This is a genomic window from Clostridium beijerinckii HUN142 (assembly GCF_000621745.1).
GTDB classification, from domain to species: Bacteria; Bacillota; Clostridia; order Clostridiales; family Clostridiaceae; genus Clostridium; species Clostridium beijerinckii_A.
In genome coordinates, this window is the sequence record NZ_JHXK01000005.1 from 57,672 (window position 1) to 115,342 (window position 57,671).

A 57,671-nucleotide genomic window follows, 5' to 3' on the forward strand; every position below is an offset into this window, starting at 1 on the left:
ATTTATCTAATTCTCTACTCATCTTTATCCTCATTTCCTAGACATATTTTTTATAAGTTCTTATTTGTGCTAATTAAGTCCCATGCTGCGCTTCGCATTCATTTCATACCTGAAATAATCTTAGCTATCCTTCATTATCTTTTCAAAAGGTGCCTATTTTACTACACCTTTTTATATTGTTACCTTTTTTATTGGTTTCTTTTTAAATTGTTTTATTTTTCATTTATATATTCTTAAATTCCTATATTCTTTCATTCTTAACTTCTTACATTCTTATATTCTTAAGAATATATATTTTTATCTTTAGCATTTTGAACATGAATAAATGATAGTCATGCTTTTGCCAAAGCATCATATCAAAATATTTATCCATAAACATTTATGCCTTCCTAATTTCAGAATCTAGCTATCATATCTTTAAATCACTCTTGTAATTTAAAAATATACTCCATAGATATTAATCTTTATATTATTACTATACTTTGAAAAATATCTATGCTAGAAATAAGGAACATGTTTTGTGAAGTGTTTCATTAGAAATTCTGACTGTTGTGCTTCTTAGGTTATAAGTTGTTCCAATATGCTTGTTCAAAACTTGTTTTTGAGGCTAGCATTTTGGGTACAACTTACAATCTTAGAAGCACCCGTTAAAATTTCTTAGAAACCGAAACAAAAGCATGTTACTTATTTCGGCGGATTATTTTCCAAAGGCTGCTGCCCAGTCTGCTTTGAATTTTTCTAATCCTTGATCTGTTAATGGGTGTTTTAACATTTGCATTACTAAGCTATAAGGAACCGTTGATATATCTGCTCCTGCTTTTGCTGCTTCTATTACATGAATTGGATTTCTTACGCTTGCTGCTATTATTTCTGTTTCTATTCCGTGAACTGCAAATATTTCTGCTATATCTCTAACTAAATCCATACCTATCATTGATATGTCATCCACTCTTCCAAGGAATGGGCTTACATATGTTGCTCCTGCATTTGCTGCAAGTAATGCTTGTGTTGCTGAGAATATTAATGTTACATTTGTTTTAATTCCTTCACTAGCTAATACTTTAGTTGCCTTTAAGCCTTCAGCTGTCATTGGAATCTTTACTATCATATTCTTATGAATTGCCGCTATGTCTCTTCCTTCTTTTATCATTCCTTCAGCATCTTCACTTACAACTTCTCCACTTATTGGTCCATCAACTATTTCTGTTATTTCTTTAATAACTTCATTGAAGTCTCTTCCTTCTTTTGCTATCAATGATGGATTTGTTGTCACTCCACATATTACTCCCATTTCATTTGCTTCTTTAATGTGCTCTACATTTGCTGTGTCTAAGAAAAATCTCATTTTAATCTACCCCTTTATTAACTATAATTCTTAAAACTATTATTCTACATTGATATGATTTTTTGCTGCTTCACTATCTGATAAATTATCTCTTCTACTCATTAATAAACACAAATCATCTAATACTATATGGACAGATTGATCAAATAATGAACTTAGTAGTTGAATTGATGAAACACCGATATCATTCTTTGTTTTTCCTGGAACCTCAAGTACAAAATCTGATACTTCTGCAAGTGAAGAATCCTTTTTACTTGTAACTCCAACTATAGTTAAGCCTAAATCTTTTGCTGCTTTTGCATTACTCAATGTATTTTTTGTTTTCCCAGAACCTGATATTGCAACATATATATCTCCCTTTTTTAGAGCTGGTGTAATTGTCTCTCCCATCACATAAGAATTATAACCAATATGCATCAAACGCATTGCAAATCCCTTTGCTTGAAATCCACTACGACCTTCTCCATCTACAAAAATCTTTCTTTCTTTTTGTAATACACCCATTATTTTTTTTATCTCTTCTTCATCAACTTTGCTTATTACATCTTTAATTTCTTCTAATATTTGATCTATTACTCTCATTTCCCCATTACTCCTTTAAACTCTTTTATTCTTTCTATCTTATCATCGGCACTGGTTATTGCTGACCCAACTATAACCAGCTCTATATTATATTTATTCAATTCTGGTATAGAATCTAATGTGATTCCTCCTGCAACCGCAATTCTTTTTATTGAAGGAAATTGCTCTTTAAATTTCTTTACTGTTTCACCTGGATTAGCTAACTTTTCTTTGTCAATAGACGCATGTATGCAATAAATAGCATTGCTGAAATGTGATATTTCATTAATTTTTTCATCTGAACATTCTAATAAGTCTATCATCATTGTTCCATTATATTGCTCAGAAACTTCGTAACACTTTTCTATAGTTCCGAGTGATGCACTCCCCATCACAGTTAGGATATCAAATCCTTGTTTAAAACCTTGTTCAAATTCATAAGCACCTTCATCACTTGTTTTTATATCCCCTAGCATTTGAGATTTCTTTCTTTTAGTTGTTAGATCTTTCAATTTAAGAAGCCCGTAATCCTTTATTAAAGATGTTCCAATCTCAATAATATCTGCTAATCCATCAAAATTTTTAACTAAGTTTTCTGCTTTCTCTAAAGACACCCTATCTATTGCAACTTGTAACCTCATTTTATCCTCCCTAATTCTTATGAAACTTTTCTCTTATAATTTCTCAAAAAATTACTTAATTCATCCACTGTTGGTAATCCATCATTATCACTTAGGTGCATTACTTGAATTCCACCAATGGCATTTCCTCTTTCTAAAATTTTATTATCTTCAAGATTTTCTAAGATTCCGCTAATAACACCTGCTGCAAATCCATCTCCAGCTCCTACTGTATCTAGAACTGGGACCTCAAAGCTTGGACATTCAGCCTCTTTTATTTGTCCATTTTCTAATTTCTCCCTAGAATATGAGCCAGTAGTTCCCATCTTTATAACTACCTTTTTTACACCTTGTTCCAAATAAAATTCAGCAATCTCTTCCTTTGAATTTTTCCCTGTAAACAATTTTCCTTCACTAAAACCAGGTAATACAATATCTGATTTAAAAGCTAACTCATTAGTCACCTTAATCATCTTTTCCTGACTCTCCCATAGCACTGGTCTTGGATTAGGATCAAAAGTAACAAGCATACCATTCTCGTGAGCTTTCTCTATAGCTTTAAATGCTGTTTCTAAAGTTGTTTCGCTTAATGCTGGAAAAATTCCTGTAATATGAAGCACCTTTCCATCTGAAAAACTTATTTCATTCAAAATATCTTTAGTTATTCTTGATGCTGCTGCTCCTTTTCTAAAATATAGTACCTCTGGATCCCCCTCATCAGTTCTATTTTTAAATTGAAATCCTGTTGGTGCTTCTTTATATGTCTTTACAAAAGTTGCATCTATATTTTCATTTTCTAGATATTTCTTTACATATTGCCCAAATGGATCTTCTCCTACTTGGCTTATATATGTAACTGTATGTCCAAGTCTTCTTAGTCCCATAGCTACATTAAGTTCTGCTCCAGCAATTAACCTTGTAAAATGTTCTACGCTGCTAAGATGCTCTTTAGTGTCTGCTAAAAACATTACCATTGGTTCACCGATTGTAATAATCTCACTCATTTTTTTCACCCTTTCTCTTGCACTCTATAGCAAAACTTTTCTTACTTCCTCTAATTCCCCTCGTATATCTTCATTTCTAATTGGATATTCGATAATTACTGGCACATTATTAGATAACTTCTTTAACATTGCCGTCCAATTAATTTGTCCTTTTGACAGTAGAGTTGTAGTAGGCTTATCATTTAGAAAATCTACATTTTTTAAATGAAATACTGTAATAGCTGAATGTAAGATATCAAATGCATTTTCAGGATCTTCATTCTGCCAATACCAATTTCCTAAGTCGAAAGTATATCCGATTGGTAATGAATTTTTATTTATAATATCAATAGCATTTATTATACATTTCAAATTTCCATTCTCAGGCGTTTGATCATTTTCTATTGTTACTTTAATTTGAAATTTATCAATAATATCTCTTAATTTTTTTATTTCATCTAAGCTTAAATCTTCTAAGTCACCTATATTAAATTTTATATGAGTTGCCCCCATCAGTTTTGCTTCCTCAAAATAAGCTTTAATATCTGGATTTAATATCTTTTCGCAAGCTACTTTCTCTGGAACTGAATAATATAATTCTGTTCCAAATTCTTTGGCTAATTTATTTATAATCAGAATTTCTTCCGCTAAGTTCTTTAAATATTCTCTTCTTATTTCAACTATAGAAACATCTAACGCCTGTATTTGCTCTAATATTTGTTGTTGTTTTATCCCTTTATCTAATTCGCTTTTGAATACTAATAAATTTATACCTAGTTGATTCATAATTATCCCCACTTATCTTTTTATATTTCTTGTTGAGTAATTTAGATGTATTTTAACCGGAATTTCTTCTAATATAAAATCATCTGTTCTACTTCCATCTATTCTTTCAAATAGTAGCTTAGCTGCTCTTTCTCCCATTTCATATGGATTCTCATCTATTGATGTAATACCAGGACCAATTAATCGCGCCCATTTTTCTTCGGCAAAGCCAAAAATACCGATATCTACTCCAATCTTTATCTTTAAATCATATAAACACTCTACAAGAACCTTTAGAATTTCATCATTATTTGCAAAAAAGCAAACATTCTTATCTCTATTTTTATTTAGGATATTCTCTATTTTTTCTTTTATCTCTTTTGTATCATCTTTTTTGATAATATTAGTTTCTCCTGATGTGCTTGGATTTCTAGATAGAAATTCTTCCATTGCTTTCTTTCTCTCTAGCCTTGAACTTATCCCATTTATGTCTTCTGAAAAGTATACATAATGATCATAATCATTCTTGAACAACTCATCTAATATATTTTTTGTTACCTCTGCATTATTCATTGTCACTGAATCATAAATTAATGGATTTATAAATCTATCCAATAATACTATTGGTTTAAAATTATCACTATCCTTAAACTCTTCTAAGTATTTATAGTTATTACCTGCAGTGTTAACTAGTAACCCATCAACTTGGCTGTCTAACAGTGATTCTATATTCTCTTTTTCTCTCTCTGCTAAATTATCAGCATTTGTTACAAGTAACTGATAATTATTTGCTCTACATACGTCATTTATACCCTTAATGAGTAATGAAGAAAATGGATTTCCTATATCTGCAATTGTTACCCCAATTATATTAGAATTTTTAGCTTTTAGCGTTTGAGCTATACGATTAGGTCTATATTTTAATACTTTAATTGCTTCATCTATTTTTTCTTGAGTTTCTTGTGACATAAATTCAAAGTTTTTGTTTAGATATCTAGATATTGTTGTCTTAGAGACTCCTACATAAGCAGCAACATCTGAAATTGTTACGTTCTTTTGTTTATCTGTAGAATTTTTCAGCATAACTTATTCCTCCATTCAATACTTTTATTATCAATCTTAACTGTCAAAGATTCAATAATTTATGCTATTGTTCTCTATTTTTCTTTAACATATTTATTAATTAACCCAATCAGATTAAATTATTTCAATAATCCTATTCACCATGGATTATCGGTTTAGTTTACCGGTTTCTAAATTGACAATATAATGTTAAGACTTTCACCAAAAAATGTCAAGCCATTACTATATATCATTTATATATTTATCTGATTAAGTTTATTATTCTAGATATCATTTTCAAAAACTTTAAATAAAAGGCTTATCCCTATTTCTTTAATACTAGGTTTAATTATATGTGATTCTTTTCATACTCTAAATTCAATAACTTATTGAATTTCTAATTTATGATACCTCAACTGTATTTTCTATTTTATTAGATGCCTTAGAAGTTCTAACAGCAATCATTAAAAATACTGCTAATAAAAGTGAACCTGACATAAATACATATGATGCATCTACTGAACCTGTTATACCATTCAAATATCCCACTACATACGACCCTACAAATGATCCTAATGCGCCCATGCTATTGATTAAGGCACTTGCTCCTCCTGATACATTCTTAGGCAATATTTCTGTAATTATTGCAAAAAATGGTCCATAAGGTGCATACATAACCCCTCCTGCAATTACAAGTAAAATATATGATAGCCAAAAGTTTGAAGTTCCAATTAAATATGAGCCAAAAAATGCAATTGTACCTATTAATAAGTATACCCAAACAAATGTCTTTCTATTTCCGGTACGATCCGAATAATAAGATGATACTAACATCAATACTACTGCTAAAGCATATGGCAACGATGATAACCACCCTGCTGAAACAATACCAATTTGAGGACTTGCCTTTAGAATAGATGGCAACCACATTACAAAACCATATACCCCTATACTCCAGAAGAAATATTGAAATGATAAAATTATTACCTTAGGTGATTTAAATGCTTCTCTATAATTTTTCACTGGTTTTATACCTTTTTGTTCTTCCTCCATCACCATCTCAATATCTTTCTTTTCCTGTTCAGTTAACCATTTTGCTTCCTTTGGTTTATTATCTGAAAGTTTTAACCAAAAGAATGCCCATAAAATTGGTGGTATCCCTTCAAGTATAAACATCCATCTCCATCCTACAGAATTTACTAAATATCCAGATATAATAGACATCCATAAAACAGTAGCTGGATTACCTAAAATTAGAAATGTATTTGCTCTTGAACGTTCTTTTTTTGTGAACCAATTACTTAAAAAAATCAACATAGCTGGCATAACAGCGCTTTCAATTATTCCAAGTATGAATCTAGTAACCATTAAAACTTTTACATTCGTTATCAAACCATTTGAAGTAGCTAGTATACCCCAGAATATTAAACTCCAAAAAACTAATTTTTTAGCACTTTTCTTTTCTGCAAACCATGCTGCTGGTACTTGGAAAAAGAAATAGCCTAAGAAAAATAATGCAGATAGAAGTGACGCTATTGATGCTGTAATATGCAAAGATTCACCCATGCCTCCTGCAACACCAAAACTATAATTTGCACGATCCAAGTAAGCTAGGCTATAAGTAATAAATGCTACTGGTATTAATCTTTTCCACCTTTTAGAAGTTAATTGAATACTTGATTTATCCATTTTATATCCTCCCATAATAATTATTTTAATTCCATATAATTTAATAATTAAAAACAATTTCAGCTTTATTGTACAACCATTTATTTACTTTAAGAAATTTATTATTCCCTCAATCAGCTTATAATACTATCGATTAATTTCTTGCATTCCCCCACCCGTATTAGAACTATCTCAAATATTTTTTAATTTTTAAAACTTGAGTTTAAATTTCAATGTTTTTTATACTTTTGCTTTAGTTTATCGTTTTAGTTAACCGGTTTCTAAACTTAATATAATGTTAACGCTTTCACCAAAAGATGTCAAGTAGTATTTATAAAAAGTTAAAATTGATTATCTGTATAATAAAAAAGCCACTATAGTTCTAGACGGCTTTACTCTAGAAATTAGTGGTTTAATATTACGCATATAAACTATATATACAAATTTATTTTTTAAGATAGTTTGTTCTATAAATTCAGAGCCTTATAAATAGCTTTAGCAACTCCAGCATTATCATTGGTATCAGTTATATATTTTGCTATTTCTTTTATTTCCGGTACTGCATTTTCCATAGCAACAGATTCATTAAATTCAGTAAACATTGAGTAATCATTAAAACTATCCCCAATAACCATTACTTCATCTCTTTTTATCCCCATTTTTTCCGCAACTCTTGCTAATATTAATCCCTTTTGTGCATTTTTATTATTTATTTCTATATTTTTAGTAAATGTTGATGCTATAGCAAGTTCCCCTATTGACTCCAATTTGCTCTTTACCTTTTTAGTTGTTTCTTCATCATTATAAAACGCAACAAATTTTCCTATCTTAACATTGCTATTTAAAAAATCGTTTATGTTTTCAACATATTTTAAATTAATAAAATGAGGATGACTTTTAGCTATTTCCATAGCATCTTCAAACGTTGTTTCTGGGTCGAACACCATAATTCTGTATGCAACTTCAGTTAATGCTTCCTCTCTTGTATTTACACTATATAATCCATCATTAGTATAAATTTCAGCTATAATTTTTTCCTTTAATATCATATCTATAATTTCTCTTGCTTGCTTACTATCAATGTAGATTCCTTCTAATACTTTTCCATTCTCATCTATGTATTCGCCGCCATTTAGAACCACACATTGACATTTTAAATTAGATTCATCAAGCAAAGGTTTAACATCTTCATACATTCTTCCAGTAGAAATTGCAAATTTTACTCCCATTTTCTCAGCCACTTTTATAGCTTCTATATTTTCCTTTGATATCTTATGATTGCTATTAAGCAGTGTTCCATCCATATCAGCCGCAATAAGTTTTATCATCTCTTAATCCCTCCATACTCGTTTATATATTCTACAACATGTATTTACTCAAAATTTTCTCGTAAAATATTTACCTATAATTTCTATTATATACTATAATACAAAAAAAATAAGGCTAAAGATGTTTCTTCTCTAGCCTTAAATACTAAATAGCATTAAATATTAATTTTATTTTCTATTCATTCATATTACTTTTTTCATTTACATTATTACAACTATTACCATAGTTCCTCATAGAGATAAAAACTAAATGTAATAGAATAATCTTTAACGTAAATTTTATTTTAATATATATTTTTATCTTTATCTATATCTCCGAACATTAAAATTTATATAGAAATTAAGTCTTTAACACTAAAATTAACATTAAGATCATAATTTTCGGTTATATTCCGATATTTTATTTTAGTTGTTTTTTGTTCTATATCAAAATACCAACCTTCTTCGCTTAATTCCCATTCTTTTATATCTAGGAACATGGCAAGCTTTTTATCTCTTAAGTTAACTTGAACTGGAGCTATATCCTTACATATTAAATCTATATTAATTTCTTTAGGCTGCTTGTCATATCCGCCTTCTTTTTCAAATGCAATTTTAACACTATTCTCTCGCTTCACTGATATTAACGTCTTTAAGTATTCACCATTTTTGTATTTATTAGTTACACCATCGTCTTCATATAATACAAAGCTTGATTCCTCTGATGGCTCTATTAGAAGCTTAAGTGTTTCTATTGAATCATTATGAATATTAGTTAAGCCTTCAGCAATTGGAATTATTGCTCCACTTCTAAAGAACATAGGAATTGAGTTTAATGAAACTTCAACTTCAATCGTCTGTCCACCTTCATATGTCTGTTTTGTATCCCAATCAAACCAAACAGCTCCTTCAGGTAAATATACTTTTCTTGTTTTTGCACCTTTTTCTAGGACGTTTGCAATCAAAATAGAACTTCCAAGCATAAAATCAAAGCTTTCCTCAAGTAATTTTTTATCATCTTGGAATTCATATATTAAAGGCCTCATAATTGGTGATCCCTCTTTAGATGCTTCAAATAATAATGAATATAAGTATGGTACTAATTTATATCTAAGTTTTATAGCTTCTTTTATATATTTTGTATAAGATGGATACATCCATGGTTCTGTAACAGTATTATCAGTATTACAAGAATGAATTGAAAACCTTGGTTGGAATATTCCGTTTTGAACCCATCTTACAAATAGCTCCGGCTCAGGTGCTGGTCCAAAAAATCCTCCTATATCACATCCTTGATTTGCAACTCCTGAAAGTCCCATTCCAAGCATTACTGGAATATTGAATTTTAAACTCTTCCAGCATGTATTATTATCTCCAGCCCATGTTTGAGCGTAACGTTGAATTCCTGCAAATCCAGCCCTATTCACTATATATGGTCTTATATTGGGATAAACTTCTGTGACTGTTTCCTTTGCCATAAGTGCCATTAAATTTGGCATTATTGGTCTTAAGCCACTTATTTCTTTCTTCATACCCTCAAAATGACAAATTGCTTCCGTATTATTTATTTCATACTCATTGTTATCATTCCATATAGATGTAATCCCTAATGAAACTAAAGATTCTTTTAAATGCTTTTTCCATAATTCTCTTCCCTTAGGATTTGTAAAATCTACAAAAGAAGCTTGACCTCCCCAATATCTATCTGTTTGAGATTTTTCTCCTTCGTCATCCTTTATATAAGCACCAGCTTCATCAAATTCTTTGTATAGCGGATTAGAAATTAACATACCTGGTTTTATGTTAGGTGCTACACAAGCCCCTTTTTCATTCAATTGACTTACAAAGTCTGCTGGATTTTTAAATCTATCATAATTCCAATTGAACACATATCGCTTTCCATCTTCCCCTGTAGTATATCCTGATGACATAAAGAAACCATCACAAGGAATTCCTTCTTCCTTACATCTATCTAAAAATCGTAAGATAGCTTTATCTGAATCTTTATCTAATTCTGTGTAATACATAGTTGATCCCATATATCCTAATGAGCACTTTGTAGACATTGCAGTTTTTCCTGTTAAATCAGTATAATTTCTCACCACATCTTTGATTTTAGGTCCATAAATAAAAAATGTATCTAATTCTCCACCATCAGCACAGAAATAACTGTATTTATTCCAATACCCACTTCTTTCACATCCCATATCAAAGGTAGAATCATATGAATTGTTATAGAATATTCCGCTAGCTATGTTATTTTTATTATTAAATTTTATATAAAAAGGTATATGCTTATATAATGGATCTGTATGTTCTGAATCATATCCTATAGTATCCACATTATGCATTCTCATTCTTCTCTTTTTCTTATTTAAATACCCAGCTTTTTCTCCAAATCCATAGAAATAATCTTCATCATCCATACATGAATAATGATAAATTCTTCCTAAGCTATCTTTTACATATGATTTTTCTTTTAAATCTGAATGTAGTATATTACCTTGCTTATCTGTAATCTCTACTCCAAAAGGTTCTTTATAAATATTTATATTTATACTTTTTGTAGCTAATACAATATAATTACCTAAATCTTCATATCTGCTGCTAATTGCCTCTACTTGTTTTCTTTCATCTTTTAATAACTCGTCCATTTTATCTTTCCAAGCTGTCATAACTAAAGCGTATGATGCTTCTTCTTGAAACTCCTCATCAAAAGTACAGCGAATTCTTACTATATCATCATTTAAAAGTATAATTCTATATTTAGCTGCATTGGTAGTGATTTCTAAATAATTATCAATATTTTTTAGACTTATAATTTTATTACTTATCTTCATAATGCTATCTCCTAGTATATTTATTTTATAATTTTTACCTTATTTACAATATAAGCCTCATCTTATCAACTATTTTAGCAAACTGAGAAATGCTTATCTACTTCTCAATAATACAGTTCACAAAATCTATGACTCCATCTTCAACTTCATCCCTAATATCTAAATAATATTGTATTTCATGACGATATCCTGAATAAACTTTTGTCTTTACCATGTGCCCTGTTTCTGCAAGCCAATTCGACACAGCATAAACGCCTTCTCCGTACAGACCAACTGGATCTTTATCTCCTGCAATATTGTAAACTTTAATTGATGTTGGCACTTTTTCTGCCCACTTAATTCCAACAATATCATTCATCAAATTCGCAAAATAATATAGTGAACGTATATTAGGCTGCATTAGAAGATCACTATATATATCTCTTGCATGGTCCGCATTTACATCAGGATCACCACATGCCCAGGTATTTGAAGTAACAGGATTTTCTTCATAACGTTCTGTATTCCACATCCACCCCATGAGCATCTCTAAGCAAGAAGGATCAACATCTTCCCCCTTGCCTTCATCTATTAAATTTTTAAAAACAGGTATTACTGAACTCGCTGTTGGAATTACTCCTGAAGTTCCACATAAAATCAAACCATCAATTCCTTCTCCATAAATAGTAGAATAACATCTAGCAATCATTGATCCCATACTATGTCCAAACATGAAATAAGGTAAATCAGGATATTCGTCTTGGACAATTTTGCGAAGAGTATGTTCATCTTCCACCATTGTCATATAACCTTTATCTCCCCAATCACTCCAATTGTTTGAAACATAAGCGGTTTTTCCATGACCTACATGATCATCCGCTGCAACTATAAAACCTGCGTCATTCAATTTTAATATCATGTGCATATATCTACGTGAATGTTCATGATAACCATGCACAAGCTGGATAATTCCCCTTGGTTTACAAAAAGGAGTATAAATCCAAGCTTGTACCATATCTATTTTATTAAATGATTCAAAACTTTTTTCTTGAAATGCCATAATAAATCTCCTTTGCTTATATAAATTCTTAAACTACCTTTTCAATTATTAGATAAACACCTTACAGCTTGGACTTATGCATTTAAAAATATGCTTTACCAGAAATGATAGGTACTCTTTTGTGTAGTGTTACATCAGGGTAGCTGTCCTTTCGGCGAGTCATAGCATAAGTCCAGATTTAAGTATTAGGTCTTATTCGTCTCCCATGCCAATTAAATCAAATCTTTCACAAGAAATTATAATTTCAAATTCTTTCTTTGCTGGTTTCTTGCATTTTACTAATACTGTTCTGTCTGATAATTCATAGTACCATCCTTGTTCTGCTTTTTCCCAAGATGATTTATTTAAGAAACGAGGTATTTGTTCATTATCTACAGAAGCCCAATATGCACCTTTATCTTTACTTACTAATTTAATTGTAAGATCAGATATTCCACTTTCATAACTTCCTGTTGTTTTGAAAGAAATTTTCTTACGTGCTCCACCGCTTACATTAATTTCTGTATTTTCATATATACCTTTTTCAAAATCATTAGTTACACCATCATCATTATAGAAATTGAAGCTTCTTTCTGCTTCTCCTCCTATTAAAATGTCTAATATCTTCATCTTATCAGTAGTAATATGCTTTACTTCTTCATTTGTTATGAAAATTCCATCTCCTCTTAAGAACATAGGAATGCTGTTAAGGGTAACTGGAATTTCTATTTCTTGTCCGCCTTTATATGCAGCCATATTGTTATTCATATCATACCAAGTACAGCCTTCTGGCAAATAAAGTTTTCTATACTTCGCTCCCTTTTCCAATACATTTGCAACTAAAACAGATGGCCCAAACATAAATGTCATATATTTATCATCATAACAATTAACATCATCTTGGAATTCCATGAGTAGTGGACGCATTATTGATTTACCAGTAGTATGAGCTTCATACATTAAAGAATATAAATACGGTAACATTCTATAACGCTGATTATATGCATTACGTACAAATTCATTATTTTCTTCATACATCCATGGCTGAGTAACAGTATTATCATTATTAGCTGAATTAATACAGAATCTTGGCTGGAATATACCATTTTGAATCCATCTTAGTAATAGTTCTCCCTCTGGAGCACCTCCTGCAAAACCTCCGATATCACAACCTGTATTTGCTACCCCTGATAATCCCATTCCAACAATAGTTGCTATATTAAATTTTAATGTACGCCAGTCTGTTAAATTATCCCCTGCCCATGTTTGTGCATACCTTTGAATACCTGCAAATCCAGCACGGTTTATAATATATGGACGGCGGTTTGGATAAAGTTCAGCTACAGCTTGCTTTCCAACATAAGCCATTAAATTAGAATGCATTATCTTAAGTTCAGCCATAGTGCCTGGTTTTCCATCAAAATCACATACAGCATTACGATCCTCTATTCCATCATATTCACAGTTATCATTCCAAACAGTTATAGTTCCTTTACTTAAAATATTTTCTTTAAGTAGCTTCTTCCACGTTTCTCTACCTGATGGCTTAGTAAAATCTACAAATCGTCCAACACCGCCCCACCAACGGCCATTATAATCTCCTTTTCCATCTGGATTTTTAATAAATACTTCATTTTCTTCAAATTCTTTTTTATAAGGATGCTTAGCTAAGATCCCTGGTTTTAAATTTGGTATAACATTAAGGCCCATTTCATTCATTTTTTCCATAAATTCATCTGGATTCGGAAATCTCTTTTTGTTCCAATTGAAAATATATCTTAAATTATCTTCTTCTCCAGAGGAATAACCAGATGCTAATTTAAAGTTGTCTATATACATTTTTTCATCAAAATGCTTTTTAATTACTTCATATATTTCCTTATCGCAATCTTTTTCAAGTTCAGCATAATACATTGTAGAAGCTGTATAACCTAAGCTTTGTTTAGGAGGCATTGCCTGCTTTCCTGTAAGTTTTGTGTAATTATCTAAAACTTGTTCAACTTTGGGTCCATTAATAAAGAATAAATCAATATCTCCTCCATCAGCCTGATAGTAACTATAACGAGGCCAATATCCACTGATTTCATTACCCATATCAAATACTGAATCATGGGAATTATGATAGAAGAGTCCCATAGCATGATGATTGTCATTATTTAACTTAATATAAAATGGGATATGTTTATATAAAGGATCACCAAATTCAGGATCATGCCCAATTGCATCCTTAGGTGACATACGCATTCTTCTACCCATTTTATCTAACTTTCCTGTCTTTTCACCAAATCCATAGAAATGATCATTTTGCAAGTCTACTTCATTATAATGAGAAACTCTTCCTAGCTGGTCACATTCAAAAGCTCTATCAACAAGATCACTGTATATCTTTTCCCCATTTAATTTATATACAGAAAAATATAATGGCGATTTGGCTAGTACTATTTTTAACGTTTTTGTATAAAATATAATTTCTTTCTCATTTTCTTCAAAAGGAATATCTAATGCTTCTATTCTTTTACGTTCTTCTGCAAGCAAAGAATCTAAACGATCTTCCCACGCGGTAGTAACCAATGTATAAGATGCTTCCTCAAACTTCCTATCAAAAGAGGCTCTAACACGTATAATATCATCTGACATAAAAATTATCTTTATATCTGCCGTATCACCCTTTACCAAATAACCATTCTGCGTTTTTTTCATAGATATAAATTGCTTTAATAACATATAATTTCCTCCTATAATTTTTCTTATACATAGGTTGTTAATTAATAAACTTTTTTGATAACTGTCAAAAGCTAGTTATTTAACAACCTATATCTATCTAAATAATACAAAAGTTATAAACAATTTAGCTAAAAAGCTTAATTAATACTGTTGGCTAAATTATCTTGTAAAAAATTCTGTTTCCAAACATCCTGATATTTGTAACCAGTAAGACTTTCAACAACTTCTTTTGTTTTTGAGTCAACATCATCTTTAGAACCACCATTTTTTAAGCGTTCAACTTCATCTATTAATATTTGATGAGTTTCTTTATTAAGTTTGAAAGTAAATGCAAGAATTAATGATAATGCAAACAAACCAACGCATCCAATAAGCAAAACATATCCAATAATCTGTACTGTTTGAGGTGATTGAACATCTTGTCCTTTAACAAATCCACCCACTTGCAACACAACTCCAATTAGAAATGTAGCAAGTGCTACAGTACTCTTTCTAGTAAAAGTCATAACCGCTGCAAAAAGTCCCTCTCTTCTTTTCATTGAAATAATTTCATCAACATCAGGAATAAATGGGAACACAGTCCAAGGAGTTAAAACTGCCAAAGATCTAAATGCGAAATAAACTATAGAAATTCCAAGTAAAATAGCAGTCTTAGCTGCAGGATCAACTAAATAAACACCATAATATGCTAATACACTTAATATCATAAACGTATAAGTAATCTTGTACAATTTAGTAGGTCCAAGCTTCAAAAATAAAATTCCACCTATAATTGTTCCTGGTATGCCGATAATACTAAACGAAAGCAAATATGCACCAAAAGATGACGAAACTTTTAAATTGTAAACACAGAAAAATAAAAATACCGCATTAAATATATCTCCAGCTGTAAAGGATAACAAATAAAGTCCTAAATGTTTTCTGAAACTTTTTAGCTTAAATGTAGATGCATATTCACCAAGCACTTTTAAGTAATCACTAAAATTTTTATTCCCTTTAGATTGAGATGCAACTAATAATTCTTGCTCCATCGCTGGTGTAATTTCTCTTTCCCAAGTCACTTTATATGTTATAAGTATACAAACTGCATATAATATCGCAAAAAATAATCCATTATAAAAATATGCATAAGGGTTTTTTTGACCAAAGTGTCCAATTAATTGTGCAGGAACAAAAGTCCCTAAGAACTGACCTAAAGAAGAAATAACCAATCTACAAGTGGAAATTTTGGTTCTATCAGAGTAATTTGTTGTCATTTCAGTTGGTAATGTCTCCCATGGTATTAATACCATAGCTGCAACTATTTCAAATAGGAAATAACAACTTAAATAAAACCAGTAATTCATTCCTATTGCCCATATTAGCACGTATATTGCCATTAATGGTGCCCCGATTAATAAGAAGAAACGACGTCTTCCAAATATTTTCCCAAGCTTAGTTTTATAGAAATTATCAGATATACTGCCTATGAACAAGCTGGCAATTGCATCAACAAAACGCGCAACAGCGACAATGGAAGCACCTTGGATAGGTGTAAGTCCACAATAAGTTGTATAGAAAAACAATAAAAAAGCTCCAATTATTGTAAAGGCTCCGCCGCCCATTATATCAACTAATCCATATCCAATGCATGTAGGTAAAGTAATCTTTTTATCTTTTCTAGACATATAATCTACCTCTTTCTTTAATTAATATTTTTAATAATTAATCTTCTATCTAAATATTGAAATATTCCTTTGCATTGTTGTAACATATACCTTCAACAATTCTCTTTAGTAATTTCATATTTGCTGGTACTTCACCGTTTTCAACCCATTCTCCAATTAAATTGCAGGCAATTCTTCTAAAATACTCATGTCTTGTATATGATAAGAAGCTTCTAGAATCAGTTAACATTCCAATAAAACGTCCGAATGTGCCAAGGTTGGCTAATGCTTTCATCTGCTCAATCATTCCATCTTTATTATCATTAAACCACCAAGCTGCACCGAATTGCATTTTCCCTGGAATTCCATCGCCCTGAAAATTTCCTGTCATAGCTCCAAGAACATAATTATCCTTTGGATTCAACGTATATAAAATTGTTTTAGGAAGGGAATTTTCCTTATCTACAGAATCTAAAAGTCTAGACAATGGGTACGCTATGCTCTCATCATTAATTGAATCCAATCCTGTATTAGGTCCTATTTTTTTGAACATTCTATTATTATTATTTCTTAGTGCAGCTATATGAAGCTGCATAGCCCATCCAAGTTTATGATAAAGTTTAAATACATGTCTTAATGTATAAGTTTTGTACTTCTTTTCTTCATCTTGACTTATAACTTTACCTTCCAAAGTTTTAGCAAATACTGCTGCTTCTTCTTTAGTTGTTTCCTCATAAACTACCACACCGTCTATACCATGATCTGCTATTCTGCATCCAACTGAATGGAAAAATCTCACTCTTGAATCCATTGCATTTAGAAATTCATCATAATTATTAATAGATATTTCAGATATTTCTTCTAATTTTTTTACCCATGAGGCAAATCCATCTAAATTTATTTCTATTCCTTTATCTGGTCTGAATGTTGGTAAAACATTTACATTGAAACTCGAATCTTCCTTAAGCTTTATATGATATTCCAGTGTATCAGTAGGATCATCTGTTGTACATATTGTTTCAACATTAGATTTTAAAATCAAATCTCTTGCACTAAATCCATCTACACTCAACAGCTCGTTTGCTTTCTTCCAAATTGATGGAGCGGTATCTTCATCAAGGGATTCATATATTCCAAAGAATCTTTGAAGTTCTAAGTGTGTCCAATGATAAAGAGGATTTCCTATAGACATAGGTATAGTTTTTGACCAAGCTAAAAATTTATCATAATCACTTGTATCTCCTGTTATATATTTTTCATCTATACCATTACATCTCATTGCTCTCCATTTGTAGTGATCTCCATACAACCATACTTCAGTTATGTTATTAAACTTTTTATTTTCATATATTTCTTTTGGATCAATATGGCAATGATAATCAATAATAGGCATATCCTTTGCATAATTATGATATAACTCTATAGCTGTTTTATTAGATAATAAGAAATTCTCATCCATGAAATTTCTCAAGTTCATCATCCTACTTTCAAATAAAAATTTAATATTTGTAAAGCATTGAATGCATTTTCTTTAACAGCAAAACTCTGATAATTAAAGTTCATTATCGTAATCTATAATATATATATTCAATGCCTTACTATAACGTTTTCTTTCACACTGATTTTTGTACATTTTCATTACTTAGATTATGTTCTCAAATTTAATATTTCTCTAAACTATCCATAATCTAGGCAAGATTGTTAGTTAGTACAATTTGTGTTATAATATATTTCTTAATAATTTTCTTAGCATTTTTATCATTTTTTGTTTATATTATTTGCCAGAATATAATAAACTGGAATGATAAAAATGTTATTTTTTATATATATTAATTTCACCATAAACTATCTGCATTCCAAATACTTTTCTAAAGTTGCTCTAACAGCATTAGCTCCAGAAATCATCTCATTGAAGTAACCTTCGATTTTTTCTCCTAATCCTATAGCATATAGATCTACACCAAAAATTTCTTCATCTATCAGTATTGGTTTTAGAGTATCTCCTAATGGTTCTTTAGTGCCCAATTTTATATTAGCCACATATTTCTTTAGTTCATCTAATAACGGATCTGGACTTAACTCCATCACGCTACCATCATCACCTATTCCCATTAAATATCTGCACCATCCTGCAATAACAAGTGGAATATATTTAAGCTTCTTAGGATCTAAATCTTCTCGATCTCTGTATGCTTTGATTGTTTCTCCAAATCTTATGCCAACCTTTTGAGATGTGTCTGATGCAATTCTTTGAGGTGTATCAGGTATATATGGATTTGGAAGTCTAACTTCAACTACCTCTTTAATGAAATCTTCTGGATTTAATATCCCTGGGTTTACCACAACTGGCATGCCTTCTTCATATCCAATCTTTTCAACTAACTTCTTTAAAGCTGGATCTTTCATTTCATCTGCGATTAAATTAAAGCCAAGTAAACATCCAAAAACAGCTAATGAAGTGTGCAGCGGATTTAAACAAGTACAAACTTTCATTTTTTCGACTCTCTCAACTGTTTCCCTATTTGTCAAGAATACTCCAGCCTCTTCTAATGCCATTCGTCCATTTGGGAAATCATCTTCTATAACAAGATATTGAGGTCCTTCTGCATTTACAAAAGGTGCAATATAAGTATTCTTGTTAGTACATATAATCTCAGTGCTGTCAAAGCCGTTTGCTCCTAAAGTATCTTTAACACTTTGAGATGGTCTAGGTGTAATTTTATCTATCATACTCCAAGGGAATGATACTTTTTTATCATCATTGATATATCGTAGAAAACCTTTATCAACTAATCCATTTTCAGTCCATTTCTTTATTATTGTTTCCATTGCATCATGAAGCTTTTCACCATTTTTTGAACAATTATCCATACTTGCAAAAGCTATTGGAAGTTGTCCATTCTTATATCTCACATATGCTAAGGAAGCAGCTTTAGCAATAATACTTACAGGATGTTCTAATCCATCTGTTATATCCTCTTTAGATAGATTTTTTACGCTATAACCTTTTTCAGTTATCGTAAAACTTGCTATTTGTAATGCTGGATTTGAAAATATATCTTTCAATCTATTCCAATCTTGTCCCCTTGAATAGTCACAAGCTAGGCTTTCTCCTATGCTTCCTACAACCTTTTTCTCCAAGCTTCCATCTGGTTTCATAATTACTAGCAAACTTAAATCATCATGAGGCTCATAAATTTTATCTATTATTTCATAGTCATATCCTTCTACAGCAACAATACCCCCATTTACTTTTTTATTGTTTAAAAGTTCTTGTTGCAGCATTGCTATAAATCCTCTAAATATATTTCCTGCTCCAAAATGAACCCATGTAGGATTTTCCTTGGTTGAAGTTGACATCTTATCATGATCAAACTTTGGAAGTTCTATTCCAGCACTTTCCCATAACTCGCTGTTTTTAATACTTTCCTTGCTTAGTACTAATTTGGCATTACTCATTCCTATTTTCACCTCTTTAAAACTATTATTAATGGCATTACCAATTTTAATTATCTTTTATATCTTAGGATTAATAAATCCAATATTTTATTTTAATCTCTAATTTTGTTTATTCCTAAGCCCTATTTATTTCTTTGTAGTGTATCCCATATTCCCCATATATACATAATTCCAAGAGCTCTATCATAAAGTCCATAACCTGGTCTACACTTCTCATTCCATATATGTCTTCCATGATCTGGTCTTGCATATCCAGTAAATCCAAATTCATGGTAAGCTTTTACTATGTCACATATATCTAATGAACCATCACAAGTTCTGTGAGAAGTTTCAATAAAGTCACCATTCTCATAAATCTTTACATTTCTAATATGAGCAAAAGCGATTCTGTTTCCAAATTCTCTTATCATTGCTGGTACGTCATTATTAGGATTTGAACCTATGGCACCGCTGCAAAGAGTAAGACAGTTATATGGACTATCAACAAGCTTTAATAATCTCGCTAAGTCATTTCTACTTTTAACTATCCTTGGTAAACCAAATATTGACCAAGGTGGATCATCCGGATGAACTGCCATCTTAATATCATTGATTTCTGCTACTGGAATAATTTGCTCTAAGAAATATTTTAAATTATTCCATAAATCCTCTTCTGTTACATTTTTATATGCTTCAAAAAGCTGTGTTAAATTCTTTAATCTTTCTGGCTCCCAACCTGGCATTGTAAGATCTGGATTTGATGCTATCTTATTAACCAATTCCATTGGATCTATATCAGTAATTCTTGCCTTTTCATAGAAAAGAGCTGTTGAACCATCTTCTGCTTTTTTATACAATTCTGTTCTTAACCAATCGAATACTGGCATAAAGTTATAACAAATTACTTTTACACCAACCTTAGCTAACTTTTCTATTGTCTTTTTATAATTTTCAATGTACTTATCTCTAGTTGGAAGTCCTAATTTAATGTCCTCATGAACATTAACGCTTTCAACAACATCTAAATTAAATCCATATTTATCAGCTGATTTTTTTACTTCAAGAATTTTTTCCATAGGCCATTCATTACCAGCTGCCATATCATGAAGAGCCCAAACAATCGTTTCTACACCGGGAATCTGTTTAATTTGCTCAAGTGTTACGGTATCGTTACCTTCACCATACCATCTGAAACCCATTTTCATAATAATATACCTCCTGTCATTTTATCTAATTTGGTTTTATCGTATAGTTTTTTGTCAGCGTATAAAGAGTTTAAATTGAATGCTCTATATGGGCCTCACCTCCCTAAATTGAAAATTCATTTTGATATCAAATGATTTTATATCATCTAATTTTTAAGTGTGTTATATAACCCTAATCTTTGAAATAATTAGGATAACTTTCTCTTACTTGTGTTTTATCAAAGATGACCATATTTAAATGCTTCTTCATGAATTCTTCTGCCAACTCTGGATTTTTATTTTTTATAGCATTAAATATTTCTTTATGTTGTAGATAAATATTATCCCAACTAGAATTAACTGTTAATCTTAATACACGAATTCTTTGAAATTCGGTACTTCCATCATTAATACTATTCCATATCCTCTTTTTGCTACATCCTTCAAAAATTATCTTGTGAAATTCCTCATCTGTATTAAATAATTTTTTATAGTCGTTATTTTCTATATACATTTTTTGAAACTTTAAATTCATTTCCAAAGCTAATATATTTTCCTTTGGAAACTCCATACTGGCTTCTTTTACTACAGCTCTTTCTAAATGCTCACGTAAAAATCTTTCTTCTTCAACAGCAGATAAATCAATTAATGAAACAACTGTACCTTTTTGAGGATAAATTTGTACTAAGCCTTCTTGAGCTAAACGGACAAGAGCTTCTCTGACTGGAGTTCTGCTTACATTATATTTTTCAGAAAGTTCTTTTTCAGAAATGCTTGTACCCGGCTCAAGATATAGATTAATAATTTCTTCTCTGAGATTATGATATATAGCCTTACTTGTAGAATTTTTGCTTATTTTAAAAGTCATACTTATATTCTCTCCCATTGGTGTGCTTTACCATACTTGTATGGTAATTGTGAGTATAGTCTTGCTGTTTAAGAATCGTTTACAAAGAGTTGTATAGTAAATTTTTTCACTTGCTTTTCCATAATTGCTATGATTAAATTATAGCTATATAAATATATAAAAAATATGTTTTAATTGCTTCAAAACTTGCAAAAATTGCTGTAGTAAAACATAATGTATCTCAGTTTTATTAAAAATTACTTATATAAATAGTCTCTTTCGCAATTTAAAACGTTTAACTATTTAATAATTCAGTAAGTTTATCGCAATTTATACAATTCATCAAAGAGGTGGTATCAATGAAAAGAAAAATACACGAATTTTTCACACGCAAACATATGCTTTCCAGTGACTATGAAATCTTTCACTTCTTAAATACTGATGTACCATTTCAATACCTACACAATCATGACTTTTATGAGTTTTATCTATACCTTTCTGGAGATGTTACTTATTTAATAGAAGGAAAGTCATACAATCTAAAATCAGGTGACATCGTGTTAATTAATACAAGAGAACTACACCGGGCGGTTATTAATAGCATGAGGGCCCCCTATGAGCGTATTGTCCTCTGGATAAATAAGTCTTTTTTACGTGAATTATCAACACCTGAAACTGATCTTACCCAGTGCTTTGAAAACGTAGAGAAAACAAATGTTATAAGAGCTGATTTTCAAATTCAGCAAAACGTAAGGGCACAACTTAGCAAACTACTTGAACTTGAAAACTATAAAGGTTTAGGCAAAGATTTGTTATATAAAGCCTATATTATTGAACTTGTAATACATTTAAATAATCTTGTTTTAAGTCATAGTTCTGATTTTGACATTGATGTGACAAAGAGTAGCCTAATTGATGGAATAGTTGAATATATTAATAATCATATTAATGAAGAACTTACCATTGACGAGCTTTCTAAGGAATTTTATCTTAGCAAATTTCATTTGTCTAGAGAATTCAAAAAGTATACGGGGACTACAATCCATAAGTATATTGTGCAGAAAAAATTAATCGAAGCTAAAGAATTAATTCTTAAAAATCACCCAATAAATAGTGTTTACAAACAATCTGGATTTGGTGATTACTCAAATTTTTTTAGAGCCTTCAAGAATGAATACAACATTTCTCCTAAACAATTCTATGAACTTATGGTTGAATCTAATTTAAAGAAATAATAAATATTAGGAGTTCTATAATATATAAGTTTTATAATGAATATTTAAATAGCTTTTCTATTTAAATATGAAAATAACATATTAAAATTCATCAAATATATCTGTTTCAATAACAAAACTATGCTAAAAATTTATATGATTAGAAAATAACTGGACAAGGCATATAATATATAGAACTAATTGCAACATATTTACATCAACGAAATACATTAAGGATTTTACTTAATTTTTTAATTAATAAATTTTAAATGCACGATGTTCAAACTCATTATTAATAATTTATTACAAGAATAGTATACATAAGTACCATTCTTGTAATTTTCTATGTAGCTATATATAATTTATTTAAATGCACACCAAAACTTGTTAAAATAAAAAATTTGTAAATAATTTGAATAGGCTTTTTTGAGGTGAAAATATGAAAGCAAATGTAGAAATAGTTATTGGATTTCTTGGCTCTGGAAAAACGAGTTTTATAAATTCTATGCTAAAAAGAGAAAAATCACAAAATGGAACTATTGTTGTTATTCAAGATGAATTTGGAGACTGTGAAATACAGGATAATTTGAATAATCAAAACCAAATTGTAGTAATTAAGGTTGATAAAAATAAAGAAATTAATGAAAATTATATAACTGAAATCGTAAGTAAACATGCTCCGAATAGGATTTTTATCGAAATCAACGGTATGAAAGATTCTACTAACATAATTAATATATTTGATGCAAAAAAGATAAAGAGGATATGTAGAATTGATAACATAATAAATACTATTGATACAACAAGCTTTAATATGTATTTCAGAAATATGAAAAGTATTATTAGTACTCATATTTTTAATAGTGAAACTATAATTTTAAACAATGTAGACGAGTTAGATAAAAAAGAACTTTTAAACATACAAAAAGAAATTGAAAATATTAATGAGACTACTGATATACTAAGACATGTATGCATAACAGATGATGAAATATCAAATAAAAAAGAATATGTGAAAACTAAAAGGTGTAGTCTTCAATTCTTTAATACTTTTTTATATTCAGGTTTTGTACTATTTTTACTCATTTTTTTGATTACTATGTCAACATTAAATATTAAAATATCAAGTGCGTATTTAGATATATTCAAAAAATTTTATGATGTATTTATAAGCATATTAATTCAAGGTTTTCCCTTCATTCTTATTGGGAGTTTTGTATCTTCAATAATTCAAATTTGTATATCAAGAGATACATTTATTAAACTATTTTCAAAAAATAGTTTTTTATCTTGTGTAATTGCAGCTTTTTCAGGTTTATTATTTCCAATATGTGATTGTGGGACAATCCCTGTGGTCAAAGGGCTTATGAAAAAGAATATTCCTATATCAGCAGGAATTACTTTTATGCTTGCAGCGCCAATTGTAAATCCAATAGCAATTATTGCAACTCTATATGCTTTTCCAGGTATGGTATCTGTCGTAATTTACAGGTTAGCTGCTGGAATATTAATCTCTGTTTTAGTAGGTTTAATTATGCAGTTTACTACTAAGAAGGATGAAGAAATTTTAAAAAATAATTCTGATATAGATGTATGTGATTGCGGTTTTTGTGATGATAAACATGATTATTCAAAAAGTAAGCTACAAAAAATCAAAGCAATATTCGCTCATGCAGGAGATGAGTTTTTTAATATAGGTAAATATATGATTATTGGAACTTTTTTATCTAGTATTTTTCAAAGTATGGTATTTATAAATGGTAATATTTACATTTATAATGATAGTAGAATTTCTCTTCTGATAATGATTTTATTATCTTTTTTACTTTCAGTTTGTTCAACGTCAGATGCATTTGTTGCCAAGGGCTTTTTAAAAATATTTCCTATAAACTCTATATTGGGATTTTTAGTAGTTGGACCCATGTTAGATGTAAAAAATACAATGATGCTTTTTGGAAGCTTTAAAAAGAAATTTGTATTAAAATTAATATTTACTATTATTTTAGTATCATTTAGCATTTTGATTAACTGCAAATTGACTTGATGATATTGAAAAATAGCTCAATATATTATCATATATTTTATAGCTATTATAGATAAATTAATTGAAAGAGGTAGCATATGAAAAGAATTAGTTCAGATATAATTATTAAAATACTGATATTGCTATGTTTCGGAATATTTTACTTTAAGATAATTAAGAATAATGAAATAATAATGTATGTACATCCAAGAATTATTCCATTTGCTATTTTGGGAATGCTAGCAATGTTTGCAATCGCGATATTTCTAATTACAGACAGTCGTCGCACCAAAAAGAAGAATATCAAGTTAAGAAATTATGTAATCTTCATCATTCCCTTAGTTATGGTATTTTTCATGCAAAGTACTAGTGCAAATTCTTCAATGAAAGCTGATGATATATGTGGAAATTTTAGCGGATTATCAAGCACTAATTTAACTTATGACAATTCTAATCCTAATTCCTCAAACCAAAAGATTAACAGTGTCGAACAGGGTAAATATGATGATGATTTATATATCAAAGATAATGTTATAGAAATAGATATCAACAATTTTCTGCACTCCTTTGATGAACTCACAGAGAACGCAAATAACTATGATGGACAAGAAATAGAAATAACAGGATTTGTTTATAAAGACACAACCCTTAACGATAATGAATTCATAATAGGTAGATTTGTAATGGCATGTTGTGCAGCTGATTTACAAGTTGTAGGAATTAAATGTGATAGTAATAATCAAGAAATATACAGTAAGGATACATGGGTAAAAATAAGGGGCAAACTTAAAACTGAAACAGTTAAGTATGCAGTGAACCCAGTTATAGTAGTCGAACATATAGAAAAAGATCCTAATCCAAAAACTGAATACTTATATCCATTTTAGAAATCCTTAACTCTCTAAATTAAATATATCATAAACTGTACCATTAATGAGACTATTGAAAAATTATCTTTATATAAAAAATAGACTATGCTACTTTCATTTAGTGTTTTATTAGCACAAAGAGCTATATAAACATTAACTTAGAATTAGCATAGTCATACAATGCATAATCAAAAAAATAACAAGCCCATCTGACAATCCTGTTTTCCATTATAGAGGAAACTTGACTCGCTATGAGGTCAATCTACTTCTTCGCCTAATGAAAAATAATCATGGCATTTTGGACTTGTTATTTTCTTTCATATACCTAATAGTTATTTTATAATTTTAAATTCATATCCTTGTCCCTTTAGATACTCTATTATTTCTGGCAAGGCTTTTGCTGTTTCTTCTTTTCCGTACGTATCATGCATTAATATTATTGCTTTTTCCCTGTTTGCCACAGTTTTTATAACTTCTTGTTTTAACTGTTCTGCTTTTTTAGGCGCACCTTCTGCATCTCCAGATAACGAATTCCAATCAATTTGATGATAGTCCTTGTCATGCAATGCTTTGTCCATAGCTTCTGCTCCTGACGGATCCTTCTTATCCCAAGTCATTTGTCCTCCTGGAAATCTAACAGCTCTTGTTGAAAAATCTTGTCCTAAAATATTTTTCAAAGATTGATTTGTTTTCTCAAAATCGGACATACAATTCTCCAAATTTATTTTTCCATTTGGATATAAGTAGTTATAATCATGCGAATAAGTATGATTACCTATTGAATTACCTTCATCAAACTCTCTTTTTACTAAATCTTTGCTTCCCTGATCTTTATCTATATATTTTCCTATAAGGAAGAAAGTTGCATGTACATCTTCTTTCTTAAGAATATCTAATATCTGTGGGGTGACTGTTTCTGATGGCCCATCATCAAAAGTCAAATAAACAACTTTCTTGCCATCAGCTCCATCAGGCCTTTGTCCTTTCATTTGTTGGTTTAAATATTTTTCTACAAATGCTGAGTTTTCTACTTCTGAATTACTTTCTGATTTAAGTTCGTCACTATCCGTTTCACTTTTACTCTGATTATCACTTGATTCAGATTTTGCATTCTGGTTACCATCAAGTGCTTGTACAGTTTTTGTATTATTTGAAAATCTTTGCATTACTATGTTACCTACTGTTATAACCAATATGGAAATAATAATAAATAGAATTGTGATCTTTGCTACTTTAATGTTTTTATTTGGGTTATTCCTATTGTTATACTTCATTTTTCATCCCTCTTATGTCTTATCTATGTGTGTCTTAATAGTTTTTTATTAGATAGCAGCATATTAAGTATATGTTGCAATTGAATTCTATAATTTACCTTAATTAACTATTCGTCTTATTAGAACTTTTAAGGTTAAGTATACTATTGCAACATATATACTGAGTATTTGTAGCTAATTATTTAAAAACTCCTTGTGTAAATTCATCTAAATCAACATCATGGTTTATTCCATTAACAAATCCTGTCTCACTATATTGATGTCCAACTCTTGAAAACCATATTTTATTTGTTGGCAGGTTTTGAAATGGAGTATTATTATAATTTGCTTCCCATAAAGGATAGTTAGATAATCTGCCGTCTAGATTGCTAATGAAGCTACTATATGTGTATATACCTATATCCATATTACTCACTTTCTTGAATTCAGCTATAAATCTTAAAGCATAATCCATAACATCAAATCCCGCCGATTCTATATCTAACATTGGTTTTAAATCATTTTTTTTATCCTTTATATTATTGTAAAAATTATCAGCTTGAGTTTCTGGAGCACTTGTTCCAACTAAAAAGTGATAGAAACCTACCTTTAATCCAGCAGTCGAAGCTCCATTATAATTAGCCTGTAAATATGGATCTATGAATGTTGTACCTTCAGTTGCTTTTATGTACACTAATTGAACTCCACTTGATTTTACTGAATTAAAATTTATGTACCCATCATAATTACTAATATCTATACCATAATATTTGCTTAAAGTGTTCCCACTACTGCTTGATCCAGAAGAACTTTGACCCGAAGTGCTTCCACTACTGCTTGAACCAGAAGTATTCTGACCTGAAGTGCTTCCACTGCTACTTGATCCAGAAGTACTTTGACCCGAGGTGCTTCCACCACTACTTGATCCAGAAGAACCCTGACCTGAAGTGCTTCCACTACTACTTGATCCAGAAGAACCTTGCCCTGAAGTGCTTCCGCTACCACTTGGCCCAGACGTATTTTGACTTGAATCTTCATACCTCTTACCATCAGATCCAATCTTATACCCATCTTTAGTAGTGTTAGTAAGCATTTTCCCTGTATCTTTGTCTAAGTAATACCAAGCTCCATTAAGATAAGCCCATCCTGTTGCCATGCTTCCATCATTATTAAAGTAATACCAGCTATTATTTATAGTAATCCAGCCAGTTTCCATATCACCGTTATCAGTAAATTTGTATGTTGTACCATCTATCTTATTAATACCAGTTACCATACTTCCATCATTCTTCAAATAGTACCATTTACTATTATTCTTAATCCATCCAATATGAATTTTTCCACCCTTATCAAAGTAGTACCATTTATCATTTATTTTATTCCATCCACTATTGGTTGCCATGACTCCTGAATCTTTGAAATAGTACAAATTTGAACCATCATTCTGAATTCCAGTTGCCATAGCGCCTGAATCAGTTAAGAAATACCAATCGCCATCTAACTGTTTCCATCCCTTTACCATAGCTCCACTTTCATCCATGTAATACCAGTTACCTTTGTCTTTTACCCATCCAGTTTTCATTTTGCCGTCATCTTCATTTAAATAGTACCAATTCTTATCTGGCTTAACCCATCCAATCGCTTTTGTATGATCCGACTTGTAATAATACCAAACTCCATCCTCATTCTTCCAACCAATATTAGAGGTTATATTAGTATCACTAGTTGCAGCTTGTACATTTAATCCTGGAATTAAAATTAGTACCATTAATACAGATAATATTGTAAGTCTCTTTTTAATATTCAAAACAACCTGTCACTCCCTTTTTTATTTTTTAACTAAAATATGATTAAATTGATTACGAAATTAATTTTATGTGTCTATAAGATTCTTTCCATCTATAGCAATGCTTTCATCCCTGTAATATTGCATTACTCTCTTAACATAATCCTGAACCCCTTGTGACATCTTACATAAATCATCATCTGATAAGACTCCATCTTTTTTTACATTTTGTGGTCCAGCATTATAAGCTGCTATTGCTATTTTTACATCACCATTAAATTGGTTTAGATATTCTTTTAGTAATTTTGACCCCCCATCGATATTTTGCTCTATATCATATCCGTCAGTCATTCCAAGATATGTATAATTCTGAGGCATAATCTGCATCAATCCAGTAGCGCCTGAGCTTGACGTTGCTTTGGGATCAAAATCCGACTCTGCTTTAATTATAGCTAGTATCAATTTTGAATCTAGTCCATATTTATTTGCCGAATCATTTACCGAGTTATATATTTTTTTCATAGTATCACCTGCCCCCTTCGAGCTAGTGCTTAAAGGAATTGTATTAAATGGCTTATATCTTTTTCCATCTGATCCAATCTTATATCCATCTATGGTAGTATCCGTTAGCATTTTTCCTGAAGTAGGATCTAAATAGTAATAATCACTTCCATTTGATGTAACCCATCCTGTTGCCATTGATCCATTATCATTTAGGTAATACCATGCTCCATCAAGATTTATCCAACCTGTCGCAACACTTCTATCAGTATTGAAATAATACCAGTTATTGTTCACATTAACCCATCCAAATTCCATCTCGCCAGTATCACTAAATACATATGTTGTATTGCCTATTTTATCAGTACCAGTCACCATACTTCCATCATCGTTTGAGTAATACCACTTATCATTATTCTCAATCCATCCAGTATGTATTTTTCCATCTTTATCAAAATAGTACCATTTATCATTTATCTTAGTCCATCCAGTATTTGTAGCCATAACCCCTGAATCTTTGAAATAATACAAATTAGAATTATCCTGCTGAATCCCAGTTGCCCTAGCACCAGAATCAGTTAAAAAATACCAGTCCCCATTTAACTGTTTCCATCCTTTTACCATGATCCCAGTTTCATCCATATAGTACCAGTTTCCTTTATCCTCTAACCATCCAGTTGTCATTTTACCACTATCTTCATCTAAATGATACCAGCTATTATCCGGTTTAATCCATCCAATTGCTTTTGTGTTGTCAGACTTATAATAATACCAAGAGCCATTTTCGTCTTTCCAACCGATGCTTGATGATATATTTGTATCAGTAACATCTGCTTGTACATTTAATGTTGGAATAAAGCTTAGTGCAATTAATGCTGATAAAACTGCAAGCCTATTTTTAATATTCAAAGTAACCCATCACTTCCTTTTAACTTATTATTAATAAAAAATGTTATTAGACTAAATAACTAATACTGATTTTAAAAAGCTAAATTTCCTATTTAAAATTTATCACTAAAAATCAGTATTAATTATGTGTTTTATAGTTTTTTAATGTTCTTTATTATTTTTAAAGTAATTCTTTTCAATAATGGCTTCTGAAACTTTGAATTCATCTTTTAGATGCTTTACTTCTTTTTCATCTTTTGGGTTTCCTACAATTTGACCTTCATTTAAAATTGTAGCATCTCTATTCGTATTTACTAATACTCTTCCTATTGAATTATTCTCAAATTCACTTCTATCCTCACCAAGCAAGTATAATATTGTCGGTTTAAAATCTGTTTGCCCACCAGCTGTTGATATAACTTCTGGTTTTGAGTTCTTTGAGTAAATAATATAAGGAATCTTTCTTTGATTATCCTTCCACCAGTCTCCATCTAAAGGTGCATTTTCCATATCTTGTTCATAAAACTTATGAACACCGCAATGGTCACCGTAAATCATAACTACCGTATTATCCAATAAACCTTCCTTATCTAATTCTGCTATAAACTTTCCGATAGCCTCATCAGTATATCTTACAGATTGAAAATATTTTCCTAACATATTATCATCAAGTTCCTTAGGTAGGTTTAAATATTTTTTATCTTCTGGGATCTCAAAAGGGCCGTGACTTGTCAACGTAGTCATAAATGCATAATAAGGTTGTTTTTCATCTTTTAACTTTTGAGCTACTTGCTTTAAATATGATTCATCTGAAAGTCCCAAGCCTATAATTTCATCTTGATTAAACTTTCCTACATCTAATATTTGATCTGCCCCATAGCTTTTATGCATTTCTGTCCAATTCCAATTTCCAGGTGGTTCTGCATGAGTAGAAAGTGTAGAATATCCTTTACCTTCTAAAATATTTTGAAGTGTATTATATTGACTCCAAGGATAAGAATATACTGTAGTGCCTTCTCTTATAGGAAGTACTGATGCATTAACCATCAAATCACAATCTGAACTTGTTCCCGAATTATTTTGTTCACGTATATTATTAAAATACAAGCTATTTGACAATAACTTATTTAAATTTGGTGTTATTTCTTTTCCATACACTTTTTGATTAATGACAAAGTTCTCCAGAGACTCCACCTGTAGTGCAATTACATTTTTCCCTTTAAACACTCCCTTGTAACTATTATCAGGTAAATCTTCTTTATTAGCACTAAACCAATCTTCTATTTCTTTTTTATCTTCATCTGTTAAAGTCTTATTTTTATTTTTATAGAACTCAATATCAAAACCATGATATCCAAGTGGGCTCATATCTCCAAAAGTCTGAAATGGCGCCCAAGACAATCTAAATACATTTTTCCCTTGATCCATTTGTTTAACATCTACTGTGTAATAACCAAGCCATATAACAAGTGCACTTGCGATAAATACATACATTGTCTTTGCTACCCTAAAATATGCTTGACTTTCATTTGCTTCTTTAACTTTAATAAACTTATGTATTAAGAAGAGCATTATAAAGTCAATACTAAATACTAAATCCACTATTCTAAAATTAAATAAATATTTGCCTTCCGGATTAAATATCTCAGTATGCATTAAATGTCTTATAGATAAAAAAGTTTCATTTGAACGATAATACCAGATATCTGCAACAAAAAGGATTGTCACTAAAATATCTATTATTAAGGCAGCACTAAGCCTCCCCCTTTCTTTAAAAAGAAATATTGGACTGCATATCAATACTATTATTGCAATATGCACCCAAAGTACTGGACTATCAAAATAAGCACTTCCTAAACTTATACTTGATGAGTCTGGTGTCCTTAGCATAGATAATAGCAATGTTGATTTAGCTTGTAACATTGCTACCATAAATATAAATAACCAATTTTTTCGAACTAAATTTTTCATTCTTTCTTTTGTTTCCATTTTCATTCTCCATTAATATCCATTTTTCTTCCTACATTATAACTCAAACTTTATCTTTTACCAATATAATTTTATTAAAAGATAATTACAATATTTTAATATAAATATGAATCTCAATTAAATTATAAATCATTACTACTAATTATCATAAGTTTAAAATTACTTATTATTATTAAATATTTGATAATTTCCTTAATTTATCGACGCTTAAGGGCTTAATTAATCAAAGTTTATCTTAAAATATCAAGTAATGCGATTAAATAGCTTTATAATTAATAAATTACACTAGAACCTATATAATATCAACCCGGAATCATTTACATATTAAGATAAAAAAAGGATAAAAGCTACTTGTGCAAATTCCTAATTTACATCAAAATTGCATACTTTTATCCAAAATAAAACTTATAATTTAAATAAACTACATTAATATATCAAACATGTCCCTTCTTTTTTTATATTCCTAATACTCCACAATTAAAATTTCTCCATTGAAATAAATTTAGTTTTTCGATGATTGGAACAAAGAACTCTTCTATTCATCTTTTAGGCATCCATAGATTTCATCTAAATTGTATCTCATTGATTCCAAATAGCTCTTATCATCTTCTTTAGATTCTAATGTTAATATTGGTACTACTTTTGCACCTACTTCTTTTGCTAAAGTTTCTGAAACCTTAGGACTTGCAAGTGATTCTGAAAAAACAGTTTTTATATTACTTTCTTTACAAAAGCTAACCAAGTCTTCTAATTGTTTGGGTGTCGGTTCACCTTCAGCAAATAAATTTTCTACTGATTTCTGTGTTAACCCAAAATCCCTACATAAGTATCCAAAAGCAGCATGTCCTGTTATAAAGTTCTTTTTATTTAATGCTTCAAATTTAGGTTTGTATTCACCATATAGATTTTCTAATTCACCTTTGAATTTGCTGTAGTTTCCCTCGTAATAATCCTTATTCTTCTCATCCAATTTCACAAGAGTATTTTTTATATTTTCAGATTGTATTTCTGCATTTTTTAAACTTAACCAGCTATGAGGATCAATAGCATCTTCTTCTTTTCTAGCTTCTACACCTGTACTCGAATCTACAACAGGTATATTTTTATCTTTAATTACATCATTAACCTTATCTATCCAACTTTCCATTCCAAGTCCATTATAGATAAACGCATCACTTTTAGTTAATCCTTCAAGGTCTTGAGCCTTCGGATCATATTCATGGGGTTCCACGTTATTTGGAATTAAGCAAGTAACATCTGCCTTATCTCCAGCTATTTCTTCTGTAAACTCTTTTAATGGATAAATTGAAACTGTAATTTTTAATTTATCATCTTTTGTGTCTTTCGTATTTTCAGTCGTAGTTTTTGTATTAGCTCCGCAACCTATTAGCATAACACCAGTTAGTAGCGCTAAAATTCCTGAAATAATTTTCTTTTTCATATCTGCACCTCCACATGCATACGATTTGCATTTGCATTTAATAATATTACGCTTAACATTTAAATATGTCAATAATATCTAAAATCTGATATTAGTTATTATTCTTTATAAATCTTGCTACATTTCATATATGGTACTAGTTATTACATTTTTCATTATAAAAAAATTTATCCCTCTAAAATCAATATCAGGCCTTTCTTTCTAATTACCGTAATATGTTTTATAAAAAAATTGAGCATAATACTTTTATTAAATGTTTCGTTAGAAACCACAATAAAAGTATTATGCTCATTTCAGTAATTCTATATTTAAATATAGTTTATATTAAAGTTCTTCTCCATTACTTTCTATTACTTTCTTATACCAATAAAAACTCTTTTTTCTTGATCTACTTAAGTCTCCATTTCCATCATTATCTTTATTAACATAAATAAATCCATATCTTTTTTTCATTTCTCCAGTTGATGCACTAACTAAATCAATACATCCCCAAGGAGTATATCCTATTAATTCAACTCCATCATTAACAGCTTCCTTCATCTCTTCAATATGTGCTTTTAAATAGTCAATTCTATATCCATCATTAATTGATCCATCTTCTTCAACTTTATCCACAGCACCTAAACCATTTTCCACAACCATTAAAGGAATTTGATATCTATTATAAATATTATTTAATGTCCATCTTAATCCTTTAGGGTCAATTTGCCATCCCCAATCACTTGCTTTAAGATATGGATTCTTTACACCTCCAAGTATATTTCCAGATGTTCTTTCTAATTCTGGATCTGTGCTTGAACAGTTTGACATATAATAACTAAATGTATAGAAATCTACACAACCTTCCTTTAGAATTTGCTCATCATTTTCTTCCATCTTTATTTCTATATTATTCTCTCTAAAAAATCTCTTTGCAAAACCAGGATAAGCTCCTCTTACTTGAACATCAGAACATAAAAAATTATTCAAATTATCTCTTTCCTGAGCTAAAAGTACATCTTTCGGATTACATGTATAAGGATATGTTGTCATATATGCAATCATACATCCTACCTTGAAATCTTTATTAATTTCGTGTGCCAGTTTAACAACTTTTGCGCTTGCAATGAATTGGTGATGAAGAGCTTGAAATCTTATTTGTCTACTATCATCAATCTCTTTATTAAATTCAAGTTCACCACCTTTATCCAATAAAATTCCGCCACCCATAAATGTACCAAATGGCATTGTTAAACAATTTATTTCATTGAATGTGAGCCAATATTTTACGACATCCTTATATCTATTAAATATTGTGTTGCAGTATCTAACATAACAATCAATAATTTCTCTACTTGCCCACCCATTATACTTTTTAGTTAAACCAAAAGGTGTTTCATAGTGAGATATTGTAACTAATGGCTCAATGTTGTATTTTTTTAATTCTGCAAAAACATTATCATAGAATTTTAAGCCTTCTTCATTGGGTTCTAACTCATCACCATTCGGAAAAATTCTAGTCCAGTTTATTGACATTCTAAAAGTTTTAAATCCCATTTCAGCAAATAACTTAATATCTTCCTTATAATGATGATAAAAATCTATTGCTTCATGACTTGGATAATATGTTCCCTCTTCTAATTCTGGAGTTATTCTTCTTGGCGTAGTATGCGTGCCACCTGTCATAACATCTGACGTGCTAAGACCTTTTCCGCCTTCTCTATACCCACCTTCAAATTGGTTTGCCGCTGTTGCTCCTCCCCATAAGAAATCTTTTGGTAATCCTTGAAATTTATTATTTAGCATTTTTATACCCACTTTCTTCAATTTACAGTTTTCAATTTTAAAATTTTATAAACAGCTTTAGCCACTCCAGAATTATAATTTGCATCTGTTATATATTTTGCTATTTCTTTTATCTCAGGGATTGCATTTTCCATAGCAAAAGATATAGGAAATTCAGTAAACATTGAATAATCGTTAAACCCATCTTCAATTACAACAACTTCCTCTTTTTTTACTCTTTTTTTATCTGAAATCTTAGATAATATAATTCCTTTTTGAGCTTCTATGTTATTTATTTCTAAATTAATTGCAATACTTGATGCAATTGCAAGCCCATCTATGGTTTTAAGCTCTTCCTTTAATTTAAAAATCTTATCTGCACATTCACCATAAGACTCAATTTTTCCTATTTTAATATTTCTACTTAAAAATTCATCTATATTATCAATATACTTTAAAATTACAAAATGCTGTTCTTCTTTTGCCATCTTAAGGATTTCGTCATGATTTGTAACTTCTGGATGAAAATATTGGACCCTAAGCACACTTCCTTTTAAAGATTCTTCTTTAGTATTAATAGTATATAATCCTTTATCCGTGTATATCTCCACATTAAGACCATCTCTTTTTATTATCTCTAAAATGTCCTTAAGCTTACTTTTGTCCATATAAATTCCTTCTAATATATTTCCGTCTTTATCCCTATATTCTGCACCATTTAATACTATACATTCACACTTTAAATTATATCTATCAAGAAATGGTTTAATATCTTCATACATTCTTCCACTAGCAATTACGAACTTTACTCCCATTTCTTCTGCTTTTCTTATAGCCTTTAAATTTTCTTCGGGTATATCATTATTTTTTCCAAGTAATGTTCCATCCATATCTGATACAATAAATTTTATCATATTTTTCTACTCCCTAATAATAACAATCTATTGCTTGATGACTTGGATAATAGGTTCCGCCTTCTAATTCTAGATATCCACCTTCTAATTGGTTCGCAGTTATTGCTCCTCCATATAAGAAATCATTTAGCAATCCTTGAAATTTATTATTCAACATTCTTTGTTCTCCTGATTTTGCAAAGTTTACTACTTATTTTTCTCTAGTTTTTCTATTCTTTCAGCAAATTGTGGTAAGTGTTTTTTATGTGCAAGTAACATTTCATCTAATAAATCTTTAGCAATTTGTCCACTTGGAACTAATGGATTTATTGTAAATGCATGAAGAGCTTTGTTGTAGTTTCCTGTAACCGCTGCTGAAATTGTTGTTTCTTCCATTCCCTTCATTATTTGAACCATACCTCTTGGCGCTGGATCAAACTTTCCAAAGTTAATAGGTTCTGGTCCATGAGACGTGATTGTACTTGAAACTTCTACGATAGAGTCATATGGAAGATCCTCTAATGCGCCATTATTCTTTGTGCTAACTACCATAGTTGTTCTCTTATTATTGTAGATTGAAGCAATTAATTCACAAGCAGCATCACTGTAGTGAGTTCCACCTCTCTTAGTTAATTGTTCTGGTTTATAGTCAAGCTTTGGATCTTTATATAGTTCAAACAATTCTGCCTCTGTTCTTTTTACAACCTCCGCTCTAGTTTCACCTTTTGAGTAACTTTCAAGTTCCTCTTTCAACATATCATCTGTAATATAATAATATCTGTGATAAGGACAAGGCAATATTCCCAAGTCTTTAATTTGCTCATAATTAAACTTGATATCTTTAATATTGGCAACTCCTGCATCTTTCTTTTCTTCTGCTAATAATGGGTTATACAATTTTTCAATTACTTCTGCAGTTCTTTCATTTCCTTCTTTATCCCATACTCTATGCCAGTGAAAGTGGTTTAACCCTGCAAACTTAAAGAATAATTCACTTGAAGGAACTCCAAGCATCTTTGCATCATCTTCTATACAGTTGATTGGAACATTACATAGTCCAACAGTTCTGTCCCATCCGCCATATTTTATAGCTGCTTCAGTCACCATTCCTGATGGATTTGTGAAGTTAACAAGCCATGCATTAGGGCATAACTCTCTCATATCGTCTATTATGTCTAATATTACTGGAATTGTTCTAAATGCTTTAAACATACCACCAGCACCGTTAGTCTCTTGTCCAATTATTCCATGGCTTAAAGGAATTCTTTCATCCTTTATTCTTGCATCTAAAAGTCCTACTCTAAATTGAGTTGACACAAAATCCGCATCCTTAAGGGCCTCTCTCCTATCTAAAGTTAAATTAACTTTCCAATCCAACCCTGCTGCCTTAACCATTCTTTGAGCCATTGCTCCAACTATTTCTAACTTCTCTTTTCCATCTTCAATATCTACAAGCCATATTTCTTTAATAGGCAGTTCATCTTTCCTTTTTATAAACCCTTCAATTAATTCAGGAGTGTAACTTGATCCTCCACCAATAGTAACTATTTTGATTTTTTCTTTTTTCATTAATTATTTCCTCCCTTAATCTCGCCTCAGGCAAATTTTAAATTTAGGATATTTTCCTAATCTGAAAATTCCTTGGATATAAAATACAAGAGCTACTTTTTTATAAAATACATATAAGTAATCCTTTACCTAAAAGATATCACACCCAAAAATAAAATACCTTATTTTTTCGGATTTAGTGACACATGCTACTATTTAGTTATTTGTTTTTTTATAAAACAGTTTGTTTCATAATATAGCTAGTCTAACTACTTACTAGGAATCAATAAGCAAAATGATGGGAATATTATACCTAAACAAATTTCAGTAATATTTAATATAAAACATAAAATTAATAGATAATAAGAGTTATAATGAATTTATTCTCACCATGAATTCTTTTCCAAAGGAAACTGATTTGAATCGAATTTTTAATAGATTACTATATCTTCCATACTTTAATCAATCTTAAAATAATTATAAAAAGAAGGTGTACTATGGCAAAGCAAATATTGTTATTAGATAATGTTCATAAATCTATAAAAAATAAAGAAATTGTTAAAGGCATTACCTTTTCAATTAATGAAGGTGAGGTTTTGGGTTTTCTTGGTCCAAATGGTGCCGGAAAGTCTACCACTTTAAGAATGATTGTCGGCCTTTCTTCCCCTACTAGTGGAAAAATTTTAATCGATGGCTATTCAATTACTAAGGATTATGTTAAGGCTATGTCTAAAGTTGGATGTATTATAGAAGGTCCAGATATGTATAATTATTTAAGTGGTTTAGAAAATTTGAAGATGCTTGCTTCTATGAATAAAAATGTTACTAATGAAGATATAACAAGAGTAATTGAACTTGTAGGAATGCAGAATAGAATAAATGAGAAAGTGTCTACTTATTCTTTGGGAATGAAACAAAGGTTAGGACTTGCGCAAGCTCTTATTCATAAGCCAAAGCTTCTTATATTAGATGAGCCTACAAATGGACTTGATCCTTCAGGAATAAATGAGTTTAGACATATTATTAAAGATCTTGCTAAAAAAGAAAATATTGCTGTTCTCGTTTCTAGCCATTTGATATCTGAGGTTGAATTAATGTGTGATACTGTTGCAATAATAAAAAGTGGTACTTTACTAAAATACGCTTCAGTCTCTGAACTTATAAGTGATAAAGAAGTTTCCTTTGTTCTAAGTGATAATTCAAAGGGAATTAAAATATTAAAAGACAAGTGGAATATTGATAGTTCACTAATAAACAATACGATAATAGCAAAAGTTGATGTATCAAAAATTGAAAAAATTAATTCTTCGTTTATCGAAGAAGAAATAGCAATAAAGTTCGTAAGTATAAATCAGAAAACTTTGGAGGATCTGTTTTTATCACTTACAGAAAGTAACTCTATTGTTAGTTAAGGAGGTGTATATATTGCTAGTATTAGTTAAAAATGAAGTTAATAAAATATTATATAAGCGAAAACTCCTACTTATTAGTGCTATAATCCTAATTTTAGTTTCACTTTTTGCATACGGCCAAAATTATCAATATCAAAACACTTTGAATAAGTATTTAAAGACAACTACTCAAAGTGGCGATATCCCTTGGCAGTCATTGCAAAAACAACAAATTCAGGACCTAAAAAATAGGCTTAATAGACCTGATACCCCTGACGAAAGTAAGCCCTCAATTAATATTCAAATTCAGCAAAACCAGTATTATTTAGATAACAACATAAATCCAATTACTCCAAGTGCTGCAAAATTTTCAGTTAAGCTAATGGAACAGTCCATATCAGTATTACTACCTTTACTAATAATTCTATTGGCTGGGGATAGCGTATGTGGAGAATTTTCTGCTAAAACTATAAAAGTACTGCTAACAAGAGCTGTTCCTCGATGGAAGATATTACTTAGTAAATATATAGCACTTCTAATCATGTTTTCTATAGTAATTCTAGAGATGGCTCTATTTTCAATTTTAATTTCTGATTTATTTTTTAATAACTGGGGATTTAACGAGCCTGTAGCTACAGGTTTTAGCTCTGCTTCCGGAACCTTAGATGTTTCCAATGTAATCAAAGTAACCGAATTGCAATATTTAATTCTCGTATACTCTCTTGGATGGTTTGTATCAATTGTTATCGGTACAATTTCATTTATGATTTCAGTTTTAGTAAGAAATACAGCTACTTCCATAGGTATAATGATGGCTACATTAGTTGGGGGAGGTTTTCTTAGATTGTTTCTAAATGATTGGCCTTCAATAAAGTACTTTTTTGCCATCAATCTAAACTTACCTCAGTATCTTACAGGATCATATACTCCAATAAGTGGAATGTCATTAAGTTTTAGCACTTTAGTACTTCTAGCTTGGGCTATAGGTGCATTTATTGTTAGTTTTATTGTATTTTTAAAACAAGATGTATTAGTTTAAAAAGGAGGGATTTAAAATGTTTAAAAATATAAAGTGGAAATTTATTTTATTGCTATCCATAGTTTCTACCATAACCTTAGTTACAGGATTTATATCAGCATTATCAATAAGTTCTCGCCCTCCTAAAGAGATATCAGATAAGGAATCTGAACAACCTAAAAGTGAAGAATTAGATCAAAATTATTACAGCATATTAGTTCTTGGTGACTCCCTTGCTAAAGGAACTGGAGATGAAAAGGGACTTGGCTTTTCAGGCTATTTTTCAGAATACTGGAAAACTAAAGTTTCAAAGGAGATTAAAATAAATAATCTTTCCATAAACGGGGATGTATCTAACGGGCTTTTAAATGTAGTTCAAGAGTCACAAACCTTAGCTGACATTAAAGGATCAAACATGATATTTATATCTATAGGTGGAAATGAAATAAGTAAACTTAAAAATACAGATATAAGCTCCTCCACAACTAAGATAAAAGATATTCAAGATACCTATTTAGCTAATCTAAAATCTATTTTTAATATAATAAGAACCAATAATCCATCATCTATGGTCGTTTTTATTGGCTTATATAACCCATTCGGAAAAGATCTTACATCTGATAAGGTAAGCATATTAAATGAATGGAACTATCAAAGTCAGCAACTTTTATCATTAGATTCAAATGCGATTTTTATTCCAACATATGATCTTTTCAAATACAACTTACAAGATTATCTAGCTGCTGATAATTTTCATCCAAATAGCACCGGTTATCAAGCTATTTCTAACAGAATAATTGAATCTTTAAAAAATTATAAATAATATACTATAATAAAGCTGCCTAGTCTGATAAATACTTTCTGACTAGAGCAGCTTCATAATATAATATAAAAATTTATTCTAGCTTGATATCAACTTCTAAAGGAGATATTCCAACAAGCTGAATGCTTCTACTATCTGGTTGTGATATACCAACAAATAATTTGAACCTTTTACTATCTAATATCCTTTCTCCATCATCATTAACCACTTCAAATGATGATTTCTTGATTTTCATTTTTACAATCTTGCTTTCCCCCATTTTCAACCCAACACGTTTAAATCCTGCTAGACTATGATTCCTAACAGCATGTTTAGATTCAAGATCTTTTATATAACATTGTACAACTTCTTCTATGTCAAAATTTCCTGTGTTAGTTATCTTTACGCTTACCTCTACATCATCGAAATCACTTTCTACATCTGGTACATGCAATTCTGATAATTTTACAGTGGAATAAGTTAATCCATAACCAAATGGATATAAGCTTTCACAAGACATATAGCGATATGTCCTATCTTTCATTGAATAATCTATAAATTCTGGTAAATCCTTAGTATTTCTATAAAATGTAATAGGTAATTTTCCACTTGGTGAATACTTTCCAAATATTAAGTCAGCCACCGCTCTGCCACCTCTACTTCCAGGATACCAAGCATCTAATATAGCTGAACACTTATCCTCTACATTATTAAATGTCAATGCACTTCCTGCGCCAATAACTAATATAACAGGTGTACCTGTTTCTATTATTTTCTCTAATAATTCTTGCTGTCTTCCTGGTAAATTTAAGCTTGCTTTATCACCAGCTCCTTCACTATTACCTGCATCTCCTTGCTCACCTTCAATTGTAGAATCTAGTCCAAGGCATAGAATTGCAACATCTGATCTTTCTGCTATTGATATTGCTTCTTTTAATCTGTCATTAGGTTCTGCTAATTCTTCAACTCTGTCTCTAAATAAATGACAACCTTCGGAATAATATACTCTTACATCTTCTCCTACGGCTTCATGTATTCCCTCTAGCACAGTTATATATCTAGATGCAGTTCCTGAATAATTGCCTTTAAGCATGATCTGGCTATCAGCATTAGGGCCAATAACAGCAATTGATTTTAAGTTATTTTTATTTAATGGTAATATTCCATTATTCTTTAATAGAACCATTGAATTTCTAGCTGCTTTTAATGATAATTCATTATGTTCTTTACAATCATTCAACTCATATGGTATTTTGTTATATTCACACTCTTCATCAAACATTCCCAATCTTATTCTTGTTGCCATTAATCTTTCTGCTGCTGTTGTTATATCTTCTTCTGTTACTAATCCCTCTTTATAGGCAAGCAATAATTGAAGATACACATTGCCACAATTTAGATCACATCCATTTTTCATAGCTAATGCCGCTGATTCTGTTGCAGTGCTTGTCACTCTATGATGCAAATGAAAATCAGCAATTGCCCAACAATCGGATACTACATGACCTCTAAAGTTCCATTTTCCTCTTAATATATCTCTTAATAAAGTTTTACTTCCGCAGCAAGGTTCACCATTTGTACGGTTATACGCCCCCATTACTGCCTCTACATCACCTTCTTTGACACAAGCTTCAAAAGCAGGTAGGTAAGTCTCATATAAATCCTTTTTACTTACAACTGCATCAAATTCATGCCTTAATCCTTCTGGTCCGCTATGAACTGCAAAATGTTTTGCACATGCTGCCGCTTTTAAATATTTGCCTTCTCCTTGTAGTCCTTTTACAAAGGCCACTCCTAATCTAGATGTTAAATATGGATCTTCACCATAGGTTTCATGACCACGACCCCATCTAGGATCTCTAAAAATATTAACATTTGGTGACCAAAAAGTTATTCCCTTATATATGTCTCTATCATCTTTTTTGCTGTTTTCATTATACTTTGCTCTGCCTTCTGTTGAGATAACTTTTGCAATGTCATTCAATAATTCATCATCAAACATAGCAGCTAATCCTATGGCTTGTGGAAATACTGTTGCTGTGCCTGCTCTCGCTACTCCATGCAATCCCTCATTCCACCAATTATATCTAGGTATATTTAATCTTTTTACAGCTGATGATTTATAAGTTAATTGTTCTGCTTTTTCTTCTAGCGTCATTTTCCCTACTAATTCTTTTGCTTTTTCTAACGCATATTCATGAGTAATTCTTTTTTCTTCGACCATATTACACATCTCCTAAAATAATCATAATATTTATTCTAACTTTTTTAATTATAAGACTAAACAACCAATGTATTAAAAGAATGAGGCTGAATATTAAAGCTATAATCTTCACCATTAACACTAAATGTGACTTCTTGTAATTCATCAAATGGATTTAATAATTCTAATACAACACTTCCATCCGGATTCTCAAAAGCCAGAGCATTTCCTGCAAAGTCCCCTTTTAGACCTTTCATTGTTGCTCCTTGTTTTATATATTTTGAAAAATGTCTCATTAGATAATACTCTGGATTATATTTAACATCATTATCTTTTGTCACCGTAATAAGCGAATTTTGTTTCCATCCCCAAGTGCTTATTCCCTCTTCTTCAAGTGCCATATTCCAATAGGTATAGGCGCTTACTCCATTTATAAAGTATGTCCACATTAAATTGAATACATATTCAGCATATTCCCAGCTATTTTTTCCTTCTCCACATTCATTTTCTGTCTGTATCAATTTCATTTCTGGATAAGCAATTCTTGTCTGCAGCAAAGCATGCTTTCCTCCCCATTGATATCCAACGCCCTTTATATGTCTTTTTGCATCTTTATCACTTAGTACAGTATTAGCAAAATTATTATATTGACCAAATTGCCAATTTTCATCTCCATAATCATCATAAGGAGAATTTAATGTTCCAAGCCATATCTCAGTATCAAGTTTATTCTCTTCAAATAATGGCCCGATGTATTCTTTTATAAAATCACGTAATTGTTTTCCTGACCAAACACATGATGGAAACTTCTGATCTGCTATAGGTTCATTTTGTATGTGTACCTGATTAATTTTAATACCCTCTTTTTGGTATTCTTCAATAAATTTCTTAAAGTAAAGAGCATATGCTTTTAGATTTTTCTCCTCCCATATTAATGTTCCGAAATTGTATACTTCCGGGAACTTCATCCAAGTTGGCGGGCTCCATGGAGAAGCAAATAAATTAAGCTCCCCACTATATTTTTCTGCTTCTTTAATGTATGGAATCAAGCATTCTTTGTCTCTTTCAATGCTAAAATTCTTCATTTCATAATCGCCCTTAGTTTCATTTAGACTGTACCAGCTTTCTGCATAATCATTTGCTCCAATTGGCAATCTACAATAAGTAAAATTACATTCCTCTGGATCAAATAGATTTCTAAGCACCTCTTCTTTCTTATCATTTGGAATCTTTTTTAATGCTATATATCCTAACTCATTAAAACATCCACCAAATCCATCAATAGTTTGATAAGATTCTCCATTTAACTCTAATGTATGGTATGATTTATCTTTACTAATATCTATAGTACTACTTACTAAGCTATCAGTCCTTGTTGTTGAAATCAAAGTTGCCTTCCTCATTATAACTTCCTCCTTTTTCTCTAAATTCAGTTGGTGACATTCCTGTCTGTTTTTTAAAAGCTAAAGAGAAATAATTTGTATCCTTATATCCCACTAAAGTTGCTATTTTACCTGTTTTCATACTAGTTGTTTCTAAGAGGGATTTAGCCTTCTGTATTCGTTTACGTATGATGTAGTTATTACAACCTTCTCCTGTACTATGTTTAAACAGCTTTGAAAAATAGGTTGGAGTTAAATAAAGCATTTCCGCTATACTATATACTGAAATGTCTTCATTTAAATGATCATTGATATATTGTTTTGCTTTTCTTATAATTTCATGGCTTTCTCCGATATCAGTCTGAAGTATTTGTATTATGAAATCTCGTGTAATTCTCAACGCATCACTTCTACTACAATTTTTTAATGAAATTAATAAAGAATTTAATTTATTATCTGATATATCTCCTTTTTCCATGGCATAGGAAAAATATATTCCTCCTCCAATATCAAAACATGTTTTCTTAACTAATGATGTTGATAAATTATAAAACTCTATAGCCTCTGAATAAACTTCATAAATACTCATTACTTTCTCAAGGTCATCTATATTATCTATCATATTCTTCTTAAATTCCTGAACTCTCTCGTTAAATAAAGTCAAACGCATTTCTCTAGGTTCTTTCGTTATTATTTTCCCATATGTGCTCTTATTATTTAATAAAACACATGCGTCGTTATATGAAATATTGATCTTATTAAATCCTCCTACAACGCTTCCAAGAATTACTTTAGGATTAATCTCATACTCATTTTTCAAATACTCAATTAAATGCTGTATTCTTAATGTTACTTCTTCTAATTCTTCTCTTATAAATATAGCAATCACTATGTTTTTATTCTTGTCCTCAAATGTAACCCCTTGTTTCTTAGAATCAAATAATTCAATACAACTATTTTTAATAGATAAATTTAATAATTCAAAATGTTGTTTCCAAGCTAAATTATCATCTATAATTGGACATACCAAAGCAATTTGAAGCATTTCTTCCTTATCGTAGGAATACTCTCTCAATACTTTTTTAATTTCGCTTGTCTTTACCCGTTCATAAAGTAAATTTTGCATAATTTGTTCAAGCTTAAATTGTTCTGTTACACCTTGTATCCTGCTATTTATCTTCTGTTCATGACTTAAAGTTTTTTCATGCTCTAAATCTTCTATCAATCTTCCGATAGCATTCTCTAGTTCTATCTCATCTACTGGTTTTAAGAGATAGTCCTCCACTTGCATCTTGCAGCATTTTTGAGCATATTCAAAATTATCATATCCTGTTAAAACAATAATTTTTAGTTTAGGATTCAAATAATTTATTTTTTCTACCAAAGATAACCCATTCATTTCAGTCATACATATATCTGTAATCATAATATCAAATGCTTCTTCTTCCATTATCCTTAAAGCTTCAATTCCTGAGGATGCCATTTTAACAGTATCTATTTTGAGTTTTTCCCAAGGAATCACACTACATATTCCTTTTCGAATCATTTCCTCATCATCTACAACTATAGCTTTATACATTAATTATTCTCTCCTTTAGGTAATATAATATCTACCGTAGTTCCATCATGTTCATTTTTCTTGTAGTATAATCCATAACCACTACCGAACAATATTTCTATTCGCTTATGAACATTTCTTAAGCCATATCCTGTCTTTTCATCAAATATTGAAATAGAGCTATTTATTTCATCAATTTGTTCTTGTCTCATTCCAATCCCGTTATCAGCAACTGATATAACTATCTTATTATTTATTTCTCTTGCGGTAACTAATATTTTACCTTTATACCCATCTTTAACTCTTATTCCATGATAAATAGAATTCTCTATTAAAGGCTGAAGTGTAAGTTTAGGTATTAATACATTTTTAAAATTCTCATCTACATTTATTTCACACTCAGCAATGCCACTATATCTCATATTTTGTATGATCAAATAATTTTCTACATTTTCTAGTTCTTGCGAAATAGGAATAACATCTTTCCCTCTACTTAGACATAATCTATAATAATTAGCTAACGCTTTTACCATTTTTGATACATCTTTATTTCCATCCGATAAAGCCTGCCAATGTATACACTCTAGTGTGTTGTATAAAAAATGTGGTTTAATTTGAGATTGCAGTCTGTTTAATTCAATTTGCTTAATCTCAGACTGTTCCTTCTTTATCCTATACATAAGTATATTAATTTCTTCAATCATGATATTAAAGCCACTTGCTAGTTGCCTAAAATCTTTACCATCGTAATCATTTTCCATTCTAACTTCGAGATTTCCCATAGAAACCTCTCTCATCTTTCTTGCAATATCATCCATTGGCTTATATAAGTTATTGCTTAATTTATAGCAAGCTATACTAATTAATACTCCAGCACCTATTACTAAAGCTATTATTAAAATTATTACTGCATTGGTATCCTTTAGCATTGATCTTGTTGGTATCTCTCCTACCATATACCAGTCCCAATTATCAAGCTTCTCATAAATAACCATCTTATCTTCAACTTTTTGTTGGCCACTTTTTCCTTGCAATACGCTTTTATAAGGACTTTCTGTTCCAATCAGAGATTTATCCTCATTAGATATAATAACCCCATCTTTATCTGTTAAATATGTTTGTACTTTTAATCCTTTATCCAAATTTGAGTAAAATTCTTTTATACTTTTTTCTCCAATTCCTATTACTAAAAATCCAGTATATTTATTAAAATTGTATTTATCATTGATCGGTTGATATATATTCAGTACATACTGATCTGGATAAAATACTTTTTTCTTCATGCTTATCTTACAGTTACCAAACTTTGTGCCTACAGCATCTTGATAATCTTTTAAAGTTTGAGTCCTGAAATCGCTGCTTGTCCAAGACTCTCCAACATAGATTAACTCTGGGCCATCAAATTTCACCAATCCAATATAATCTATATAACTGTTTGTATTCAAGAGATATCTTACTGACGAATATGCATCACTTGTATCTTTGTTATAATTCTTTGAAGTCAGCCTATTATTCATTAAAAATTCTTTAACTCTACTGTCTCCTGTGATCATATTCGATGTCTCAATAATATTTTTTAATGTTATATTTAAAATATCCGTTATTGTTTCGAACTGTCCTTGCACTAATCCACTGGATTTTTCAGTAATTTGCTTTCCTGCTAATTGATAAACAGCAAAAATTACAAAACTATTAGTAATTAAGACTGCCAATATAAAAAAGGTAGTAATCTTCTGATTAAATTTCATTTTAGATAGCTTATTTATAACTTTTCTCAATTCCTTATACATACCTGTATCCCTTTTTGTAATTCTTATATATAAGAGTTAATACCTACCATAAGTATATTATTAACCTTTGACAGCTCCTGCCATCATACCCTTTATTAATTTATCTTGTCCAAAAATAAATGCTATGATCATTGGTAACATAGAAATAGTTAATACTGACATAATCATTGGAACATTCATTGTATATTGACCTTGATATTCCCAAATAGCAAGTGGTAATGTTCTATTAGGTAATGTTTGAGTTAAAACTAATGCAAAACTGAATTCATTCCATATAGCAACACCATTATAAATTGCTAAAGTTGCTAACCCTGGCTTCACTAATGGAAGCATAACATTTGAAAAAATTTTATATTTATTGCACCCATCTATCTCAGCTGCTTCTTCTAATTCTCTAGGAATTGCCTGCATAAATGTAACTAATATAAATACTGAGATTGGTAAGTTAAAAGCCACATATGGACCTATTAATGCCCAAGGACTATCATACAAACCCATCTTAGTAGTCATCAGAAATATTGGAAGTAATGTTACGTGAACTGGCACTGACATACATGCTACTATTATAGCATATATTGGCTTATTTAACTTAAACTTGAATCTCGATAATGGATAAGATGCACATGCACTCAAGAATAATAAAATTACTAGCGACACTATAAGTACTAAGATACTATTTTTAAAGTAAATAAATATGTTCCCTTTAAATACGTCAATAAAATTCTTTAAATATAAACTTTTAGGTAAATCGAATACACTTCCCATAAGCATTTCAAATTGCTGTTTAAACCCTGCTAGTAACATAAATATAAAAGGAACCATTGTAATTAAAAGCCAAGCTATTGCGAGTATTCCAACGATAGCTTTTATAGATAATTTTTTTATTAATAAATTCTGCTTCATAATAGTCAATCTTCCTTTCTATTTAATGCTTTAATTGTGATTAATGATATTATTGTTATAAGAATAAACATTCCTGAAGCAATTGCTGAACCGTATCCCATTCTTTGGGATAAAAACGCATTCTTATACATATAAGTTGCCATGAGCTCTGATGCGTTACCTGGTCCTCCACCTGTCATAACATATATAAGATCAAAATATTTTAATGATCCAACCATTGATAATACAATTGCACTTTTAATAGCTGGTTTCATAAGTGGAAGTGCTATTTTCCAGAAATACTGACTTTTTTTGGCTCCATCAATTATTGCTGCTTCATATAGATCTGATGGTATTCCACTATACGCAGCTAAAAAATACACCATATAGAAAGGAATAAATTGCCAACAAATAGCTATTGTGATGGTTAATAATGCTGTCTTAGGGTTACCTAATAAATCTACTGAATGCCCACCAAGTAATTTTGATATTCCTGATACTATACCCGAATTTGCATCTAATGCATACTTAAATAAATAACCAATTGCAACAGATGACATTAGCATTGGTATAAACCAAATTACTTTAAATATATTAAATTTTTTTCCACCAAAATCTAAAAATGTTGCAAGAGCAAGACCTATAGGTAATTGAACAATTATAGATAGAACCATAATAATAATGTTATTTAGAAATGCTTTTCTAAAAACCTGATCGGCAATAAGTTCTTTCCAATTATTTAACCCTACAAATGCCTTATTTGATGCAAATCCATTCCAATTATAGCAACTTAAATTAAAAGAGTAGACAATTGGATATGCTATATATATTATTAAGAATAAAAATGCTGGCACAAGAAATATAATTGCTGCATTTCTTGTTGACGCGGCACGTCTTTTAGCTAAACTATTAGTTTGTGATTGCACTTTTTCTCTCTCCTTTATATAATTATTGAGCTGTTACAAAATTAATTCCACCGCATAAATTCAACTTCTGTATTTCACTTATAATATAAACATATTTAAATTCCTGTTATATCGTATATATACTCTTTTTCAGAAATCATAAATATATTTGTGGAAAAAACATTTGAAAATGAGCTGTTAAAGGTTCTTAGCTGTAGGTTGTTCCATTTTAGCTTGTCAAACTGAAAGTTGGATCATGCTAAAGTGGATACAACCTGCTGCTTATAGAACCTTCAGCAATATTTTCATAGTTTTTCGGAATCAAAATATTTATGATTTCGGCAAGTCACAATATAAATCTAATTTTAAAGTTGGATATCTGTAATAGAATTTTTATTTTGCAACAGCTTTTACATTACTTTTTAATGCTGCTATAATTATTTATTTTTTGCTTTATATGAGTCCATAGCAGATTGTAATTCCTTATCTGCATCTTGTGGAGTCTTAGTTAAACCAAATATTTCTTGGCAAGTTGATTTGTGTACTTCTGCAACTTCTGCTGGTAAGTATTGGTCATACCATAATTGAACTCCTTTTGCTTGATTAACTGTATCTAAGATTTTTTGTGTTAATGCATCATCTGGTTTGAAATCTTTAAGTGGAATAATCTTACCTAATTTCTTACGATCTTGTAGTGCTTGATCATCTAATAAAGATTGAATTAATTTAAAAGCACCTTCTTTATCTTTACATGTTTCTGAAATTGAATATAAGTTATCTCCAACTGTTCCTGCACAAAGTGATTGATCTTCTTTTGAACCATCTAATGCTGGGAATGGGAAGAATCCTAATTTGCTCATAAAGTCTGGATTTTCACCAAGTACTGTACCTGTAAACCATGATCCCATTAAATCCATAGCTGCATCACCTTTGTATAACGCTTGTCTAGCTTGGCCACTATCATCATCCATACCATTGAATCCATCTATAAAGTAACCTTTTTTAACCCAATCTTGAATCTTGTTCCCAGCAAATTCAAATGCAGGATTTTCAAATTTTCCTTTTCCTGCTGCAGCATCTGCAAATGCGTTAAGTCCACCTGAACGAGTTGCTAAGTACATATAATACATAGATCCTGTCCATTTTGTAGCATTGGCTAAAGCAAATGGAGCTACTCCGTTAGCTTTTAACTTATCGCATGCAGCTTCTAATTCAGATATAGTTTTTGGTTCTTGTATTCCATATTTAGCAAAAACATCTTTGTTATAGAAGAAACCCGCTACGGATACGTTTTCAACTGGAACGGCATAAATTTTGCCATTGTATGAACATTGATTAATTCCAGCATCTATAAATTTATCTTTGTAGTTATCTTTGTTCATGAATTCTGTAAGATCAGCTATTTTATTTGAATTTACATAATCAATTAATCCTGATCCTCCCCATTGAATAAATACATCTGGAGTCTGATTTGAACTCATTGCCATAGATAATTTTTGTTTGTATGAGTCATTAACCTGATCAACAACTTCTACATCATATTGTGGGTTAGCTTCCATAAACCTTTTCACTGATGCTTTAATTGCATCTGCTGCTGTCGATGTTTGGATGTGCCACAATGTCAATTTTGTCTTTCCTGAAGCAGATCCACTGCTTGCTTGTGAAGAGCTGTTTCCGCAGCCAATCATTGATGCAGAAACCATAGTTACTGTCATTATGATTGATGCTATCCTTTTCAAATTCTTATTCATATACCTTTCTACCCCCTAGAATTTTCATATATTTGATATACTTATATATTAGCATTGATAACGTTTAATAAAAATTGAATAATTTGTCTTTTAGATATAATTTTATATCCTATTATAATTTTTCTTTATTAAACGCATAAATAACCTCCATTTTAAATAGTTCTCTAAAATACTATCTAAATAATGAAGGCCTTTATATTCTTATTCATATATTAAATTTTTATAAATTACGGCTGAAAGCTGGAGGGGAACCTGCCTTCAGCCTTTGAAATATATTATCTCAAAAACAAAGATAGATAAAAAAACTGCCAAGAATATTCATCTATAACCCTTTGATTCTGGTAAATATCCAATACTATTTGAAAGGATTTTCAGTTTTGTAAAGCATACCTTTTGGTTGATTGAATCCAACTTCTTTAACACCTAAATATCTAAATAAGTTGTAAACTGCTTTTCCAAAGTGTCCAAATGCAACTGCTCCATGATGAGGATATCTTCCTTCTACTAATACGTGACGATAGAATCTTCCCATTTCAGGAATTGCAAATACTCCTATAGCTCCAAATGAACGAGTTGCAACTGGTAATACTTCACCTTCTGCTACGTAAGCTGTAAGTTCTGCATCTGCATTACTTTGTAATCTGAAGAATGTAATATCTCCTGGTACTATGTCCCCTTCAAGTGTTCCTCTAGTTATATTTGGTTCTTGATTTGGTTCAAGAGCTCTTGCCATAATCATTTGGTTTTTCATTGTTCCACATGTTAATTTACAAGCTGCTGTATTACCACAGTGGAATGCCATGAATGTATCATTTAATGAATAGTTAAATTTACCTTTAACTTCTGATTCATACATATCAGCTGGAACTGTATTATTTATATCAAGTAACGTTACAACATCTTGGCTTATGCAAGTTCCGATGTATTCACTTAATGCACCATAAATATCAACTTCACATGATACTGGAATTCCCATAGCTGTTAAACGGCTGTTTACATAACATGGTACAAATCCAAATTGTGTTTGGAATGAAGGCCAGCATTTATTTGCAAATACAATGTATTCTCTTGAACCCTTATGTTCTTCCATCCAGTCTAATAATGTAATTTCATATTGAGCAAGCTTTGGTAAGATACCAGGCATTTTATTTCCTTCACCTAATTCTTTTTCCATGCTAGCTATAACGTCTGGAACTCTTGGATCATCTTTATGCGCATTAAATGCAGCAAATAAATCTAGTTCTGAGTTTTCTTCTATTTCAACACCTAAATTGTATAATTGTTTAATTGGTGCATTACAAGCTAAGAAATCTTGAGGTCTTGGACCAAAAGAAATTATCTTTAAGTTCTTTAATCCTAATAATGCAGTAGCAACTGGTACAAATTCAGAAATCATTCCTGCAACTTCTGGTGCTGTTCCTACTGGATATTCTGGAATGTATGCTTTAATGTTTCTTAGAGCTAAATTGTAGCTTGCATTTAACATTCCGCAATATGCATCTCCACGTCCGCCTATTAAATTATCTCCGCTTTCTTCTGAAGCAGCTGCAAACATAACTGGTCCATCAAATTCTTTAGCAAGTAAAGTTTCTGAAGTTTCAGGACCAAAGTTTCCTAAATATACAACTAATGCGTTTACTCCAGCTTCTTTAACTTCAGCTAAAGCTTTTCTCATATCTTTTTCATTTTCAACAGTTGTTTGACATTCAAAAATTTCTCCATTAAAAGCTTCTACTACTGCTTTTCTTCTATTTGCTGATAATTCCATTGGGAAACAATCTCTGCTTACTGCAACAATTCCTAATTTTACTTGTGGTATATTATTCATTTTTAACTCCTCCATTTTTTATGAATTTTAAATTCTTATAATCAGATTTTGACAAATTTTACGAAGTATATTATTCGATATTTTAATGCTACAAATTAGATTTATTAAGTTAGGTATTAATTAATATCCTACTCCTAAATAATTGAATCTAGCTATTATTTTACATAGCTTGTCCGAGTTTTAAATTTAGCTTTAGTGTTTGTTAATGTTCCACTTTAAATATATTTTAAAATAACTTTTTAAATGTTGTTTGATAAGTCTATAATAAAGCTTTTATATTAATTAGTCAATACCTTTTTGTATACATTTTCATAATTAATTTTTCTAATAGTTATATACTGTAAAATACATGAATTTTTATCTATTTATTCAATTGCTGTAATATGTAAACTTTGATATAATAATATATGTTAATGTTTTCACTTTGAATTTAGTAGGAGTGATTCGGTATGAATAAAATTAAAAAAGCTTTTAATAAAGATAAACAATCCTTCATAAGTAAATCATTCAAATTAAACGAAAAATTCAGAAACTATTCTATAAGTAAAAAAATAGATACAACCTTTAATTTTATACTGATATTTACACTATTGAGTATGGTTATATCTATAGGTGTACTACTATCATTATCCGCTAGAACTTTTTCTCTATATAATGGTCCTTATCATATTTCACAAGCATTATCTGATATTAGGCTTGCATTTCAGGTTTCCGATACAAATATTTCTAGAGCCGTAATAGAAAATAGTCCTAAAAATAAGGAAGATTTTTTAAAGAATTCCGATGAAGCTCTTGAAGAACTCACCAGTAAAATAGACTTATTAAAGCAAAATACAAGTGATAAATCTGCGATTGATCAACTTACAAAAAATTTAAGTATTGCTGATACCTATAGGAAAGAACTATGCAATTCTATCAAAAATAATGATCCTAAAAGTACAATAACCTCTAAGTTGGATACATATAGTTTTCAAATAGATATTGTTGAAAATTATATTTCTCAATTATACGAATCTTCTAAAGAAAATGCGCAAACATTTGTAAACGAATCCATTTTTTATAGGAATTTAGCTACTGCAATTCTTATGTTAATAATTATATTTTTAATACTCATTCCTAGATCTCTAGGTAAAGCTTTAAAGTCTTCAATATTTGAAGGAATATACAATGTAAAAAAAGTTTCTACAAATTTATCAAATGGAATATTAAACATAGATAATGAATATTCTTCAAAAGACGAAATGGGTGATATGTTCAATGATTTGAAAAAATCTATAGATATGCTTAAATTATATATTAAAGATATAACATATACATTAGAGGAATTATCAAATAGAAATTTAAATATCAACAAAATGGAGTCCGTTCATTACATTGGGGATTTTGTACCAATACAAAAATCTTTAGATGAAATTATAGCTAACTTAAATTCTAGTTTTTTTGATATAGATAAATCAATTGATTTTACCGCAAATAGTGCAAAGGAAATTTCTTCAATTACAAAAGCACTTTCCGAAGGAGCTTCTAATCAAGCTAGTGCAGTACAAGAACTTCAAGGAAACTTTAATATAATACTCGATCAAGTAAAAAAGAATACAAATAACTCAGAAAAAGCTTATAGCTATTATAATGAAACGACAAAGATTGTTGCTGATGGAAATAATAAAATGAAACAATTAATGGAATCTATAAATGAGATTGCTACTGCTTCCAATGAAATCTCAGCAATTATAAATACAATTCAATCGATATCTGAACAAACTAACTTATTGGCTTTAAATGCAGCTATAGAAGCTGCCAGAGCCGGTGATGCTGGCAAAGGTTTCGCTGTCGTCGCTGATGAAGTACGAAAATTAGCTGAACAATCTTCTAACTCTGTTAAAAATATTACTCAAATAATAAAGAACTCATTAAATACTGTATCTAAAGGCGAGTTGATAGCAAATCAAACTAAAATTGCCTTAAATAGTATTGTTGAAAATGTTCAATATACTTCAGAATTAGTCAAGGAAATAGCTACTGCTTCTGAAGAGCAAACAAATGCAATATCAAAAATGACTTTAAAAGTAGATATTATATCAGATATTGTTCAAACTAATCTAGCAACAGCAGAAGAAACATCAGCATCTATTGAAGAATTAGCATCTCATTCACAAATTATGCATGAGCAAATTTCTGAATTCAAATTAAAACATTAATATATAATATGTTGTAATTAAGCTTTTGCATCTAAATCCCATTTTACACTTAATTCACCATAATAAGACATGTAAATTTATCATTGCAACGTATATATTAAATAATATTATTAGTTATAAGTTGATACTTCTCTTATTAGCATCTCTATCAATGTATTTATGTATAATTTATAAATATAAATAAACCTCCATATAAATAATCTTTAAATTTAAGAATAACTATTTATATGGAGGTTATTTATTATGTCTAAGAGTGATAATAAACTAGTTTTAATTAATTTATTATCAATAATTTTAAAGACAGCTTTATCTTATATATATTTTTACTTTAACCTATTTTAATTCAAACCTTATGCATTTTGTGCCGCCTGTTCGTTCTTAAAATTTAAAGCATCTTGTTTCTTAAAGAATGGGTAATAAATAACAAATGATACTGCCATAATTACTAATTGTAATAACGCCATTTTCCATCCGCCTAAGATAAGTCCTGCTATTATTGGTGGAGTTGTCCAAGGAACTAATACTCCAGTAAATAATGGAACTAACCCTGTATACATTGCAAAATAAGTGATTAAACCTGTAGCCATTGGAGTGAGTATAAATGGTATTGCCATAAATGGGTTCATTACTATTGGTGTTCCAAATGAAACCGGTTCATTTATATTGAAGAATCCTGGTACTATGGCTAATTTACCTAATTCTTTGCTTTGTGCTGATTTTGCAAACAATAGCATACATATTACAAGCCCTATTGTTACTCCTGAACCTGTCATACCAATCATATTGTCTAAAAATTGTTGTGTTACTATGTGACCTCCATTAGCTACTGTAAGTGCTTTTCCACTATTAACTATAGCTTGATTTTCCATTGCATTTGATGTTAATATTCCTGTCATTATCCCACTTATAATTGATGATCCATGTACTCCAAACCACCATAAGAATGGGATTATGAATGTCATAACAATAACTCCGCCTAAAGAATCTGTCATTCCTTGTAATGGTGTTTGTATTAACTTATATATTAATTCTATAAATGTTGTATTCATTCCATATTTAAGAATAGCATAAAGTATTGTTGCTCCAAGTACTATAACTGCTGCTGGTATTAATGATGCAAATGAGTTTGCAACCCCTTGTGGTACACCAGCTGGCATTTTAATTGTAATCTTCTTTTTCATGAACCATGAATAAATTGCACCTACAACTAAACCAATTATAATTGCTGTAACCATTCCTTTTCCACCAGCAAATTCTTTGCCAATAACATCACCTACTTTTTCTCCGCTCTTAGTTACTACATAAGAATTAGTTGTTAATAAAAATACTACAAATGATATTATTCCTGCTGATAATGGTTCATGTCCCTCATTTTTTGCATATGTATATGCTATACCTATTGCTGCAATAAATGCAATTATTGAGAATGTAGCTCCATAAGCTTGAAATAATGGCTCTGTCCACCCTGGTCCTAACTGACTAGCCATCCAATCATTAAATGGCTGATATGGTATTTGTGCAAGTAGTAAAAATACTGATCCTACCATAATAAAAGGCAATGTAAATAAAATACCGTCTTTTAATGCTATAACGCCTTTTAGGTTAACAAACCTCATAACTACTGGTATAACCTTTTCATTTAGGGTATTTCCAATTGACATAATGATTCCTCCTTAATTAAATAAATATACAATATAATATGATAGTCAGAGTATATAATAATAAATATGTCAGACTTGTTATTATCTTTTATCTTAAAATTACAAGTTTTCCTATAGATTAGATT

At 30.2% G+C, this 57,671-nt stretch carries 42 protein-coding genes (1 of these 42 only partly in view); 7 read left to right on the forward strand and 35 right to left on the reverse strand.

Going from position 1 to position 57,671, the window contains the following annotated elements; all coding sequences use genetic code 11:
- From tkt to T483_RS0100420, 17 genes are all read right to left on the reverse strand, one after another.
- Positions 1 to 22, reverse strand: partial view of a transketolase gene (gene tkt / locus T483_RS0100335; protein ID WP_026885009.1) — the beginning only. The gene continues 1,970 nt to the left of window position 1, outside the view; only the first 22 of its 1,992 coding nucleotides appear in the window; the start codon lies at positions 20 to 22; the stop codon falls past the left edge of the window.
- A 675-nt stretch (positions 23 to 697) separates the two neighbouring features.
- Positions 698 to 1,345: a fructose-6-phosphate aldolase gene (gene fsa, locus T483_RS0100345; RefSeq protein WP_026885010.1), complete on the reverse strand. Its 648-nt coding sequence runs from the start codon at positions 1,343 to 1,345 to the stop codon at positions 698 to 700.
- Positions 1,346 to 1,384: 39 nt separating this feature from the next.
- Positions 1,385 to 1,927 carry a 6-phospho-3-hexuloisomerase gene (gene hxlB, locus T483_RS0100350; RefSeq protein WP_026885011.1) on the reverse strand — a complete coding sequence of 181 codons (543 nt, stop codon included), beginning with the start codon at positions 1,925 to 1,927 and terminating at the stop codon, positions 1,385 to 1,387.
- Complete coding sequence (locus tag T483_RS0100355; RefSeq protein WP_026885012.1) at positions 1,924 to 2,547, reverse strand: orotidine 5'-phosphate decarboxylase / HUMPS family protein; 624 nt, start codon at positions 2,545 to 2,547, stop codon at positions 1,924 to 1,926. The genes hxlB and T483_RS0100355 overlap by 4 nt, the downstream gene beginning before the upstream one ends.
- 17 nt (positions 2,548 to 2,564) lie before the next feature.
- Entirely contained in the window at positions 2,565 to 3,530 is a 966-nt protein-coding gene (locus T483_RS0100360; RefSeq protein WP_026885013.1) for a sugar kinase, read from the reverse strand.
- Positions 3,531 to 3,554: 24 nt separating this feature from the next.
- Positions 3,555 to 4,295: a sugar phosphate isomerase/epimerase family protein gene (locus T483_RS0100365; RefSeq protein ID WP_026885014.1), complete on the reverse strand. Its 741-nt coding sequence runs from the start codon at positions 4,293 to 4,295 to the stop codon at positions 3,555 to 3,557.
- A gap of 12 nt (positions 4,296 to 4,307) precedes the next feature.
- Entirely contained in the window at positions 4,308 to 5,357 is a 1,050-nt protein-coding gene (locus T483_RS0100370; RefSeq protein WP_026885015.1) for a LacI family DNA-binding transcriptional regulator, read from the reverse strand.
- Between the two features lie 381 nt (positions 5,358 to 5,738).
- Positions 5,739 to 7,025, reverse strand: coding sequence for an MFS transporter (locus T483_RS0100375; RefSeq protein WP_026885016.1), 1,287 nt, complete (start codon positions 7,023 to 7,025; stop codon positions 5,739 to 5,741).
- Positions 7,026 to 7,471: 446 nt separating this feature from the next.
- Positions 7,472 to 8,332, reverse strand: a complete 861-nt coding sequence (locus T483_RS0100380) for a Cof-type HAD-IIB family hydrolase (protein ID WP_026885017.1) — start codon at positions 8,330 to 8,332, stop codon at positions 7,472 to 7,474.
- 329 nt (positions 8,333 to 8,661) lie between these two features.
- On the reverse strand, positions 8,662 to 11,151 hold the full coding sequence (locus T483_RS0100385; protein WP_026885018.1) for a TIM-barrel domain-containing protein: 2,490 nt from the start codon (positions 11,149 to 11,151) through the stop codon (positions 8,662 to 8,664).
- Between the two features lie 97 nt (positions 11,152 to 11,248).
- Positions 11,249 to 12,190 carry an alpha/beta fold hydrolase gene (locus tag T483_RS0100390; RefSeq protein WP_026885019.1) on the reverse strand — a complete coding sequence of 314 codons (942 nt, stop codon included), beginning with the start codon at positions 12,188 to 12,190 and terminating at the stop codon, positions 11,249 to 11,251.
- 192 nt (positions 12,191 to 12,382) lie between these two features.
- The gene (locus T483_RS0100395) at positions 12,383 to 14,893 is read right to left on the reverse strand and encodes a TIM-barrel domain-containing protein (protein ID WP_026885020.1); all 2,511 of its coding nucleotides are present in this window, start codon (positions 14,891 to 14,893) and stop codon (positions 12,383 to 12,385) included.
- 137 nt (positions 14,894 to 15,030) lie between these two features.
- A complete protein-coding gene (locus T483_RS0100400) occupies positions 15,031 to 16,560 on the reverse strand; it encodes an MFS transporter (protein ID WP_026885021.1) in 1,530 nt (509 codons plus the stop codon).
- Between the two features lie 49 nt (positions 16,561 to 16,609).
- A complete protein-coding gene (uxaC, locus tag T483_RS0100405) occupies positions 16,610 to 18,010 on the reverse strand; it encodes a glucuronate isomerase (protein ID WP_026885022.1) in 1,401 nt (466 codons plus the stop codon).
- 374 nt (positions 18,011 to 18,384) lie between these two features.
- Positions 18,385 to 19,998, reverse strand: a complete 1,614-nt coding sequence (locus T483_RS0100410) for a mannitol dehydrogenase family protein (RefSeq protein WP_026885023.1) — start codon at positions 19,996 to 19,998, stop codon at positions 18,385 to 18,387.
- A 122-nt stretch (positions 19,999 to 20,120) separates the two neighbouring features.
- Positions 20,121 to 21,182 carry a mannonate dehydratase gene (gene uxuA / locus T483_RS0100415; RefSeq protein WP_026885024.1) on the reverse strand — a complete coding sequence of 354 codons (1,062 nt, stop codon included), beginning with the start codon at positions 21,180 to 21,182 and terminating at the stop codon, positions 20,121 to 20,123.
- Positions 21,183 to 21,354: 172 nt separating this feature from the next.
- On the reverse strand, positions 21,355 to 22,029 hold the full coding sequence (locus tag T483_RS0100420) for a GntR family transcriptional regulator (RefSeq protein WP_026885025.1): 675 nt from the start codon (positions 22,027 to 22,029) through the stop codon (positions 21,355 to 21,357).
- A gap of 338 nt (positions 22,030 to 22,367) precedes the next feature.
- Between T483_RS0100420 and T483_RS0100425 the strand changes: the two genes are divergently transcribed.
- From T483_RS0100425 to T483_RS0100435, 3 genes are all read left to right on the forward strand, one after another.
- Positions 22,368 to 23,243: an AraC family transcriptional regulator gene (locus tag T483_RS0100425; protein WP_026885026.1), complete on the forward strand. Its 876-nt coding sequence runs from the start codon at positions 22,368 to 22,370 to the stop codon at positions 23,241 to 23,243.
- Positions 23,244 to 23,661: 418 nt separating this feature from the next.
- Positions 23,662 to 25,266, forward strand: coding sequence for a permease (locus tag T483_RS0100430; RefSeq protein ID WP_026885027.1), 1,605 nt, complete (start codon positions 23,662 to 23,664; stop codon positions 25,264 to 25,266).
- 77 nt (positions 25,267 to 25,343) lie between these two features.
- Entirely contained in the window at positions 25,344 to 26,132 is a 789-nt protein-coding gene (locus tag T483_RS0100435; RefSeq protein WP_026885028.1) for a TIGR03943 family putative permease subunit, read from the forward strand.
- A gap of 314 nt (positions 26,133 to 26,446) precedes the next feature.
- Here T483_RS0100435 and T483_RS0100440 read toward each other — a convergent pair whose 3' ends face one another.
- The 9 genes from T483_RS0100440 to T483_RS0100480 form a co-directional block, all read right to left on the reverse strand.
- Positions 26,447 to 27,388, reverse strand: a complete 942-nt coding sequence (locus T483_RS0100440) for a polysaccharide deacetylase family protein (protein WP_026885029.1) — start codon at positions 27,386 to 27,388, stop codon at positions 26,447 to 26,449.
- Positions 27,389 to 27,566: 178 nt separating this feature from the next.
- Positions 27,567 to 29,174, reverse strand: a complete 1,608-nt coding sequence (locus tag T483_RS0100445) for a GH25 family lysozyme (protein WP_026885030.1) — start codon at positions 29,172 to 29,174, stop codon at positions 27,567 to 27,569.
- A 66-nt stretch (positions 29,175 to 29,240) separates the two neighbouring features.
- Complete coding sequence (locus tag T483_RS0100450; protein ID WP_026885031.1) at positions 29,241 to 30,563, reverse strand: transglycosylase SLT domain-containing protein; 1,323 nt, start codon at positions 30,561 to 30,563, stop codon at positions 29,241 to 29,243.
- A gap of 141 nt (positions 30,564 to 30,704) precedes the next feature.
- Positions 30,705 to 32,531 carry an LTA synthase family protein gene (locus tag T483_RS0100455; protein ID WP_026885032.1) on the reverse strand — a complete coding sequence of 609 codons (1,827 nt, stop codon included), beginning with the start codon at positions 32,529 to 32,531 and terminating at the stop codon, positions 30,705 to 30,707.
- 535 nt (positions 32,532 to 33,066) lie between these two features.
- The gene (locus T483_RS0100460) at positions 33,067 to 33,972 is read right to left on the reverse strand and encodes a metal ABC transporter solute-binding protein, Zn/Mn family (RefSeq protein ID WP_026885033.1); all 906 of its coding nucleotides are present in this window, start codon (positions 33,970 to 33,972) and stop codon (positions 33,067 to 33,069) included.
- A 324-nt stretch (positions 33,973 to 34,296) separates the two neighbouring features.
- Positions 34,297 to 35,757: a glycoside hydrolase family 1 protein gene (locus T483_RS0100465; protein WP_026885034.1), complete on the reverse strand. Its 1,461-nt coding sequence runs from the start codon at positions 35,755 to 35,757 to the stop codon at positions 34,297 to 34,299.
- Between the two features lie 17 nt (positions 35,758 to 35,774).
- Positions 35,775 to 36,650, reverse strand: coding sequence for a Cof-type HAD-IIB family hydrolase (locus tag T483_RS0100470; RefSeq protein WP_026885035.1), 876 nt, complete (start codon positions 36,648 to 36,650; stop codon positions 35,775 to 35,777).
- A gap of 13 nt (positions 36,651 to 36,663) precedes the next feature.
- Positions 36,664 to 36,807: a hypothetical protein gene (locus tag T483_RS30845; RefSeq protein ID WP_155268440.1), complete on the reverse strand. Its 144-nt coding sequence runs from the start codon at positions 36,805 to 36,807 to the stop codon at positions 36,664 to 36,666.
- A gap of 29 nt (positions 36,808 to 36,836) precedes the next feature.
- On the reverse strand, positions 36,837 to 38,198 hold the full coding sequence (locus T483_RS0100480; RefSeq protein ID WP_026885036.1) for a 6-phospho-beta-glucosidase: 1,362 nt from the start codon (positions 38,196 to 38,198) through the stop codon (positions 36,837 to 36,839).
- Positions 38,199 to 38,674: 476 nt separating this feature from the next.
- Between T483_RS0100480 and T483_RS0100485 the strand changes: the two genes are divergently transcribed.
- From T483_RS0100485 to T483_RS0100495, 3 genes are read left to right on the forward strand one after another with little or no spacing between them, the layout of a single operon-like run.
- A complete protein-coding gene (locus T483_RS0100485; protein ID WP_026885037.1) occupies positions 38,675 to 39,589 on the forward strand; it encodes an ABC transporter ATP-binding protein in 915 nt (304 codons plus the stop codon).
- A 13-nt stretch (positions 39,590 to 39,602) separates the two neighbouring features.
- Entirely contained in the window at positions 39,603 to 40,607 is a 1,005-nt protein-coding gene (locus tag T483_RS0100490; protein ID WP_026885038.1) for an ABC transporter permease, read from the forward strand.
- Positions 40,608 to 40,623: 16 nt separating this feature from the next.
- The gene (locus T483_RS0100495; RefSeq protein WP_026885039.1) at positions 40,624 to 41,409 is read left to right on the forward strand and encodes an SGNH/GDSL hydrolase family protein; all 786 of its coding nucleotides are present in this window, start codon (positions 40,624 to 40,626) and stop codon (positions 41,407 to 41,409) included.
- A 73-nt stretch (positions 41,410 to 41,482) separates the two neighbouring features.
- Here T483_RS0100495 and T483_RS0100500 read toward each other — a convergent pair whose 3' ends face one another.
- The 8 genes from T483_RS0100500 to T483_RS0100535 all read right to left on the reverse strand — a co-directional run bounded on the left by T483_RS0100500 (position 41,483) and on the right by T483_RS0100535 (position 53,687).
- The gene (locus T483_RS0100500; RefSeq protein WP_026885040.1) at positions 41,483 to 43,612 is read right to left on the reverse strand and encodes a glycoside hydrolase family 3 C-terminal domain-containing protein; all 2,130 of its coding nucleotides are present in this window, start codon (positions 43,610 to 43,612) and stop codon (positions 41,483 to 41,485) included.
- A gap of 56 nt (positions 43,613 to 43,668) precedes the next feature.
- On the reverse strand, positions 43,669 to 44,994 hold the full coding sequence (locus tag T483_RS0100505) for a glycoside hydrolase family 30 protein (RefSeq protein ID WP_026885041.1): 1,326 nt from the start codon (positions 44,992 to 44,994) through the stop codon (positions 43,669 to 43,671).
- Positions 44,957 to 46,552 carry a response regulator transcription factor gene (locus T483_RS0100510; RefSeq protein ID WP_026885042.1) on the reverse strand — a complete coding sequence of 532 codons (1,596 nt, stop codon included), beginning with the start codon at positions 46,550 to 46,552 and terminating at the stop codon, positions 44,957 to 44,959. The genes T483_RS0100505 and T483_RS0100510 overlap by 38 nt, the downstream gene beginning before the upstream one ends.
- The gene (locus T483_RS0100515; RefSeq protein WP_026885043.1) at positions 46,552 to 48,321 is read right to left on the reverse strand and encodes a cache domain-containing sensor histidine kinase; all 1,770 of its coding nucleotides are present in this window, start codon (positions 48,319 to 48,321) and stop codon (positions 46,552 to 46,554) included. Before T483_RS0100515 ends, T483_RS0100510 begins: the two co-directional genes overlap by 1 nt.
- Positions 48,322 to 48,381: 60 nt before the next feature.
- On the reverse strand, positions 48,382 to 49,224 hold the full coding sequence (locus T483_RS0100520; protein ID WP_026885044.1) for a carbohydrate ABC transporter permease: 843 nt from the start codon (positions 49,222 to 49,224) through the stop codon (positions 48,382 to 48,384).
- A gap of 5 nt (positions 49,225 to 49,229) precedes the next feature.
- Positions 49,230 to 50,129, reverse strand: coding sequence for a carbohydrate ABC transporter permease (locus T483_RS0100525; protein WP_026885045.1), 900 nt, complete (start codon positions 50,127 to 50,129; stop codon positions 49,230 to 49,232).
- Positions 50,130 to 50,545: 416 nt separating this feature from the next.
- Complete coding sequence (locus T483_RS0100530; RefSeq protein WP_026885046.1) at positions 50,546 to 51,859, reverse strand: extracellular solute-binding protein; 1,314 nt, start codon at positions 51,857 to 51,859, stop codon at positions 50,546 to 50,548.
- A 355-nt stretch (positions 51,860 to 52,214) separates the two neighbouring features.
- Entirely contained in the window at positions 52,215 to 53,687 is a 1,473-nt protein-coding gene (locus tag T483_RS0100535; protein WP_026885047.1) for an L-fucose/L-arabinose isomerase family protein, read from the reverse strand.
- 449 nt (positions 53,688 to 54,136) lie between these two features.
- Between T483_RS0100535 and T483_RS0100540 the strand changes: the two genes are divergently transcribed.
- Positions 54,137 to 55,885: a methyl-accepting chemotaxis protein gene (locus T483_RS0100540; RefSeq protein ID WP_035789914.1), complete on the forward strand. Its 1,749-nt coding sequence runs from the start codon at positions 54,137 to 54,139 to the stop codon at positions 55,883 to 55,885.
- Between the two features lie 350 nt (positions 55,886 to 56,235).
- On the opposite strand, the gene T483_RS0100550 is transcribed toward T483_RS0100540, so the two are convergent.
- Entirely contained in the window at positions 56,236 to 57,546 is a 1,311-nt protein-coding gene (locus T483_RS0100550) for a PTS sugar transporter subunit IIC (protein WP_155268441.1), read from the reverse strand.
- Positions 57,547 to 57,671: the final 125 nt, after the last annotated feature.

What these genes read in the sequence shown, in the direction of transcription:
- T483_RS0100455 (WP_026885032.1), bottom strand. Translation starts at nt 32,531, where the DNA reads ATGGAAACAAAAGAAAGAATGAAAAATTTAGTTCGAAAAAATTGGTTA.
- T483_RS0100380 (WP_026885017.1), bottom strand. Translation starts at nt 8,332, where the DNA reads ATGATAAAACTTATTGCGGCTGATATGGATGGAACACTGCTTAATAGC.
- T483_RS0100540 (WP_035789914.1), top strand. Translation starts at nt 54,137, where the DNA reads ATGAATAAAATTAAAAAAGCTTTTAATAAAGATAAACAATCCTTCATA.
- T483_RS0100400 (WP_026885021.1), bottom strand. Translation starts at nt 16,560, where the DNA reads ATGTCTAGAAAAGATAAAAAGATTACTTTACCTACATGCATTGGATAT.
- T483_RS0100495 (WP_026885039.1), top strand. Translation starts at nt 40,624, where the DNA reads ATGTTTAAAAATATAAAGTGGAAATTTATTTTATTGCTATCCATAGTT.
- T483_RS0100355 (WP_026885012.1), bottom strand. Translation starts at nt 2,547, where the DNA reads ATGAGGTTACAAGTTGCAATAGATAGGGTGTCTTTAGAGAAAGCAGAA.
- T483_RS0100515 (WP_026885043.1), bottom strand. Translation starts at nt 48,321, where the DNA reads ATGTATAAGGAATTGAGAAAAGTTATAAATAAGCTATCTAAAATGAAA.
- T483_RS0100425 (WP_026885026.1), top strand. Translation starts at nt 22,368, where the DNA reads ATGAAAAGAAAAATACACGAATTTTTCACACGCAAACATATGCTTTCC.
- T483_RS0100365 (WP_026885014.1), bottom strand. Translation starts at nt 4,295, where the DNA reads ATGAATCAACTAGGTATAAATTTATTAGTATTCAAAAGCGAATTAGAT.
- T483_RS0100390 (WP_026885019.1), bottom strand. Translation starts at nt 12,190, where the DNA reads ATGGCATTTCAAGAAAAAAGTTTTGAATCATTTAATAAAATAGATATG.
- T483_RS0100410 (WP_026885023.1), bottom strand. Translation starts at nt 19,998, where the DNA reads ATGAGTAATGCCAAATTAGTACTAAGCAAGGAAAGTATTAAAAACAGC.
- T483_RS0100370 (WP_026885015.1), bottom strand. Translation starts at nt 5,357, where the DNA reads ATGCTGAAAAATTCTACAGATAAACAAAAGAACGTAACAATTTCAGAT.
- T483_RS0100480 (WP_026885036.1), bottom strand. Translation starts at nt 38,198, where the DNA reads ATGAAAAAAGAAAAAATCAAAATAGTTACTATTGGTGGAGGATCAAGT.
- T483_RS30845 (WP_155268440.1), bottom strand. Translation starts at nt 36,807, where the DNA reads ATGTTGAATAATAAATTTCAAGGATTGCTAAATGATTTCTTATATGGA.
- T483_RS0100500 (WP_026885040.1), bottom strand. Translation starts at nt 43,612, where the DNA reads ATGGTCGAAGAAAAAAGAATTACTCATGAATATGCGTTAGAAAAAGCA.
- T483_RS0100460 (WP_026885033.1), bottom strand. Translation starts at nt 33,972, where the DNA reads ATGAAAAAGAAAATTATTTCAGGAATTTTAGCGCTACTAACTGGTGTT.
- hxlB (WP_026885011.1), bottom strand. Translation starts at nt 1,927, where the DNA reads ATGAGAGTAATAGATCAAATATTAGAAGAAATTAAAGATGTAATAAGC.
- T483_RS0100360 (WP_026885013.1), bottom strand. Translation starts at nt 3,530, where the DNA reads ATGAGTGAGATTATTACAATCGGTGAACCAATGGTAATGTTTTTAGCA.
- T483_RS0100510 (WP_026885042.1), bottom strand. Translation starts at nt 46,552, where the DNA reads ATGTATAAAGCTATAGTTGTAGATGATGAGGAAATGATTCGAAAAGGA.
- T483_RS0100420 (WP_026885025.1), bottom strand. Translation starts at nt 22,029, where the DNA reads ATGACTTTTAAAATAAGCAAAAATTCTACAAGTAAGGCTATATATCAT.
- T483_RS0100395 (WP_026885020.1), bottom strand. Translation starts at nt 14,893, where the DNA reads ATGTTATTAAAGCAATTTATATCTATGAAAAAAACGCAGAATGGTTAT.
- T483_RS0100435 (WP_026885028.1), top strand. Translation starts at nt 25,344, where the DNA reads ATGAAAAGAATTAGTTCAGATATAATTATTAAAATACTGATATTGCTA.
- T483_RS0100430 (WP_026885027.1), top strand. Translation starts at nt 23,662, where the DNA reads ATGAAAGCAAATGTAGAAATAGTTATTGGATTTCTTGGCTCTGGAAAA.
- T483_RS0100505 (WP_026885041.1), bottom strand. Translation starts at nt 44,994, where the DNA reads ATGAGGAAGGCAACTTTGATTTCAACAACAAGGACTGATAGCTTAGTA.
- T483_RS0100375 (WP_026885016.1), bottom strand. Translation starts at nt 7,025, where the DNA reads ATGGATAAATCAAGTATTCAATTAACTTCTAAAAGGTGGAAAAGATTA.
- T483_RS0100470 (WP_026885035.1), bottom strand. Translation starts at nt 36,650, where the DNA reads ATGATAAAATTTATTGTATCAGATATGGATGGAACATTACTTGGAAAA.
- T483_RS0100550 (WP_155268441.1), bottom strand. Translation starts at nt 57,546, where the DNA reads ATGTCAATTGGAAATACCCTAAATGAAAAGGTTATACCAGTAGTTATG.
- T483_RS0100465 (WP_026885034.1), bottom strand. Translation starts at nt 35,757, where the DNA reads ATGCTAAATAATAAATTTCAAGGATTACCAAAAGATTTCTTATGGGGA.
- T483_RS0100535 (WP_026885047.1), bottom strand. Translation starts at nt 53,687, where the DNA reads ATGAATAATATACCACAAGTAAAATTAGGAATTGTTGCAGTAAGCAGA.
- T483_RS0100485 (WP_026885037.1), top strand. Translation starts at nt 38,675, where the DNA reads ATGGCAAAGCAAATATTGTTATTAGATAATGTTCATAAATCTATAAAA.
- fsa (WP_026885010.1), bottom strand. Translation starts at nt 1,345, where the DNA reads ATGAGATTTTTCTTAGACACAGCAAATGTAGAGCACATTAAAGAAGCA.
- T483_RS0100530 (WP_026885046.1), bottom strand. Translation starts at nt 51,859, where the DNA reads ATGAATAAGAATTTGAAAAGGATAGCATCAATCATAATGACAGTAACT.
- uxuA (WP_026885024.1), bottom strand. Translation starts at nt 21,182, where the DNA reads ATGAAAATGGGTTTCAGATGGTATGGTGAAGGTAACGATACCGTAACA.
- T483_RS0100385 (WP_026885018.1), bottom strand. Translation starts at nt 11,151, where the DNA reads ATGAAGATAAGTAATAAAATTATAAGTCTAAAAAATATTGATAATTAT.
- T483_RS0100520 (WP_026885044.1), bottom strand. Translation starts at nt 49,224, where the DNA reads ATGAAGCAGAATTTATTAATAAAAAAATTATCTATAAAAGCTATCGTT.
- T483_RS0100440 (WP_026885029.1), bottom strand. Translation starts at nt 27,388, where the DNA reads ATGAAGTATAACAATAGGAATAACCCAAATAAAAACATTAAAGTAGCA.